The organism is Pseudomonas sp. F-14 TE3482 (assembly GCF_053629455.1).
Genome location: NZ_JBRJII010000001.1, coordinates 1,065,633 through 1,121,566 on the forward strand (window position 1 = coordinate 1,065,633; position 55,934 = coordinate 1,121,566).

The 55,934-nt window shown below is 57.8% G+C and carries 52 protein-coding genes, 2 tRNA genes, 4 rRNA genes and 1 pseudogene (2 of these 59 cut by a window edge); 37 read left to right on the plus strand and 22 right to left on the minus strand.

The features are described from left to right. Together AB7M26_RS04620 and AB7M26_RS04625 are read left to right on the plus strand one after the other, a co-directional pair. Positions 1–992 carry the final stretch of a non-ribosomal peptide synthetase gene (locus AB7M26_RS04620; RefSeq protein WP_123499537.1) on the plus strand. It extends 2,443 nt beyond the left edge of the window, so the window shows 992 of its 3,435 coding nt (coding positions 2,444–3,435); the start codon falls outside the window, past its left edge; it ends in the stop codon at positions 990–992. Positions 993–1,021: 29 nt separating this feature from the next. Continuing rightward, a complete protein-coding gene (locus AB7M26_RS04625; protein ID WP_123499535.1) occupies positions 1,022–1,492 on the plus strand; it encodes an SRPBCC family protein in 471 nt (156 codons plus the stop codon). A gap of 134 nt (positions 1,493–1,626) precedes the next feature. On the opposite strand, the gene AB7M26_RS04630 is transcribed toward AB7M26_RS04625, so the two are convergent. Further along, the gene (locus tag AB7M26_RS04630; RefSeq protein WP_123499533.1) at positions 1,627–3,507 is read right to left on the minus strand and encodes a methyl-accepting chemotaxis protein; all 1,881 of its coding nucleotides are present in this window, start codon (positions 3,505–3,507) and stop codon (positions 1,627–1,629) included. Between the two features lie 299 nt (positions 3,508–3,806). Between AB7M26_RS04630 and AB7M26_RS04635 the strand changes: the two genes are divergently transcribed. From AB7M26_RS04635 to AB7M26_RS04650, 4 genes are all read left to right on the plus strand, one after another. Next, on the plus strand, positions 3,807–4,307 hold the full coding sequence (locus AB7M26_RS04635; protein ID WP_123499531.1) for a sigma-70 family RNA polymerase sigma factor: 501 nt from the start codon (positions 3,807–3,809) through the stop codon (positions 4,305–4,307). Further along, positions 4,307–5,320: a FecR domain-containing protein gene (locus AB7M26_RS04640; RefSeq protein WP_123499529.1), complete on the plus strand. Its 1,014-nt coding sequence runs from the start codon at positions 4,307–4,309 to the stop codon at positions 5,318–5,320. Before AB7M26_RS04635 ends, AB7M26_RS04640 begins: the two co-directional genes overlap by 1 nt. 88 nt (positions 5,321–5,408) lie before the next feature. Next, positions 5,409–7,910: a TonB-dependent siderophore receptor gene (locus tag AB7M26_RS04645; RefSeq protein ID WP_123499526.1), complete on the plus strand. Its 2,502-nt coding sequence runs from the start codon at positions 5,409–5,411 to the stop codon at positions 7,908–7,910. A 70-nt stretch (positions 7,911–7,980) separates the two neighbouring features. Further along, positions 7,981–9,177: a PepSY-associated TM helix domain-containing protein gene (locus AB7M26_RS04650; RefSeq protein WP_123499524.1), complete on the plus strand. Its 1,197-nt coding sequence runs from the start codon at positions 7,981–7,983 to the stop codon at positions 9,175–9,177. Between the two features lie 65 nt (positions 9,178–9,242). On the opposite strand, the gene rrf (AB7M26_RS04655) is transcribed toward AB7M26_RS04650, so the two are convergent. The 8 genes from rrf (AB7M26_RS04655) to AB7M26_RS04690 all read right to left on the minus strand — a co-directional run bounded on the left by rrf (AB7M26_RS04655) (position 9,243) and on the right by AB7M26_RS04690 (position 17,744). Then, positions 9,243–9,358 (minus strand): 5S ribosomal RNA (gene rrf / locus AB7M26_RS04655). A 107-nt stretch (positions 9,359–9,465) separates the two neighbouring features. Beyond that, a 5S ribosomal RNA gene (gene rrf / locus AB7M26_RS04660) occupies positions 9,466–9,581 on the minus strand. A 160-nt stretch (positions 9,582–9,741) separates the two neighbouring features. Beyond that, positions 9,742–12,633, minus strand: a 23S ribosomal RNA gene (locus AB7M26_RS04665). 229 nt (positions 12,634–12,862) lie between these two features. Further along, a tRNA-Ala gene (locus AB7M26_RS04670) sits at positions 12,863–12,938 on the minus strand. A 10-nt stretch (positions 12,939–12,948) separates the two neighbouring features. Next, positions 12,949–13,025 (minus strand) — tRNA-Ile (locus tag AB7M26_RS04675). 123 nt (positions 13,026–13,148) lie between these two features. Then, a 16S ribosomal RNA gene (locus tag AB7M26_RS04680) occupies positions 13,149–14,687 on the minus strand. The 16S, 23S and 5S rRNA genes sit together here with 2 tRNA genes alongside, the layout of an rRNA operon. Positions 14,688–15,328: 641 nt before the next feature. Continuing rightward, on the minus strand, positions 15,329–16,549 hold the full coding sequence (locus tag AB7M26_RS04685) for a CaiB/BaiF CoA transferase family protein (protein WP_123500580.1): 1,221 nt from the start codon (positions 16,547–16,549) through the stop codon (positions 15,329–15,331). A gap of 13 nt (positions 16,550–16,562) precedes the next feature. Next, positions 16,563–17,744 carry an acyl-CoA dehydrogenase gene (locus tag AB7M26_RS04690; protein ID WP_030129615.1) on the minus strand — a complete coding sequence of 394 codons (1,182 nt, stop codon included), beginning with the start codon at positions 17,742–17,744 and terminating at the stop codon, positions 16,563–16,565. 158 nt (positions 17,745–17,902) lie between these two features. Here AB7M26_RS04690 and AB7M26_RS04695 point away from each other — a divergent pair, with 158 nt between their 5' ends. The 11 genes and pseudogenes from AB7M26_RS04695 to AB7M26_RS04745 all read left to right on the plus strand — a co-directional run bounded on the left by AB7M26_RS04695 (position 17,903) and on the right by AB7M26_RS04745 (position 27,877). Further along, entirely contained in the window at positions 17,903–18,802 is a 900-nt protein-coding gene (locus tag AB7M26_RS04695; protein WP_123500578.1) for a LysR family transcriptional regulator, read from the plus strand. Between the two features lie 434 nt (positions 18,803–19,236). Beyond that, complete coding sequence (locus tag AB7M26_RS04700; protein WP_123358427.1) at positions 19,237–20,358, plus strand: Re/Si-specific NAD(P)(+) transhydrogenase subunit alpha; 1,122 nt, start codon at positions 19,237–19,239, stop codon at positions 20,356–20,358. Between the two features lie 15 nt (positions 20,359–20,373). After that, positions 20,374–20,697, plus strand: a complete 324-nt coding sequence (locus AB7M26_RS04705; RefSeq protein ID WP_003187010.1) for an NAD(P) transhydrogenase subunit alpha — start codon at positions 20,374–20,376, stop codon at positions 20,695–20,697. Then, the gene (locus tag AB7M26_RS04710) at positions 20,697–22,148 is read left to right on the plus strand and encodes an NAD(P)(+) transhydrogenase (Re/Si-specific) subunit beta (protein WP_123500576.1); all 1,452 of its coding nucleotides are present in this window, start codon (positions 20,697–20,699) and stop codon (positions 22,146–22,148) included. The genes AB7M26_RS04705 and AB7M26_RS04710 overlap by 1 nt, the downstream gene beginning before the upstream one ends. A 189-nt stretch (positions 22,149–22,337) precedes the next feature. Then, the gene (locus AB7M26_RS04715; RefSeq protein ID WP_123500574.1) at positions 22,338–23,831 is read left to right on the plus strand and encodes an acetyl-CoA hydrolase/transferase family protein; all 1,494 of its coding nucleotides are present in this window, start codon (positions 22,338–22,340) and stop codon (positions 23,829–23,831) included. 319 nt (positions 23,832–24,150) lie between these two features. Then, complete coding sequence (locus AB7M26_RS04720) at positions 24,151–24,366, plus strand: DUF1127 domain-containing protein (protein WP_007902752.1); 216 nt, start codon at positions 24,151–24,153, stop codon at positions 24,364–24,366. Between the two features lie 212 nt (positions 24,367–24,578). Then, a pseudogene (locus AB7M26_RS04725) lies at positions 24,579–24,687 on the plus strand (DUF1127 domain-containing protein); the annotation flags it as partial. A gap of 137 nt (positions 24,688–24,824) precedes the next feature. Beyond that, entirely contained in the window at positions 24,825–25,142 is a 318-nt protein-coding gene (locus AB7M26_RS04730; RefSeq protein WP_008067730.1) for a DUF2388 domain-containing protein, read from the plus strand. Positions 25,143–25,249: 107 nt separating this feature from the next. Next, positions 25,250–25,567 (plus strand): DUF2388 domain-containing protein, encoded by a 318-nt coding sequence (locus AB7M26_RS04735; RefSeq protein WP_123500572.1) that lies wholly within the window; start codon positions 25,250–25,252, stop codon positions 25,565–25,567. A 28-nt stretch (positions 25,568–25,595) separates the two neighbouring features. Next, complete coding sequence (locus AB7M26_RS04740) at positions 25,596–25,916, plus strand: DUF2388 domain-containing protein (protein WP_007902760.1); 321 nt, start codon at positions 25,596–25,598, stop codon at positions 25,914–25,916. Beyond that, entirely contained in the window at positions 25,913–27,877 is a 1,965-nt protein-coding gene (locus tag AB7M26_RS04745) for a DUF7844 domain-containing protein (protein ID WP_123500570.1), read from the plus strand. Before AB7M26_RS04740 ends, AB7M26_RS04745 begins: the two co-directional genes overlap by 4 nt. Before the next feature lie 173 nt (positions 27,878–28,050). Here the strand turns inward: AB7M26_RS04745 and trpA are convergent, their stop codons facing one another. After that, positions 28,051–28,863, minus strand: a complete 813-nt coding sequence (trpA, locus tag AB7M26_RS04750; RefSeq protein WP_123500568.1) for a tryptophan synthase subunit alpha — start codon at positions 28,861–28,863, stop codon at positions 28,051–28,053. Then, entirely contained in the window at positions 28,863–30,098 is a 1,236-nt protein-coding gene (gene trpB / locus AB7M26_RS04755; protein WP_007902766.1) for a tryptophan synthase subunit beta, read from the minus strand. Before trpB ends, trpA begins: the two co-directional genes overlap by 1 nt. A 112-nt stretch (positions 30,099–30,210) precedes the next feature. On the opposite strand from trpB, the gene AB7M26_RS04760 reads away from it, so the two are divergent. Then, positions 30,211–31,104 (plus strand): LysR family transcriptional regulator, encoded by an 894-nt coding sequence (locus AB7M26_RS04760; protein ID WP_123500566.1) that lies wholly within the window; start codon positions 30,211–30,213, stop codon positions 31,102–31,104. On the opposite strand, the gene AB7M26_RS04765 is transcribed toward AB7M26_RS04760, so the two are convergent. Further along, positions 31,101–31,427 carry a DUF883 family protein gene (locus tag AB7M26_RS04765; protein WP_007902771.1) on the minus strand — a complete coding sequence of 109 codons (327 nt, stop codon included), beginning with the start codon at positions 31,425–31,427 and terminating at the stop codon, positions 31,101–31,103. The two genes, AB7M26_RS04760 and AB7M26_RS04765, sit on opposite strands and share 4 nt — an antisense overlap. Before the next feature lie 154 nt (positions 31,428–31,581). On the opposite strand from AB7M26_RS04765, the gene AB7M26_RS04770 reads away from it, so the two are divergent. Next, a complete protein-coding gene (locus AB7M26_RS04770; protein ID WP_007902773.1) occupies positions 31,582–31,797 on the plus strand; it encodes a dodecin in 216 nt (71 codons plus the stop codon). A gap of 130 nt (positions 31,798–31,927) precedes the next feature. Next, on the plus strand, positions 31,928–32,152 hold the full coding sequence (locus tag AB7M26_RS04775; protein ID WP_030129628.1) for a DUF1161 domain-containing protein: 225 nt from the start codon (positions 31,928–31,930) through the stop codon (positions 32,150–32,152). Positions 32,153–32,216: 64 nt separating this feature from the next. On the opposite strand, the gene AB7M26_RS04780 is transcribed toward AB7M26_RS04775, so the two are convergent. Then, positions 32,217–33,218 (minus strand): LLM class flavin-dependent oxidoreductase, encoded by a 1,002-nt coding sequence (locus AB7M26_RS04780; RefSeq protein WP_123500564.1) that lies wholly within the window; start codon positions 33,216–33,218, stop codon positions 32,217–32,219. A 238-nt stretch (positions 33,219–33,456) separates the two neighbouring features. Here AB7M26_RS04780 and AB7M26_RS04785 point away from each other — a divergent pair, with 238 nt between their 5' ends. Together AB7M26_RS04785 and AB7M26_RS04790 are read left to right on the plus strand one after the other, a co-directional pair. Continuing rightward, positions 33,457–33,888 (plus strand): OsmC family protein, encoded by a 432-nt coding sequence (locus AB7M26_RS04785; protein ID WP_123500562.1) that lies wholly within the window; start codon positions 33,457–33,459, stop codon positions 33,886–33,888. 168 nt (positions 33,889–34,056) lie between these two features. Further along, the gene (locus tag AB7M26_RS04790) at positions 34,057–34,290 is read left to right on the plus strand and encodes a DUF1161 domain-containing protein (protein WP_123500560.1); all 234 of its coding nucleotides are present in this window, start codon (positions 34,057–34,059) and stop codon (positions 34,288–34,290) included. 6 nt (positions 34,291–34,296) lie between these two features. Here AB7M26_RS04790 and AB7M26_RS04795 read toward each other — a convergent pair whose 3' ends face one another. Together AB7M26_RS04795 and AB7M26_RS04800 are read right to left on the minus strand one after the other, a co-directional pair. Beyond that, complete coding sequence (locus AB7M26_RS04795) at positions 34,297–34,716, minus strand: PA0061/PA0062 family lipoprotein (RefSeq protein ID WP_123500558.1); 420 nt, start codon at positions 34,714–34,716, stop codon at positions 34,297–34,299. A 40-nt stretch (positions 34,717–34,756) separates the two neighbouring features. Continuing rightward, a complete protein-coding gene (locus tag AB7M26_RS04800; protein WP_008008024.1) occupies positions 34,757–35,173 on the minus strand; it encodes a PA0061/PA0062 family lipoprotein in 417 nt (138 codons plus the stop codon). A gap of 58 nt (positions 35,174–35,231) precedes the next feature. On the opposite strand from AB7M26_RS04800, the gene AB7M26_RS04805 reads away from it, so the two are divergent. Next, complete coding sequence (locus AB7M26_RS04805; RefSeq protein WP_123500557.1) at positions 35,232–36,323, plus strand: aminopeptidase; 1,092 nt, start codon at positions 35,232–35,234, stop codon at positions 36,321–36,323. Positions 36,324–36,435: 112 nt separating this feature from the next. Here the strand turns inward: AB7M26_RS04805 and AB7M26_RS04810 are convergent, their stop codons facing one another. Both AB7M26_RS04810 and AB7M26_RS04815 read right to left on the minus strand, forming a co-directional pair. Continuing rightward, positions 36,436–37,086, minus strand: coding sequence for an HAD family hydrolase (locus AB7M26_RS04810; protein ID WP_123500555.1), 651 nt, complete (start codon positions 37,084–37,086; stop codon positions 36,436–36,438). Positions 37,087–37,131: 45 nt separating this feature from the next. After that, complete coding sequence (locus AB7M26_RS04815; protein ID WP_123500553.1) at positions 37,132–37,677, minus strand: gamma carbonic anhydrase family protein; 546 nt, start codon at positions 37,675–37,677, stop codon at positions 37,132–37,134. 62 nt (positions 37,678–37,739) lie between these two features. Here AB7M26_RS04815 and prlC point away from each other — a divergent pair, with 62 nt between their 5' ends. Together prlC and AB7M26_RS04825 are read left to right on the plus strand one after the other, a co-directional pair. Continuing rightward, positions 37,740–39,830 (plus strand): oligopeptidase A, encoded by a 2,091-nt coding sequence (prlC, locus tag AB7M26_RS04820; RefSeq protein WP_185022244.1) that lies wholly within the window; start codon positions 37,740–37,742, stop codon positions 39,828–39,830. After that, positions 39,827–40,114: a YheV family putative zinc ribbon protein gene (locus AB7M26_RS04825; RefSeq protein WP_123500549.1), complete on the plus strand. Its 288-nt coding sequence runs from the start codon at positions 39,827–39,829 to the stop codon at positions 40,112–40,114. Before prlC ends, AB7M26_RS04825 begins: the two co-directional genes overlap by 4 nt. A 46-nt stretch (positions 40,115–40,160) precedes the next feature. Here the strand turns inward: AB7M26_RS04825 and AB7M26_RS04830 are convergent, their stop codons facing one another. Further along, entirely contained in the window at positions 40,161–40,805 is a 645-nt protein-coding gene (locus AB7M26_RS04830) for a phosphatase domain-containing protein (protein WP_123500547.1), read from the minus strand. A gap of 247 nt (positions 40,806–41,052) precedes the next feature. Here AB7M26_RS04830 and AB7M26_RS04835 point away from each other — a divergent pair, with 247 nt between their 5' ends. The 3 genes from AB7M26_RS04835 to AB7M26_RS04845 all read left to right on the plus strand — a co-directional run bounded on the left by AB7M26_RS04835 (position 41,053) and on the right by AB7M26_RS04845 (position 44,698). Next, the gene (locus tag AB7M26_RS04835; protein ID WP_123500546.1) at positions 41,053–42,111 is read left to right on the plus strand and encodes a PA0069 family radical SAM protein; all 1,059 of its coding nucleotides are present in this window, start codon (positions 41,053–41,055) and stop codon (positions 42,109–42,111) included. Between the two features lie 244 nt (positions 42,112–42,355). Beyond that, positions 42,356–43,087: a carbonic anhydrase gene (locus AB7M26_RS04840; protein ID WP_008076209.1), complete on the plus strand. Its 732-nt coding sequence runs from the start codon at positions 42,356–42,358 to the stop codon at positions 43,085–43,087. Between the two features lie 84 nt (positions 43,088–43,171). Further along, a complete protein-coding gene (locus AB7M26_RS04845) occupies positions 43,172–44,698 on the plus strand; it encodes a SulP family inorganic anion transporter (RefSeq protein ID WP_123500544.1) in 1,527 nt (508 codons plus the stop codon). A 121-nt stretch (positions 44,699–44,819) separates the two neighbouring features. Here AB7M26_RS04845 and AB7M26_RS04850 read toward each other — a convergent pair whose 3' ends face one another. After that, positions 44,820–45,470, minus strand: coding sequence for a hypothetical protein (locus tag AB7M26_RS04850; protein ID WP_063341985.1), 651 nt, complete (start codon positions 45,468–45,470; stop codon positions 44,820–44,822). Positions 45,471–45,840: 370 nt separating this feature from the next. Between AB7M26_RS04850 and coxB the strand changes: the two genes are divergently transcribed. From coxB to AB7M26_RS04870, 4 genes are all read left to right on the plus strand, one after another. Then, positions 45,841–46,968 carry a cytochrome c oxidase subunit II gene (gene coxB, locus AB7M26_RS04855; protein WP_123500542.1) on the plus strand — a complete coding sequence of 376 codons (1,128 nt, stop codon included), beginning with the start codon at positions 45,841–45,843 and terminating at the stop codon, positions 46,966–46,968. Positions 46,969–47,050: 82 nt separating this feature from the next. After that, positions 47,051–48,643 carry a cytochrome c oxidase subunit I gene (gene ctaD / locus AB7M26_RS04860; protein WP_050681399.1) on the plus strand — a complete coding sequence of 531 codons (1,593 nt, stop codon included), beginning with the start codon at positions 47,051–47,053 and terminating at the stop codon, positions 48,641–48,643. 117 nt (positions 48,644–48,760) lie between these two features. Further along, complete coding sequence (locus AB7M26_RS04865) at positions 48,761–49,318, plus strand: cytochrome c oxidase assembly protein (protein ID WP_063341987.1); 558 nt, start codon at positions 48,761–48,763, stop codon at positions 49,316–49,318. Positions 49,319–49,351: 33 nt separating this feature from the next. Continuing rightward, on the plus strand, positions 49,352–50,239 hold the full coding sequence (locus tag AB7M26_RS04870; protein ID WP_123500540.1) for a cytochrome c oxidase subunit 3: 888 nt from the start codon (positions 49,352–49,354) through the stop codon (positions 50,237–50,239). Between the two features lie 16 nt (positions 50,240–50,255). Here AB7M26_RS04870 and AB7M26_RS04875 read toward each other — a convergent pair whose 3' ends face one another. Further along, positions 50,256–50,459, minus strand: coding sequence for a twin transmembrane helix small protein (locus AB7M26_RS04875; protein ID WP_030129650.1), 204 nt, complete (start codon positions 50,457–50,459; stop codon positions 50,256–50,258). Positions 50,460–50,529: 70 nt separating this feature from the next. Here AB7M26_RS04875 and AB7M26_RS04880 point away from each other — a divergent pair, with 70 nt between their 5' ends. The 5 genes from AB7M26_RS04880 to AB7M26_RS04900 are packed head-to-tail and all read left to right on the plus strand — an operon-like array spanning position 50,530 to position 54,438. After that, complete coding sequence (locus AB7M26_RS04880; protein ID WP_123500538.1) at positions 50,530–51,270, plus strand: SURF1 family protein; 741 nt, start codon at positions 50,530–50,532, stop codon at positions 51,268–51,270. Then, on the plus strand, positions 51,236–51,829 hold the full coding sequence (locus AB7M26_RS04885; RefSeq protein ID WP_123500536.1) for a hypothetical protein: 594 nt from the start codon (positions 51,236–51,238) through the stop codon (positions 51,827–51,829). The genes AB7M26_RS04880 and AB7M26_RS04885 overlap by 35 nt, the downstream gene beginning before the upstream one ends. Positions 51,830–51,839: 10 nt before the next feature. Beyond that, complete coding sequence (locus AB7M26_RS04890; protein WP_123500534.1) at positions 51,840–52,919, plus strand: COX15/CtaA family protein; 1,080 nt, start codon at positions 51,840–51,842, stop codon at positions 52,917–52,919. Continuing rightward, complete coding sequence (gene cyoE, locus AB7M26_RS04895) at positions 52,907–53,806, plus strand: heme o synthase (RefSeq protein ID WP_123500532.1); 900 nt, start codon at positions 52,907–52,909, stop codon at positions 53,804–53,806. Before AB7M26_RS04890 ends, cyoE begins: the two co-directional genes overlap by 13 nt. Then, positions 53,803–54,438, plus strand: coding sequence for an SCO family protein (locus AB7M26_RS04900; protein WP_063341991.1), 636 nt, complete (start codon positions 53,803–53,805; stop codon positions 54,436–54,438). Before cyoE ends, AB7M26_RS04900 begins: the two co-directional genes overlap by 4 nt. A 171-nt stretch (positions 54,439–54,609) precedes the next feature. Here AB7M26_RS04900 and AB7M26_RS04905 read toward each other — a convergent pair whose 3' ends face one another. Both AB7M26_RS04905 and AB7M26_RS04910 read right to left on the minus strand, forming a co-directional pair. After that, positions 54,610–55,383: a MetQ/NlpA family ABC transporter substrate-binding protein gene (locus tag AB7M26_RS04905; protein WP_123500530.1), complete on the minus strand. Its 774-nt coding sequence runs from the start codon at positions 55,381–55,383 to the stop codon at positions 54,610–54,612. A 60-nt stretch (positions 55,384–55,443) separates the two neighbouring features. Beyond that, positions 55,444–55,934, minus strand: the 3' portion of a protein-coding gene (locus AB7M26_RS04910; RefSeq protein WP_123500528.1) for a methionine ABC transporter permease. It continues 184 nt past the right edge of the window; only the last 491 of its 675 coding nucleotides appear in the window; the start codon falls outside the window, past its right edge; its stop codon occupies positions 55,444–55,446.

Genomic DNA, 55,934 nt, shown 5'->3' on the forward strand with positions numbered 1-55,934 from the left:
CATGCCTGGTGCGTGAGTCCGGCGGACAAACCGCGGCCGAACGTTTCGCCCAGGCCCTGCGGGATAACCGTCTCACCCATCTGGACCTGAGCCGGGTCAGCGTTTACGCCGCCGACATCACCCAACCGCAATTGGGTTTGCCGGACGACGTTTACGCGCGCATCGACCGCACTTTCGGCGCGCTGGTGCACAACGCCGCCAACGTCAATCACGTGCTCGATTACGAGTCGTTGGCGCGGGATAACGTCGAGCCGATTTTCGAGTGCCTGCGCCTGTGCGAAGGACGCAGCAAGAAGATCTTCAACTTCGTCTCGACGCTCTCGGCGTCCAGCACGATTTCCGACGATGGCCGGGTGCTGGAGTTGCCCGCCGCGCAGACACCGCCGATCTACATCAAGAATGGCTACAACCTGTCCAAGTGGGTCGGCGAGCGGATCCTCGAACGGGCACGCGAGCGTGGGGTGCGAGTCAATCTTTTTCGCCCCGGCAACATCAGTTTCAACAGCCTCACCGGCGTCTGCCAGCCCCACAAAAATCGCTTGATGCTGATGCTCAAGGGCTCGATCCAGCTCGGCCAGGTGCCGGAACTGGCGCTGAATTTCGACCTGATGCCGGTGGATTTCCTCGCCCGTTTCATCGCCTTCCACGCCAGCCGTTACCAGGCCGAAAAAGCGGTGTTCAACCTGCACAACCCCGAGCCCCTGAGCTGGGACGCCTACGTGGCGCCATTTCGCGAGACCGGTCGGGAATTCGCCATGGTCAGCGTCGCCGACTGGCAGCAGCAACTGAGCCGCGTCGATAGCGAAAACGCGCTGTTTGGCGTGCTGGGTTTCTACCTCAACGGCTTCGAAGAAGACATCGGCGACATCTCGATGATCGGCCATGACAACGCCCAGGCCGGCGTGCGGCAGATGGGCGCGCATTACCCGGAAAAATCCCCGGCGCTGCTGCGACGCGGCTGCGACTACCTCAAAGAAATCAACTTCATCTGATTCACCCTAATCCTGCACGGAGCAAAACCATGAATACTCTGCAACCCGATACCCTGATCAAAAATCCTCACGGCTGCCACGTCGAGTCTTCGGTGGAAGTACCGGTTGATGCGGCGCAAGTCTGGGCGGTGGTCGGCAACTTTGCCGGCTTCGATCGATTCATTCCAGCGCTGTCGCACATCGAGATGACGGGCGAAGGCGTGTCGTCGCTGCGCAAGAAATTCTTCAAGGACGACAACCACCTGGTGGTCGAGCAGCTCAACTCTCGGGACGACCAGGCAATGAACATGACCTGGACCCTCATCTACAACACCTTGGGCATCGGCAATTTGTGGGCGGCGATGAGGGTGGAATCCATCGGCGCAGACAAGTCGAGGGCGATCTGGACCATCATCGCTGAACCGGCTCAGGGCGGTGCCGAAGCCCTGCCGGGGTTCAAGGATTTCCTTCAGGGGTTTGCCAATGATGCGATGGGGAATGTGTTGAAGCTGTTTGTTTAAGGCTTCGTTCTAGCGGTGACTGATCTACCGCTATCGCGGGCAAGCCCGCTCCCACAGGGGATGTGTGTACGACACAAACCATGTGGGAGCGGGCTTGCCCGCGATTGACGATAACGCGGTTCAACTGACCTCAATCAGATCTTGAAACTATCAACCAACTGCTTCAACCGATTGGCTTGCTGGGACAACGCATCGCAATCCTTCAATGTTTCATTGAGGTTGGCCACGCTCTGCTGGTTCAGCAGGTTGATCTGGTTGACGTCGACGTTGAGGGTTTCCACCACGGCGGTCTGCTCTTCGGTCGCTGCGGCCACCGATTGGTTCATGCCGTCGATTTCGCCGATGCGCTGGGTCACGCTGACCAGTCGCAGGCCGGCCTGGTTCGCCACTTCGACACTCTGCTCGCTGGATGCCTGACTGGCATTCATCGTGGTCACCGCTTCGCGAGAACCGATCTGCAGTGAGCTGATCATCTTGTGGATCTCTTCCGCCGATTCCTGGGTGCGATGCGCAAGGTTACGCACCTCGTCCGCTACCACCGCAAAACCACGACCTGCCTCACCGGCACGGGCCGCTTCGATGGCCGCGTTGAGCGCCAGCAAATTGGTCTGTTGGGAAATGCCTTTGATCACATCGAGAATGTGGCCGATGTTGTCGGTGCTCGCGTTCAGGGTTTCGATCTGCGTGCAGGACAGGCTGATTTTCTGTGACAGCTCGGTCATGGCCAGGATGGTTTTTTCCACCACCTGACGACCGTCATCGGCCTGCTCGCTCGCGCCGCTGGCGTGTTGCGAAGCATCGGCGGCGTTGCGGGCGATTTCCTGGGTGGCGGCGCCCAATTGGTTGATCGCCGCGGCCACACTGTTGGTGCGGGCGCTTTGTTCGTCGGAGCCGATGATCGAAGCGTTGGACGATGCCATCACCCGTTGCGACAAGTCATGAACCTGACGGGTCGCCGAGGACACTTCGCAAATCGATGCGTGAATCCGCTCCACGAATTGGTTGAAAGAGCCGCCCAACTCGCCGAACTCATCTTTGCTTTCTACCACCAGACGACGGGTCAGGTCGCCCTCGCCCTGAGCGATATCCTGCATCGCACGACCCATCGTGGTCAGCGGACGCATCAGCACGCTGATCAGCAGACTCAGCAGTACTGCAATGGCGGTCACGGCGATGAACATCGCGATCAGCGCCGAGGTGCGGAACTGGCTCAGTGGTGCGTAGGCCTTGGCCTTGTCGATCGACAGACCGATGTACCACTCGGCATTTGGCAAACCACTCACCGGCGTGAACGAGAGGATGCGGTCCTGCTTGTTCAGTTCTACTTCCTGATTGCCTTTCCCGATGCGGACACTGGAACCCGGATAGATGTCTTTCAGGTTCTTCATCACCTGATCCTTGTCCGGGCTGACGATCACTTGACCGTCGGCGCTGACGAGGAACGCGTGACCGATGCCACCGAAGTCCACCGAGTTGATGATCTTCACCAGGGTTTCCAGACTCAGGTCGCCGCCGACGACGCCCAGCAGTTCGCCTTGCTTTTTCACCGGCATGGCGATGGTCACCACTAACCCGCCGACCGCGGCCATGTAAGGCGGGGTCAGCATGGTCTTGTCAGCAACCACGGCTTGTTTGTACCAAGGGCGCTGACGCGGATCGTAGCCGTCCGGCATCTTCGCGTCAGGGCGCTGGGTGAACACACCATTGGCCTGCCCGACGTAGGTGAACTGGAAGTTCGAGGTGAGGGCAGGTTGATCGACCAGCCCCGGCAAATCGGCATTGGCGCCTTGATGAGCGACGTTCTGCGCGAGATTTTCCAGGACCAGCACCCGGCCGCTCATCCAGTTCTGCACGCTGCTGGCGGTCAGCTCGCCGGCTTGCTCAACGGAAGACTCGAGGTTTTGTCGAATGGTGTTTCGCTGCAAATAGTCGTTGTACAAAGTGAACAACGCAAAAGCCAGCACCACGACGCCTGAAGCGGCCAGCAGGATTTTATGGCTGAACTTGAGATTCATTTCATGGGCTTCTTATGCAAAAAGTGGGGATGCGTTCCGGTTTCAACATTCCATGTAACCGCGCAGACGGCATTCTTGGGCCGCTCTACTTTGGTGCACGCATGTCTCACCAATCTGTCGGCACGAGCGAGAGAAATCTTAGGGATTTGTACGAAACCCGTCAGATACCCGCCGAACGGCGTGCTAGAGCGCCCAAGCAGGGGTGTTTACTGACGGTTGCTCGAACGGCAGTTGCAAATTTTCCGACCCTTGATGACAATGCGACTAATTATCATTTGTGACGTCGGGCTGTCGCGTTCATGTCTTCACCTGAGTTTGCAGTACAGGCGCTTTACAGCAGCCATCACGGGTGGCTCAACACGTGGCTACGTGCGCGATTGGGCAATGCAGCCGATGCGGCGGATCTGGCTCAGGACACGTTCGTCCGGCTGCTGCAAAGAACCGAACGCCTGGAGCTCAAGGCCCCCCGCGCTTTTCTACGAACCATTGCCCGCGGCCTGGTGATCGACCATTGGCGTCGAGAGGAAATCGAGCGTGCCTACCTGGAAACCATCGCCCATTTGCCTGAGGCCCAAACCCCGAGCGCCGAGGCGCGGGCATTGGTGCTCGAGTTGCTGGAAAGCATCGCCCGTATGCTTGAAGGCCTGAAGCCGAAAGTGCGTCAGGCATTTCTGCTGGCCCAGTGCGAAGGACTTACCCACAAGCAGATCGCCGAACACATGGGATTATCCCTGCGTTCGGTGGAACGCTATGTGGCTGACGCGCTTTATCACTGCTATGTGCTGCGGTATGAAGCGTGATGCCTGCGGATAACTCAGCACTGAACCGCCGCGCCGCGCCGCATCAGCAGGTGGTTAAACAAGCCATCCATTGGTTGCTGCGCCTGCGTAACAACGCGACCAATCCCAGACTGCGCCAACAATGCGACGTCTGGCGGGCGGAACACCATGAACACGAACTGGCCTGGCAACGGGTGCAGTCCCTGCAAGCCGAGTTGAGCAATAATCTACGCGCGGTGCCCGGCGCTCAAGTCGCTTTCAACACTTTGGAAAACAGCGCACAGGGATTGGGTCGGCGCCAGGCATTGAAGCTGCTGTCGGGCGCGTTGTTGATGGGTACGGCGGCATGGCTGGGCAAGGATGCGATCGGCTGGCAACAGTGGACCGCCGACTTCGCCACCGCCACGGGCGAGCGACGCGGTTTCCAGTTACCGGATGGCACGCGCCTGGAGCTCAATACCGCCAGCGCGGTGGATCTGGACTACACCGCGCAGCAGCGCCTGATCAAACTGACTCGCGGCGAGATCGTCGTGACGTGCGGTGGGGCAAGTGAAGGGGTTTCGTTTGATCGACCGTTGCGGGTGCAAAGCCGTCACGGTGTGTTCGAAAGTGTGGCGGCGCGCTTCATTGTTCGTCAGGACGCCGACTGCACGCGGCTCAGCGTCACCAGCGGCGTGGTCGCAATCCATTCGCCACGAGCCGCCGATGGCCTGCCGATTCAGGTGCAGGCCGGGCAGAGTTATCTGATCGATCGGAGTCGAGCGCAGTCGGCACCGCCGCAGGACATGGATGCGGGCGCCTGGGTGGATGGCCTGATCGTCACCCGCAACATGCGCCTCGGGGATTTCATTAATGAAGTCGGACGTTACCGTCCCGGCTATCTGACCTGCGCGGCCGACATTGCCCACTTGCGGCTGTCCGGGGTTTTCCGTCTCGAAGACACCGACAAACTACTGGCCATCCTGCCGCAAACCCTGGCGGTGCGACTGCGCTATCGCACTCGTTATTGGGTGACGCTGGAGCGACAGGCCTGAATTATTTTTGGCGGGTTTTCCGAACAAGTCCGGCTTAGTCAGTAAGCACTTCAACTCTGCCTTCAGCGACTTCCTACGGAAACCTACAATGACTGTGCGCGCCATCAGTAAGAACCCTCTCCATTTCGCCGCGGAATCGGGCGTATTGCGCCACGCCATCCGCGCGGCGCTGTTCTCGACCGCATTGGGTGTCGGCCTGCTGCCGACACTTGGCGTTGCAGCACAGGGCAGCGAAGCCAGTAGCCACCGCTACAACATCGCCGCCGGCTCCTTGAGCGATGTGCTCAACCAATTCGCGCGTCAGGCGGGCATCACGCTATCGACGACTCCGGCTCAAACTCAGGGCCTTCAATCGCCGGGATTACAGGGCGACTATTCGGCGGATCAGGCGTTGAGTCATTTGCTCAATGGCACAGGGCTTGTGGCCGTCAGTCAGGATGGCAGCAGCTATGTGCTGCGGCCCGTCGCTGAAACTGAAGCCCTGGCGCTGCCCACCACCGACATCAAAGGCTTCGCCCTGGGTAACGCGCTGGGCAGCATGGATGGCTACAACGCAACGCACAGCCAGATCGCCACCAAGACCAGTACCGCGTTGCTGGAAACCTCGCAAAGCGTGTCCGTGGTGACCCGCGAGCAAATGGACGACCAAGGCTCGCAAACCGTGTCCCAGGCGATGCGCTACACCCCGGGCGTGCTGACCAACCCTTACGGCGCGACCCACCGTTACGACTACGTGGCGATGCGCGGTTTCAACGACGGCTCGGTGGATAACATCTATCTCGATGGCCTCAAATCCATGGGCGACAGCGGTACCTACAGCACCATGCAGATGGACCCGTATTTCCTCGAACGAGTCGATATTCTCAAAGGGCCGTCGTCAGTGCTCTACGGTCGCAGTTCGCCGGGCGGGCTAGTGGCGTTGACCAGCAAGAAACCGTTGTATGAGCCCTATCATCAGGTCCAGGCCACGGTGGGCACCCAAGGCCAGCGCGGCATGGGTTTCGACTTCAGCGGGCCGGTGGATGATGACAAGCGTATCGCCTATCGCCTGACAGGGTTGGCGGATCAGTCCGACACACAGTTCGACCACAATAAGGAAAAGCGCTTCGCCCTGGCTCCGACGGTGAGCATCGATTTCACCGAAGATACCTCGCTGACGCTGCAAGCCTATCTGCAACACGATCCCGACGGCGGCTATCACGGCGGCGTCCCGGCCGATGGCACAATCCATCAGCGCAACGGCAATCGGATCTCCCCCAACTTCTTCGAAGGCGAGCCGGGTGTTGATGGTTTCCAGCGTGATCAACAGTCCTTCGGTTATCAGTTCGAACACCGCTTCAACGACGTCTTCACCGCTCGGCAGAACCTCCGCTATCTCGATTCCAAAGTGAAGATCGATCAGGTGTATGCCTATGGCTGGACCACTCCCACCAGTAACGAGTTGAACCGCTATTACACCGGCGGCGACGAAAAGCTCCACGCCTTTATCGTCGATAACATGCTGCAAGCCGAGTTCTTCACCGGCGCAACCAAACACACCGTGCTGATGGGCGCGGACTACCAGCGGCGCAAGACGGTCGTCGACTGGACCAGTGGCGGTCTTGCGCCGATCGATGCGTTCAATCCGGTGTACGGCAATTCGGCCATCGACTTCTACAGCCCGACCAGCTATCTGCGTCGTCTGGAACAGACCGGCGTCTACCTGCAAGACCTGATCGAGATGGATAAATGGCGCTTCTCTTTGGGCCTGCGTCAGGACTGGGTTGAAACCTCCGATGAAAATCGGCTGGCTGAAGCGGGACGCCCTGTAGGCACGGAAATCAGTGACGAACGCACCAAGCTGACGGGCCGGGCTGGGGCGCTGTACCTGTTCGATAACGGCATCGCGCCGTATATCAGCTACTCCGAGTCGTTCAACCCGAATTCCTACGCGGACAGCGCCGGCAATCCTCTGGCACCGACCGATGGCACCCAGTGGGAAGTGGGCCTGAAGTACCAGCCGCCAGGCACCGACAACTTGTTCACGGCGTCGCTGTTCCGCATCGATCAGGAAAACCTGGCGACCAAACTGCCGCAGGAAAACTTCTATCGCGCTGTAGGCGCCGTCCGCTCCCAAGGTCTAGAACTGGAAGCGCACATGCAGCTGACCGATAACCTGAAAGTGCTCGGCAGCTACACCTTCACCGACATCGAGTATTCGAAGTCGATGATCAGTACGTTGAGCACTGCTACCGACGTGATCGAAAACAAGGGCAACTCACCGACTCAGGCGCCACGTCATATGGCATCGGTGTGGGCGGACTACAAGTTCGACAGCGCAGCACTTGATGGCCTGCGTCTGGGCGGCGGCGTGCGTTATGTCGGCTACAGCTGGGCCGATGCGGAAAACACCCTGAAGGTGCCGTCCTATACGCTGTTCGATGCGTCTGTCGGCTATGACCTGGGCAAGGTGGGCTTGAAGGGCGTGGACGTACGTTTAAATGCGAACAACCTGACCAACGAGTCCTACGTGGCCTCCTGCGCCAGCCTGAACTTCTGCTACCTGGGTGAAGAGCGCAACGTCGCCGCTACCGTGAGCTACCAGTTCTAACGACTCGTTATCCAAAAAAGCCAGCCCCTGAATTCAGGGGCTGGCTTTGTCGTCTCTGCAGGAAAATTCCATGCGTGCATTTCTGGTTTTACTTCATCGCTACATTGGTTTGGCGACTGCGTTGTTTCTGCTGATGGCGGGGCTTACGGGCAGCATCCTGGCGTTCAATCATGAGCTGGATGAGTGGCTCAATCCGGGGTTTTATTCAGCGTCTGCCGAAGGTCAGCGTTTGCCACCTGGAGCCTTGGTCGACAAGCTGCAAGCGGAGCATCCGAGGCTGCAAGTCTGGTACATGGAGTATCCGTCAGAACAGGGTCATACCGCATTGCTGGCTGCTGTACCGCGCAATGATCCTGCGACCGGAAAACCCTTTGCCGAGCCCAATCAGGTGTTCTATCTGGACCCGGTCAATGGCGAGCAGAAAGGGCAGCGGTTCTGGGGAGAATGCTGCTTTCAGCGGGAGAACTTCATTCCGTTCATTCTGGAGTTTCACTACAACCTGGTCCTGCCGAATAACTGGGGATTGTTGTTAATGGGACTGGTCGCGATCGCTTGGGTTGTCGATTGTTTCATTGCGCTTTGGCTGACGCTTCCACGTGGGAAACCGTTCTGGAAGAAATGGTCGACGGCCTGGAAGATCAAGGGTGGGCATGCCTACCGGCTGAATTTTGACCTGCATCGGGCGGGTGGGTTGTGGCTTTGGTTGTTGCTGCTACCGATTGCGGTCAGCAGTGTCGCCATGAACCTGCCGAGTCAGGTCTTCAAGCCTGTGGTTTCACTGTTTTCGCCGATTGAGCCGAGCGTTTACGAGGCCCGCGGACGCATGCCTGCTGAGGAGCTGGGAGTTACGCGGCTGAGTTATCAACAGGCTTATGAACGTGCGCTGCAGGAAGGGCAAAGGCTGGGGCTGACCGCTCCAATCGGGGAGTTGTATTACAGCTTTGAGTACAACTTTTATGGGGCAGGGTTTGGGCAACATGATACCGAGGCCCATGGAAAGTCCTGGCTGTTCTTCCATGGCACGGACGGGCGTTTACTGGGACAGGAAATTGCAGGGCAAGGCACCTTGGGGGAGCGCTTTTATCGGCTGCAATTACCGATACACGGAGGGCGGATCATTGGGCTCACTGGGCAAGTCATGATCGCGGTGCTAGGTGTTTTGATTGCAGTATTGTCGGCGACGGGAATCTATATCTGGTGGCGCAAGTTGCTGGCTCGAAGGAGTAGCAAGGCACGTAAGAGCAGGATGTGCCCCATTCCAGATTGAGGTTTCTATAGCCCAGAAAGACAAAACCCCTGTCTGCATAAGCAGACAGGGGTTTCGGAATTCAATCTTGACGATGACCTACTCTCACATGGGGAAACCCCACACTACCATCGGCGATGCATCGTTTCACTGCTGAGTTCGGGATGGGATCAGGTGGTTCCAATGCTCTATGGTCGTCAAGAAATTCTGTGACCAGCCCGTTACAGCGGTAACGTGCCAGAAAAATCGGTGACTTCTACTAAAACAAAACCCCTACCTGCATACGCAGATAGGGGTTTCGGAATTTAATCTTGACGATGACCTACTCTCACATGGGGAAACCCCACACTACCATCGGCGATGCATCGTTTCACTGCTGAGTTCGGGATGGGATCAGGTGGTTCCAATGCTCTATGGTCGTCAAGAAATTCGGTAGCCAGGTCGTGGGCCCTTGCGGGTTCACGCTCCAGCGAATGGGTATGTGATAGTTTGGTGTTTTGTGAGTGTCACAAACTTTCGGTTCGTTTCGTCTTCACACACCGCAATCTGGTGCCTTTTCAGGTCAGCAAATTGCTTGGGTGTTATATGGTCAAGCCTCACGGGCAATTAGTATTGGTTAGCTCAACGCCTCACAGCGCTTACACACCCAACCTATCAACGTCGTAGTCTTCGACGGCCCTTCAGGGGACTCAAGGTCCCAGTGAGATCTCATCTTGAGGCTAGTTTCCCGCTTAGATGCTTTCAGCGGTTATCTATTCCGAACATAGCTACCCGGCAATGCCACTGGCGTGACAACCGGAACACCAGAGGTTCGTCCACTCCGGTCCTCTCGTACTAGGAGCAGCCCCTCTCAAATCTCAAACGTCCACGGCAGATAGGGACCGAACTGTCTCACGACGTTCTAAACCCAGCTCGCGTACCACTTTAAATGGCGAACAGCCATACCCTTGGGACCGGCTTCAGCCCCAGGATGTGATGAGCCGACATCGAGGTGCCAAACACCGCCGTCGATATGAACTCTTGGGCGGTATCAGCCTGTTATCCCCGGAGTACCTTTTATCCGTTGAGCGATGGCCCTTCCATACAGAACCACCGGATCACTAAGACCTACTTTCGTACCTGCTCGACGTGTCTGTCTCGCAGTCAAGCGCGCTTTTGCCTTTATACTCTACGACCGATTTCCGACCGGTCTGAGCGCACCTTCGTACTCCTCCGTTACTCTTTAGGAGGAGACCGCCCCAGTCAAACTACCCACCATACACTGTCCTCGATCCGGATAACGGACCTGAGTTAGAACCTCAAAGTTGCCAGGGTGGTATTTCAAGGTTGGCTCCACGCGAACTGGCGTCCACGCTTCAAAGCCTCCCACCTATCCTACACAAGCAAATTCAAAGTCCAGTGCAAAGCTATAGTAAAGGTTCACGGGGTCTTTCCGTCTAGCCGCGGATACACTGCATCTTCACAGCGATTTCAATTTCACTGAGTCTCGGGTGGAGACAGCGCCGCCATCGTTACGCCATTCGTGCAGGTCGGAACTTACCCGACAAGGAATTTCGCTACCTTAGGACCGTTATAGTTACGGCCGCCGTTTACCGGGGCTTCGATCAAGAGCTTCGCGTTAGCTAACCCCATCAATTAACCTTCCGGCACCGGGCAGGCGTCACACCCTATACGTCCACTTTCGTGTTTGCAGAGTGCTGTGTTTTTAATAAACAGTCGCAGCGGCCTGGTATCTTCGACCGGCGTGGGCTTACGCAGTAAATGCTTCACCCTCACCGGCGCACCTTCTCCCGAAGTTACGGTGCCATTTTGCCTAGTTCCTTCACCCGAGTTCTCTCAAGCGCCTTGGTATTCTCTACCCAACCACCTGTGTCGGTTTGGGGTACGGTTCCTGGTTACCTGAAGCTTAGAAGCTTTTCTTGGAAGCATGGCATCAACCACTTCGTGTTCTAAAAGAACACTCGTCATCAGCTCTCGGCCTTAGAATCCCGGATTTACCTAAGATTCCAGCCTACCACCTTAAACTTGGACAACCAACGCCAAGCTGGCCTAGCCTTCTCCGTCCCTCCATCGCAATAACCAGAAGTACAGGAATATTAACCTGTTTTCCATCGACTACGCTTTTCAGCCTCGCCTTAGGGACCGACTAACCCTGCGTCGATTAACGTTGCGCAGGAAACCTTGGTCTTTCGGCGTGGGTGTTTTTCACACCCATTGTCGTTACTCATGTCAGCATTCGCACTTCTGATACCTCCAGCAAGCTTCTCAACTCACCTTCACAGGCTTACAGAACGCTCCTCTACCGCATCACCTAAGTGATACCCGTAGCTTCGGTGTATGGTTTGAGCCCCGTTACATCTTCCGCGCAGGCCGACTCGACTAGTGAGCTATTACGCTTTCTTTAAAGGGTGGCTGCTTCTAAGCCAACCTCCTAGCTGTCTAAGCCTTCCCACATCGTTTCCCACTTAACCATAACTTTGGGACCTTAGCTGACGGTCTGGGTTGTTTCCCTTTTCACGACGGACGTTAGCACCCGCCGTGTGTCTCCCATGCTCGGCACTTGTAGGTATTCGGAGTTTGCATCGGTTTGGTAAGTCGGGATGACCCCCTAGCCGAAACAGTGCTCTACCCCCTACAGTGATACATGAGGCGCTACCTAAATAGCTTTCGAGGAGAACCAGCTATCTCCGAGCTTGATTAGCCTTTCACTCCGATCCACAGGTCATCCGCTAACTTTTCAACGGTAGTCGGTTCGGTCCTCCAGTTAGTGTTACCCAACCTTCAACCTGCCCATGGATAGATCGCCCGGTTTCGGGTCTATTCCCAGCGACTAGACGCCCTATTAAGACTCGCTTTCGCTACGCCTCCCCTATTCGGTTAAGCTCGCCACTGAAAATAAGTCGCTGACCCATTATACAAAAGGTACGCAGTCACCCAACAAAGTGGGCTCCCACTGCTTGTACGCATACGGTTTCAGGATCTATTTCACTCCCCTCTCCGGGGTTCTTTTCGCCTTTCCCTCACGGTACTAGTTCACTATCGGTCAGTCAGTAGTATTTAGCCTTGGAGGATGGTCCCCCCATATTCAGACAAAGTTTCTCGTGCTCCGTCCTACTCGATTTCATGGCCAAGAGATTTTCGCGTACAGGGCTATCACCCACTATGGCCGCACTTTCCAGAGCGTTCCGCTAATCTCAAAGCCACTTAAGGGCTAGTCCCCGTTCGCTCGCCACTACTAAGGGAATCTCGGTTGATTTCTTTTCCTCAGGGTACTTAGATGTTTCAGTTCCCCTGGTTCGCTTCTTAAGCCTATGTATTCAGCTTAAGATACCTAACTTATGTTAGGTGGGTTCCCCCATTCAGACATCTCCGGATCAAAGTCTGTTTGCCGACTCCCCGAAGCTTTTCGCAGGCTACCACGTCTTTCATCGCCTCTGACTGCCAAGGCATCCACCGTATGCGCTTCTTCACTTGACCATATAACCCCAAGCAATCTGGTTATACTGTGAAGACGACATTCGCCGAAAATTCGCGATTAAACTCACAAATTTTACCTTAGCCTGATCACCACCAGTGAAAGTGGCCATCAGTCTATCTTTCTATCACATACCCAAATTTTTAAAGAACGATCTAATCAAAAGACTAGAAATCAATATTCACAGCGGAATATTCATTTCTAAACTCTCAAACGTGTCGAAGCAGTTTATGGTGGAGCCAAGCGGGATCGAACCGCTGACCTCCTGCGTGCAAGGCAGGCGCTCTCCCAGCTGAGCTATGGCCCCATAACAAAATTGGTGGGTCTGGGCAGATTCGAACTGCCGACCTCACCCTTATCAGGGGTGCGCTCTAACCAACTGAGCTACAGACCCAATTTCGAGCTTGTAACTGTTAGCGTTGAGCTATCAGCTTGGAGCTTAAAGCTGCTTCTATCGTCTTCTTCAATGAATCAAGCAATTCGTGTGGGAACTTATGGAGCAGCTGATGTCGTCGATTAAGGAGGTGATCCAGCCGCAGGTTCCCCTACGGCTACCTTGTTACGACTTCACCCCAGTCATGAATCACACCGTGGTAACCGTCCTCCCGAAGGTTAGACTAGCTACTTCTGGTGCAACCCACTCCCATGGTGTGACGGGCGGTGTGTACAAGGCCCGGGAACGTATTCACCGCGACATTCTGATTCGCGATTACTAGCGATTCCGACTTCACGCAGTCGAGTTGCAGACTGCGATCCGGACTACGATCGGTTTTCTGGGATTAGCTCCACCTCGCGGCTTGGCAACCCTCTGTACCGACCATTGTAGCACGTGTGTAGCCCAGGCCGTAAGGGCCATGATGACTTGACGTCATCCCCACCTTCCTCCGGTTTGTCACCGGCAGTCTCCTTAGAGTGCCCACCATAACGTGCTGGTAACTAAGGACAAGGGTTGCGCTCGTTACGGGACTTAACCCAACATCTCACGACACGAGCTGACGACAGCCATGCAGCACCTGTCTCAATGCTCCCGAAGGCACCAATCCATCTCTGGAAAGTTCATTGGATGTCAAGGCCTGGTAAGGTTCTTCGCGTTGCTTCGAATTAAACCACATGCTCCACCGCTTGTGCGGGCCCCCGTCAATTCATTTGAGTTTTAACCTTGCGGCCGTACTCCCCAGGCGGTCAACTTAATGCGTTAGCTGCGCCACTAAGAGCTCAAGGCTCCCAACGGCTAGTTGACATCGTTTACGGCGTGGACTACCAGGGTATCTAATCCTGTTTGCTCCCCACGCTTTCGCACCTCAGTGTCAGTATCAGTCCAGGTGGTCGCCTTCGCCACTGGTGTTCCTTCCTATATCTACGCATTTCACCGCTACACAGGAAATTCCACCACCCTCTACCATACTCTAGCTCGTCAGTTTTGAATGCAGTTCCCAGGTTGAGCCCGGGGATTTCACATCCAACTTAACGAACCACCTACGCGCGCTTTACGCCCAGTAATTCCGATTAACGCTTGCACCCTCTGTATTACCGCGGCTGCTGGCACAGAGTTAGCCGGTGCTTATTCTGTCGGTAACGTCAAAACAGATACGTATTAGGTAACTGCCCTTCCTCCCAACTTAAAGTGCTTTACAATCCGAAGACCTTCTTCACACACGCGGCATGGCTGGATCAGGCTTTCGCCCATTGTCCAATATTCCCCACTGCTGCCTCCCGTAGGAGTCTGGACCGTGTCTCAGTTCCAGTGTGACTGATCATCCTCTCAGACCAGTTACGGATCGTCGCCTTGGTGAGCCATTACCTCACCAACTAGCTAATCCGACCTAGGCTCATCTGATAGCGCAAGGCCCGAAGGTCCCCTGCTTTCTCCCGTAGGACGTATGCGGTATTAGCGTCCGTTTCCGAGCGTTATCCCCCACTACCAGGCAGATTCCTAGGCATTACTCACCCGTCCGCCGCTCGCCACCAGGTACAAGTACCCGTGCTGCCGCTCGACTTGCATGTGTTAGGCCTGCCGCCAGCGTTCAATCTGAGCCATGATCAAACTCTTCAGTTCAAACATCTTTGGGTTTTTAAGAAACCCTAAACTTGGCTCAGCAATCGTTGGTTACATCTTTGATTTCTCGCGGAGTAACTTGTGATGCTGATAATCTTGTTGACTATCAGTCTGACTCCACAAGCACCCACACGAATTGCTTGATTCAGTTGTTAAAGAGCGGTTGGTTAAGATCTTTCGTCTCAACCGAGGCGCGCATTCTACAGCAGCCTCTGTTACTGTCAAGCGGTTATTTTCAGAAGTTTTCAAAGTTTCCTTTGCAACTTCAACCACTTGCGCTTCCGATCTCTCGTTAGCGGGAGGCGAATTCTACAGCGTTACTCGCTGCTGTCAACACCTCTTTTTCTCCGCTTTCGACCGAGAAGATCGAACCGTCAATAAGGCGAAAACACACTGCCTTACCAACTCCTTCTGGCTTCGATGAACTGAAGCGTAACCGCTGCCGAAAACTGCATAACTCATTGTTTACCAAGGAGTTTTCCGTTTCGACTGCGCCGGAAGTGGGGCGAATTATAGACGTCCAGAATCTGCCGTCAACCTCTAATTACACTTTTCTATCAATAACTTGCGGAACGCCGGAAAACTGCGCATTCCCCTCTATATAGGAGAGCAAAACCAGCCCTGCTATATAGAAGGAATGCTCAGAGCACTCCAGACGCCTTGAACCCAGCAACGACTCCGGCATCCAAACCCAACACCCGCTGCAGAACCTCCAGCGTGTGTTCACCCAACAAAGGAGGCGCACTACGGTACTCCACCGGAGTCTCGGACAGACGTATCGGGCTCGCAACCTGCGGCACCATCCCGGCCAAAGCATGAGGCAGCTCAATGGCCAACCCCCGCGCCTGAACCTGAGGATCGGCAAACATCTGAGCCAGATCATTGATCGGTCCGCATGGCACGCCTGCCTGCTCCAGCTGCACTACCCACTCAGCAGTAGTCTTGAACACGGTCACCTGGCGAATCAGCGGAATCAATACTGCTCGGTTAGCCACCCGCAGTTTGTTGGTCGCAAAACGCGGATCATCCGCCCACTGCGGCTGACCAGCCACCTGCGCAAACTTGCGGAACTGCCCATCGTTTCCCACGGTGAGGATGAAGTCGCCATCGGCCGTAGGGAAGTCCTGATAAGGCACGATATTCGGGTGAGCGTTGCCCAGGCGTTTAGGCGCAATGCCTGTAGTCAGGTAGTTCATCGCCTGATTGGCCAGACAAGCCACCTGAACATCCAGCAATGCCATGTCTATATGCTGACCGCCACCGCCCTGATTCCGATGAGCCAGCGCCGCCAGGATCGCTACTGTTGAATAGAGCCCGGTCAAAATATCTGTCAGAGCCACACCGACTTTCACCGGCCCCGCGCCTTCATCTCCTTCAGGACGACCGGTCAAACTCATCAGACCGCCCAAGCCTTGGATCATGAAGTCGTAACCCGCACGCTTGGCATACGGACCTGTCTGACCGAATCCGGTGATCGAGCAATAGATCAGCTTCGGATTAATCGCCTTGAGCGACTCATAGTCCAACCCATAAGCCGCCAGACCACCCACCTTGAAGTTTTCAATGAGGATGTCCGACTTCGCCGCCAACTCACGCACCAACTGTTGACCCTCTGGCCGCGTGAAGTCGATGGTCACTGATTGCTTATTGCGATTGGCGGACAAGTAATAGGCCGCCTCGCTGGTGTTCTCGCCATAGGCGTCTTTAAGGAACGGAGGCCCCCAGGCGCGCGTGTCATCGCCATTGCCCGGGCGCTCGACCTTGATGACATCAGCGCCAAGGTCCGCCAGGATCTGCCCGGCCCAGGGCCCGGCAAGCACCCGCGATAAATCCAGTACCCTTAGATGCGAAAGCGCGCCCATGACCGTTCTCCTATTAATAGAACGCCTGGATGCCGGTCTGCGCGCGACCGAGGATCAGCGCGTGGACGTCATGCGTACCTTCATAGGTATTCACCACTTCCAGATTGACCAGGTGCCGGGCGACACCGAACTCATCGGAGATGCCGTTGCCACCCAGCATGTCGCGCGCCATGCGAGCGATGTCCAGGGACTTGCCACAGGAGTTGCGCTTCATCATCGACGTAATCTCGACGGCAGCAGTGCCTTCATCCTTCATACGCCCCAGACGCAGGCAGCCTTGCAGCGCCAGAGTGATTTCGGTCTGCATGTCAGCCAGCTTCTTCTGGATCAACTGTGTGGCCGCCAATGGACGACCAAACTGCTTACGATCCAGGGTGTACTGGCGAGCGGTGTGCCAGCAGAACTCGGCAGCGCCCAGCGCGCCCCAGGAAATGCCATAACGCGCCGAGTTAAGGCAGGTAAAAGGACCTTTCAAGCCCCGGACATCCGGGAAGATGTTCTCTTCAGGGACAAACACGTTGTCCATGACGATCTCGCCGGTGATGGATGCACGCAGGCCAACCTTGCCGTGAATCGCCGGAGCGCTAAGGCCTTTCCAGCCCTTCTCCAGAACAAAACCACGAATGTCGCCCGCGTCGTCCTTACCCCAAACCACGAACACATCGGCGATCGGGCTGTTGGTGATCCACATTTTGCTGCCGGTGAGGCTGTAGCCGCCTTCCACTTTACGTGCACGAGTAATCATCGCGCCCGGGTCGGAACCGTGGTCAGGCTCGGTCAGACCGAAGCAACCGATCCATTCACCCGAGGCCAGCTTCGGCAGGTATTTCTGTTTCTGTGCTTCGGTACCGAATTCGTTGATTGGCACCATGACCAGCGAGGACTGCACGCTCATCATCGAGCGATAGCCGGAGTCGACACGCTCGACCTCACGGGCAATCAGACCGTAGCTGACGTAGTTAAGGCCGCTGCCACCGTACTGCTCAGGAATGGTCGCACCCAACAGACCCACTTCACCCATCTCGCGGAAGATCGCCGGGTCGGTCTTCTCATGACGGAAAGCTTCGAGAACGCGCGGCGCGAGCTTCTGCTGAGCGAATTGCTGAGCCGTGTCGCGAATCATGCGTTCTTCTTCAGTGAGCTGTTGATCCAGCAGCAGGGGATCGATCCAGTTGAAGCTAGCTTTACCGCCCATGAGTGAGTCCTCTCGAATCGGGTCAAATAACGTGGAGTGATCCTAGGCCGGGTTTGGCTTCACGACAAACGAGGATTTTGCATACTGTTGTGCTAATTTCTCACTCCGTAACGTCGCGAAAATAGCCTATATGCGATGTATTAGTGAGGTTGACGTACATGCGCAGGAAGATCCCCAGTACAACCGCCCTGATCAGTTTTGAAGCTGCGGCGCGCCACGAGAGCTTTACCAAGGCCGCTCAGGAACTTTCCCTCACGCAGGGAGCGATTTGCCGACAGATCGCCAGCCTTGAGGAGTTCCTCAGCGTCGAACTGTTCCGACGCTCCCGGCGCGGAGTGAAGCTGACGGAGGCCGGGCTTTCCTACAGCCGCCGAGTGGCCACCCAACTCGACGCGGTTGAACGCGATACTTTGTCAGTGATGGGCCAGCAAGGCGCCAACATGATCGAGCTGGCGGTGGTACCCACCTTCGGCACTCAATGGCTGTTGCCGCGACTCAAGGATTTTCAGCACAAACATCCGGAAGTGACGGTCAACCTCACCAACCGCACCCGCCCCTTCCTGTTTGCCGACACCGACTTCGACGCCGCGATCTATTTCGGCGACGCCGACTGGCCGGGTACCGAGTCGCACAGGCTAATGGGCGAAAATCCGATGCCGGTGTGCAGCCCCACGTTACTGGGCAAAAAAACCAACCTGAGCCCCAGTGAAATCGCCGAACTGCCCCTGCTACAGCAGACCACACGCCCTTATGCCTGGCGCCAGTGGTTCAACTCTCAAAGCCTGAATATCCCGCGAGACATGACAGGGCCGCGTTACGAGCTATTCTCCATGCTTGCTCAAGCTGCAATGCACGATATGGGGATCGCGCTGATTCCACCGTTCTTGATTCAGCGCGAATTGACAGAGAAGCGTCTGGTGATTGCCAACGCCCAGGCACTATCGAGCATCAAGGCCTACTACCTGATGATTCCCGAGCGAAAGGTCGAATCAGCCTCTTTAAAGGCATTTCGCGATTGGCTGGTGAATCAGGCACAAGGCTACAGCCTAGAAGGATAAAGGCTCACACTTATTAGCTGACCACGTAGTCAGGAAAACAAAAGCACTACAGATATAAGTATTTGTCGCATATTGGCAGACTGTACTGAGGAGTAGCACAAACGTCCTACAAAGGCCTGAATACGTGGCCTTGAGCCTCCATTGGAAGGCAATGACACCTCATTCACCGTGCCGATGTGTAAATTCTTGAATTTTGGACAGAATCCTCACAAGCCACGGCCTGCAAGGGATTGCACCGATCGGTGCGACATTCGGTCACGGGGTGACTTGTAGTTAATTTTCCGTCACCCGTCATAATCCCTTGAAGGGCACAAAGTTCGCCTGCAAAATGCCGCGCCCCGCCCTGATTTAGCGGGATCGTGCTGATCGGCCGCCCCAGCCGCACCATCCGAAGTGCCTGGGTTTACTCAATAAGATCACGCAGGAGATTTGACGTGCACATTGGTGTTCCTCTCGAAACCCAGACGGGTGAAACACGGGTTGCTGCAACCCCGGAAACCATCAAAAAGCTGATCGGCCAGGGTCATAAAGTCACTGTGCAAAGCGGCGCCGGTATTAACGCCAGTGTTGTCGACAGTGCTTATGAAGCGGCAGGCGCGACCATTGGCAGTGCCAATGATGCATTTGGCGCAGAGCTGATTCTCAAGGTGGTCGCCCCCAGCGACAGCGAACTGACGCTGATAAAAAGCGGCACCGTTGTGGTGGGCATGCTCAATCCGTTCAGCAATGAAACCATTGCCAAGCTGGCTGAGTGCGGCATTACCGCTTTCGCACTGGAGGCCGCGCCGCGCACCTCCCGCGCTCAGAGCCTGGATGTGTTGTCCTCCCAGGCGAACATCGCCGGCTATAAAGCCGTGTTGCTGGCTGCTCACTACTACCCACGCTTCATGCCAATGCTGATGACCGCTGCGGGCACCGTGAAAGCGGCGCGTGTGCTGATTCTCGGTGCTGGCGTGGCCGGTTTGCAGGCGATTGCCACGGCGAAACGTCTGGGTGCCGTGATCGAAGCGTCTGACGTGCGTCCTGCCGTGAAGGAACAGATCGAATCTCTGGGTGCGAAATTCGTCGATGTGCCGTACGAAACCGATGAAGAGCGCGAATGCGCCGTCGGTGTCGGCGGTTACGCACGCCCCATGCCGGCCAGCTGGATGCAGCGCCAAGCCTTGGCCGTGCACGAGCGCGCCAAGCAGGCTGACATCGTCATTACTACTGCACTGATCCCGGGCCGCAAGGCGCCGACGCTATTGAGCGCGGAAACCGTGGCACAGATGAAGCCAGGCTCCGTGGTCATCGACCTCGCGGCAGCCCAGGGCGGTAACTGCCCGCTGACAGTGGCTGATCAGGTGGTCGTCGAGAATGGCGTGACCATTTGCGGCCCGACCAATCTGGCCGGCGCCGTCGCGGCAGATGCTTCGGCACTGTACGCGCGCAACCTGCTGGACTTCCTGAAGCTGGTCTTCAACAAAGAAGGCCAGTTTGAAGTGAACCTCGAAGACGACATCGTCGCCGCGTGCCTGATGTGCCGCGACGGCCAAGTCATCCGCAAAAACGCCTAAGCAGGGATTCAGACGATGGAAGAGCTTATCTCCCCCGGTATCTACAACCTGATCATCTTCGTGCTGGCGATTTATGTCGGTTATCACGTGGTGTGGAACGTTACACCTGCACTGCATACGCCGTTGATGGCGGTGACCAACGCCATTTCGGCGATTGTGATCGTCGGCGCCATGCTGGCGGCAGCTTTGACCGTGACCCCACTGGGCAAGACCATGGGCACCCTGGCGGTAGCTCTGGCGGCGGTGAACGTGTTCGGTGGTTTCCTCGTAACTCGCAGAATGCTTGAGATGTTCAAGAAAAAAGCCCCGAAAGCCGTAAAAGAAGAGGCGCCCAAGTAATGAGCATGAATCTGGTAACGACGCTCTACCTGATCGCGTCGATCTGCTTCATCCAGGCCCTCAAAGGCCTGTCGCACCCAACCACATCGCGGCGCGGCAATGTCTACGGCATGCTCGGCATGGCGTTGGCGATCCTCACTACTATCGGCCTCATCTATAAGCTGGGCGCGCTCTCTTTTGAGCAAGGCAGTGCTACTGCCGGCATCGGTTACGTCATCGTGGGTCTGCTGGTCGGCGGCACCGCCGGTTCGATCATGGCCAAGCGCGTTGAAATGACCAAGATGCCGGAACTGGTCGCCTTCATGCACAGCATGATCGGTATGGCTGCAGTGTTCATCGCCATCGCGGCGGTGGTCGAGCCGCAATCGCTGGGCATCGTCAAGGAACTGGGGGATTCGATTCCTGCCGGTAACCGCCTGGAACTGTTTCTCGGCGCTGCCATCGGTGCAATCACCTTCTCTGGTTCGGTGATCGCGTTTGGCAAGCTGTCGGGCAAGTACAAGTTCCGCCTGTTCCAGGGCGCACCCGTACAGTTCAGCGGTCAGCACAAGCTGAACCTGCTGCTGGGTCTGGCGACGCTGGCACTCGGCATCACCTTCATGCTGACCGGCAATCTAAGCGCGTTTGCTCTGATGCTGGCCTTGGCCTTCGTGATGGGCGTGCTGATCATCATCCCGATCGGCGGTGCAGACATGCCCGTCGTGGTGTCGATGCTCAACAGCTACTCCGGCTGGGCAGCAGCGGGTATCGGCTTTTCGCTGAACAACTCGATGCTGATTATTGCCGGCTCGCTGGTCGGTTCGTCCGGTGCGATCCTCTCGTACATTATGTGCAAGGCGATGAACCGTTCGTTCTTCAACGTGCTGCTTGGCGGTTTCGGCAATACGGCAGACTCTGCAGGCCCAGCAGGTTCGAAGGAAGCCCGCCCGGTGAAATCCGGCTCGGCCGACGACGCGACCTTCCTGCTGACCAACGCCGACACCGTGATCATCGTTCCAGGCTACGGCCTGGCGGTCGCTCGGGCACAGCACGCTCTGAAAGAGCTGACCGAGAAGCTGACCCACCGTGGTGTGACCGTGAAGTATGCGATTCACCCGGTTGCGGGTCGGATGCCTGGGCACATGAACGTACTGCTGGCCGAGGCCGAAGTGCCTTACGATCAGGTGTTCGAGATGGAAGACATCAACTCCGAGTTCGGTCAGGCCGACGTGGTGCTGGTGCTGGGTGCCAACGACGTGGTTAACCCGGCGGCCAAGAACGATCCGAAATCGCCGATTGCCGGCATGCCGATTCTCGAAGCGTTCAAAGCCAAGACCATCATCGTCAACAAGCGCTCGATGGCCAGCGGCTACGCTGGTCTGGACAACGAGCTGTTCTACCTGGACAAGACCATGATGGTTTTCGGCGATGCCAAGAAAGTCATCGAAGACATGGTTAAAGCCGTCGAGTAATAACCTTCGGTAACCTGAACGCCCCGACTCGTCGGGGCGTTTTTGTTTGTGGCTGTTACCGATCCTGTAACGGTGTTTTGTCTGAAAGGCCCAGAATAGACAGCCCGAATGCGACCTTGGTAGCGGGACGGACACTGATCAAATTCACTAGACTGCGTACCTTGCTTCCGTTGCCCGAGATAACAATCCATGTACCGTGACCGTATTCGCTTGCCTTCGTTGTTGGATAAGGTGATGAGCGCCGCCGAGGCTGCCGCTCTGATTCAGGACGGCATGACCGTCGGCATGAGCGGCTTTACCCGAGCCGGCGAAGCCAAGGCTGTGCCTCATGCCCTGGCCGAGCGTGCCAAGGTCGCGCCGCTGAAAATCACCCTGATGACCGGTGCAAGCCTGGGCAACGACCTCGACAAACAACTGACTGAAGCCGGCGTACTGTCGCGACGCATGCCGTTCCAGGTGGACAGCACCCTGCGCAAGGCGATCAATGCCGGCGAAGTCATGTTCATCGACCAGCACCTGTCGGAAACCGTAGAGTTACTGCGTAACCAACAACTCAAGCTACCGGACATCGCGGTGATCGAAGCCGTGGCAATCACTGAGCAGGGCCATATTGTGCCGACCACCTCGGTAGGCAATTCGGCCAGCTTCGCGATTTTCGCCAAGCACGTGATCGTCGAGATCAACCTGGCGCACAACCCGAATCTCGAAGGCCTGCACGACATCTATATCCCGACCTACCGGCCGACCCGCACCCCGATTCCGTTGGTGAAGGTCGACGACCGCATCGGCAGCACCGCCATCCCGATACCGCCGGAAAAAATTGTCGCGATCGTGATTACGAACCAGTCCGACTCGCCATCCACTGTCCTGCCGCCGGACAGCGACACTCAGGCCATTGCTGATCACCTGATCGATTTCTTCAAACAAGAAGTGGCTGCCGGGCGCATGACCAACAAGCTCGGCCCGCTGCAAGCCGGTATCGGCACTATCGCCAATTCGGTGATGTGCGGCTTGATCGACTCGCCGTTCGAAGACCTGACCATGTACTCCGAAGTGCTGCAGGATTCGACTTTCGACCTGATCGACGCCGGCAAGCTGAGCTTTGCTTCCGGCAGCTCGATCACTCTGTCGAGCCGGCGTAATGCCGATGTGTTCGGGAATCTGGAGCACTATAAGGACAAGCTGGTCCTGCGCCCCCAGGAAATCTCGAACCATCCCGAAGTAGTGCGGCGCCTGGGCATCATTGGCATCAACACGGCGCTGGAGTTCGACCTGTACGGCAACGTCAATTCCACCCACGTCTGCGGCACTCGGATGATGAATGGGATCGGCGGCTCCGGCGATTTCGCGCGCAATGCGCACTTGGCGATCTTTGTCACCAAGTCGATTGCCAAGGGGGGCGCGATTTCCAGCGTGGTCCCCATGGTCAGCCACGTCGACCACACAGAACATGACGTGGACATTCTCGTGACCGAAGTAGGTTTGGCCGATCTGCGTGGTCTGGCACCGCGTGAGCGCGCCCGGGTCATCATCGACAACTGCGTTCACCCGGACTATCGACCAGCCTTGAATGACTACTTCACTGCCGCTTGCGCAGTCGGCGGGCATACCCCACACATCCTTCGCGACGCCCTGAGTTGGCACATAAACCTGGAAGAAACCGGGCGCATGCTGGTGGTGTAATTGATACAGATTGCAGCTGACGCAAACACAGTTTCGTCAGCTCGCGGTGACAACGCTCCATCACGTCAAAAACTGTACTGCTGTACCGGTCTTTTCCTACGGCATTCACCTACCTTTTGCGTTGAAACTATCAAAAATGCACCTATTTGGTGCGCATAGGTACAGTTGCCTCAATTTCGACCAGTACACTGCCTTTTAACAGTTAACTGGTCTCTCACAATACAGGTGAACTGTATCTACAGAGCCTGGCCAAACGAGAGGATCATTGGCATCAGTTAAACCACTACCTAATCCCGCCATAAGCGGAAGGATGTCAACCATGGAACGTACACTCAGTTCCGAACTGTTCTTCGAAGATACTGCTGCAAAAACCCAGGCTTCCATGCCTCTGCGCGTTATCGCCAACCTGATGCTGTGGCAGCGCCGCATCTCCAGCCGCCATCAACTGGCTCGTCTGGATTCGCGTCTGCTGGCTGACGCAGGGATTAGCGAAGCACAACGCTACGAAGAGCTGAGCAAGCCGTTCTGGCGCTAAGTTAGCGTCGCTGGCTCTGATCCTCCGGATCCACCGCCAGCAACCCGAATTGAACAAACAAAACCCGTCGTGGGAAACCACGACGGGTTTTGTCGTTTTGGAGCGTTCACATTGGGCCGTACAGAAGACATAACCCTCAATAGGTACAGTTTATACATCCAATAAATTGAACCAGTACAATTTCATCGGAGTGTGTCTGGCCACAGGCGTAGGCTCGAACCCGACGGTTGCTGGGCCAACTCAAATGATCAACAGCTCTCGGATCTGGGCATCAGCCATGCCGAGCGCCTCAACGAAGTGGACAAACCGTTCTGGCGCTAATTTCCTCCCTTGGCAGACAGGGACTGTTCTAACCGATATGCACAGGCCTAATATCCAGATAGAACGTGGCGATCGCTTTACGACAGGCGTCTGATCCTGAGCCACTTCTAAATCGGTCTATCCAAAGGAGCTACCCCATGTCCCGTCTTCGTTTGCTCAGCGCTGCCGCCCTGCTTGCCGTTGCTGCCAATTCCCACGCCACCAGCTTTATCGTGACCACCGACTCCATTGTCGGTGGACTGAAGGCGTCCTCTGATGCAACGTCGGATGTCTCGTCTTCCTTTCGCGACGACAAAATCGTCCGTGCAGCCCGTGACGATGCCGCTAGCTTCGTTGCCAGTGAAGGCGCCATTCGTGGTGTAAAACTGGAAAGTGCTCTCGACCATATCCGCCAACAGGCTCCACAACTGAATGCGACCGATGCACAGCTGGCCCAGGCCATCCTGACGATCTAAGCGACAGCTCTGAAGTGGGGCACGCCCGTCGTGTCCCAATGTTTCGACGCTGGCTCTAGCCCGGGCATTGCGCTAGCCTTGGGACTCGCTTTTAGCTATCGAGTCTCATGCGTTTTCTTTCAAGTATTTCGATCACTGCGGTTTTTCTTGCGGCTTGCTGGTCGGGGTCGGCCCATGCCTTCGATGCTTTCAACCTGTCTACGCAAGGCACCGTGGCCAGTGGTTATGCCACCAGCATGGTGACCTCCGCGCCCTTCGACCATAAACTGCTGATCGCCGCCCGGGATGACGCTGCCGCGTTCATTGCCAGTGGCGGTCAACTGCGAGGATCACAACTGGAGGCCGCGTTGATTTACCTGCGCCGGACCCAGCCAAAACTTCACGCCAGCGACCTTGAACTGGCGCAAGCAATTCTCGTCCAATAGTTATCCCTTGTTCCTCCGGAGTCGTTCCATGCGTAGCCCGCTGATTGCTGCCACCCTTGGCCTGCTGTTGTTGGCCAATGTGGCCCAGGCGCAAACCCTGGTAGCCACCAGTAACATCATCATTCGTGCTTCCGAACGCACGCTTGATTTCACTTCCGACACCACCACGTCCATCCGCGATTCGAAGATCGTCCGTGAAGCCCACGACGATGCAGCCAGTTTCGTCGCCAGCGAGGGTGAAATCCGTGGTGCGCACCTGGAAGCGGCCTTCGACACCTTGCGCACTCGCGTGCCGGAAGCCCGCGACGCCAGTGATCAGGTTCTCGCCGAAGCCATTCTCGCACTGTGAAGTCGCTCGGCGCCTGGCTGCTGGCCGGGGTTGTGTTGCTGCTTGGCAACACAGCTCAGGCCAGCCTGCAACTACGGCTCAAGACCGACGGTCTGAGCCCCGCGCAACAGCAGGCCAGTCAGGCGCTGCTCGATGAAGCCATGCAGGCGTTACCGCCGCGCTTCATTGAGCAACTGGACCGGCGCATTGACGTCGGCTGGACCGACGACATGCCGAGCGATGCTTACGGCCAGGCGTCGCTGGTGTCCGAGCTCGACATGAATCGCAATTTGCTCGCCAGCCTCACGAATGGCAGCGCAGCGACCCAAAAAACGTATCGTCCCCACGGCACCGTCCGCCGGGAAATGCTCGCCACGGTGTTGCACGAACTCACCCATATTTATGACCGTGCGCGTCTGTGGCCAGACGCCGAGCGCACGCTGATTCAGCGCTGCAAGCAACGTAACAACAGCTCCGGGCTGATCGGCATCCCCGACCAATGCCGTGGGCAGACGGAGCGACGCTGGACCCTCAGCGATGACCCTCGTCTGCTGGATTTGGCCGGCTGGCCGCAATACGTCGGTCGGCGCGGCGAGCGCGAACAACACAACCGGCAGATTGCCCGCAGCCCGGACATCTACGAGACGAGCAGCCCGAAGGAGTTCGTCGCGGTCAACATGGAGTACTTCCTTCTCGACCCAAGCTATGCCTGCCGTCGTCCTGCGCTGTATCGCTACTACAAAGAACATTTCGGCTGGACGCCCGCCGCCAAAGACACATGCGCCCAATCATTCGCCTTCCTCAATGCGGGTAACGACTTCGCCAAGCAGCCCTTGGGCCAAGTCGATCCGGAGCGGGTTTACGCGGTTGACTATCTTCTGGCCGAAGCCAACCAGAACTGGGTCAGCCGCTGGGGCCACAGCATGCTGCGACTGGTGATCTGTGCACCGGGTCGGCCACGTGGGCCGGATTGTCGACTGGATCTGGATCAGCATCTGGTGTTGTCCTACCGCGCCTTCGTCGGTGACCTACAGCTGTCGAGCTGGGATGGACTGGTGGGTAAATATCCGTCGCGCCTATTTGTCTTGCCGCTGGCCCAGGTGATCGACGAATACACCAAAACCGAATTGCGCAGCCTGGCATCGGTGCCGCTGAACCTGTCGCACAGCGAGGTCGAAAACGTGGTGGAACACGCCGCGGAAATGCACTGGAGTTACGACGGCAACTATTTTTTCCTGTCCAACAACTGCGCGGTAGAAGGCCTGAAATTACTGCGCAGCAGCACCAACAATGCGCAACTGGTCGGCCTCGACAGCATCATGCCCAACGGTTTGCTGGAAGTGCTCAAGGGCCGCGGATTGGCAGACACCAGCGTGCTGGATGATCCCCGCGAAGCACTGCGCCTGGGCTATCGCTTCGACTCCTTCCGCGAGCGTTATCAAGCGATGTTCGAAGTGCTGAAAAAGCATTTACCGATCAAGCAGGACAAGGTCGAGGACTGGCTGTCCTTGAAAGCTGAAGAGCGTCGCAAATGGATTGATCAGGCTGATTTGCGCACCAGTGCGGCGTTACTGCTGCTGGAGCAGGCCAGTTTCCGTCAGCAGATGGTGCTGGCTCAGGACGAAGTGAAGCAACGTTATCTGGGCGCTCGGGAATTGAAGAATGGCGGCATGGATAAGGCCAATGCGACCTTGCAGGAGATTCTCGCCAACAGCGGCTTCCTCAGCCGTCCGGCCGAACTGCTCGGCAGCACCGGTGGTTATGGTTTGCCGCAACCGAACGAGTGGACGCGTCTGCAGTCGGAAAGCAACCTGCGCCAGAAGCAGCTGCAAGCGCTGACCGGGGATCTGGACAAAGAAGTCAGAGCACTGCTCGAACCGAGCCGTGCCGCCGAGATGGCCGCCAACGAAGCTAACCTGAAGCAGGTTGGCGAACATTTGCGCAAGCTGCACAAGGCCGCGGGTGGGTTGGAGTTGCCCTGAAAGCAAAAGATCGCAGCCTTCGGCAGCTCCTACAGAGGTATTGCATTCCCCTGTAGGAGCTGCCGAAGGCTGCGATCTTTTTGTGGGCTCCAGAACGTAGTCCTGAAGCCCTCGGTCTTGCTGTTTAGTCTGTGCCGCGAGGCTCTAATTCCTCTGTATCAGGAACTTTACCTTCAGCTGACCCGTGCTTTACGCACGCCTTCGGACAAGGCTGCACACAAGCTGAGTACGCCCTCCACAGCCTGATCCGGTGTTGAGGCATTAGCGATGTGATCGATCAGCGCCGACCCCACCACCACACCGTCAGCCAGACGCGCGATGGACGCCGCTTGCTCTGGAGTACGGATACCAAAACCGATGCTGATCGGCAGATCGGTATGGCGACGCAGACGGGTGACGGCTTCTTCGACATGTTCCAGAGTCGCCGCGCCCGCACCGGTCACACCCGCCACCGACACGTAGTAAACAAAGCCGGAACTGCCGTTCAATACAGTCGGCAAGCGCACATCATCAGTCGTCGGAGTGGTCAGGCGAATGAAGTCCAGGCCCGCTGTCTGTGCCGGGTCGCACAGCTCGGCGTTATGCTCGGGCGGCAAGTCGACCACGATCAGGCCATCGACACCGGCCTCTTTGGCTTCAGCGATGAAACGCGGCACGCCGTACATATGAATCGGGTTGAAGTAACCCATCAGCACCAGCGGCGTCTCGCTATTGCCTTCGCGGAACTCGCGAACCATTTGCAGGGTTTTCGCCAGGTTCTGTTTGGCGCCCAAGGCACGAATGTTGGCCAGTTGAATCGCCGGGCCATCGGCCATTGGATCGGTGAAGGGCATGCCCAACTCGATCACGTCGGCACCCGCTCCCGGCAAGCCTTTGAGGATCGCCAGAGACGTGTCATAGCTCGGATCGCCAGCGGTCACAAAGGTCACCAGGGCGGCGCGGTTCTGTTCCTTGAGTTCGGCAAAACGCGTTTGCAGGCGGCTCATCAGTGTTTCTCCTGCTTGGATTGCTCTTGTTGAGAGTGTTCCATGTGGTGCATCACGGTCTGCATGTCTTTGTCGCCACGCCCGGACAGGTTGACCACCATCAGGTGATCTTTCGGCAGCGTCGGTGCGCGTTTGAACACTTCGGCCAGGGCATGGGCGCTTTCCAGTGCAGGAATAATCCCTTCCAGACGACAGCATTTGTGGAACGCATCCAGGGCTTCATCGTCGGTCACCGAGGTGTACTGGACGCGGCCGATGTCATGCAACCAGGCGTGTTCCGGGCCGATGCCTGGATAGTCGAGGCCGGCAGAGATCGAGTGAGCGTCGATGATCTGGCCGTCGTCGTCCTGCAACAGGAAGGTACGGTTGCCGTGCAGCACACCCGGTACGCCGCCGTTCAGGCTGGCCGCGTGCTTGCCGGTTTCGATGCCATAACCGGCAGCTTCGACGCCGATGATCTCAACGCTCTTGTCATCGAGGAACGGGTGGAACAGGCCCATGGCGTTGGAACCACCGCCAATGCACGCCACCAGGCTGTCGGGCAGACGGCCTTCCTGGGCTTGCAACTGCTCGCGGGTTTCCTTGCCGATCACAGCCTGGAAGTCGCGAACCATGGCGGGATACGGGTGTGGGCCGGCCACGGTGCCGATCAGGTAGAAGGTGCTGTCGACGTTGGTCACCCAGTCACGCAGGGCTTCGTTCATCGCATCTTTGAGGGTGCCGGTACCGGCAACCACCGGGATCACTTCGGCGCCCAGCAGCTTCATGCGAAACACGTTGGCTTGCTGACGTTCGATGTCGGTGGTGCCCATGTAGATCACGCAATCGAGGCCGAAACGCGCAGCCACGGTGGCGGTCGCCACGCCGTGCATGCCAGCGCCGGTCTCAGCGATGATGCGTTTCTTGCCCATGCGCCGCGCCAGCAGGATCTGGCCGATGCAGTTGTTGATCTTGTGCGCGCCGGTGTGGTTCAGCTCTTCGCGCTTGAGGTAAATCTTCGCGCCGCCGCAGAACTCTGTCAGACGCTCGGCGAAATACAGTGGGCTTGGACGTCCGACGTAATCACGCTGAAAGTAGGCCAATTCTTCTTTAAACGCCGGATCTTCCTTGGCCGCTTCGTATTCGCGGGCCAGATCGAGGATCAACGGCATCAGGGTTTCGGCGACGTAACGGCCACCGAACGCGCCGAACAGGCCGTTGGCATCGGGGCCGTTGCGCAGATTAGTCTGGGTCATGGGTCGCTCCAGTTGTATTCGAGAGGTGACGATGGGGTTCACTCTACCCCTGACATCCCGCACTGAAAACCGATAAGATCGCCACAACCTGTCAGGAAAACTCACAGATTCCATGAGCCACGACCTTCCGCCGCTGAACGCCCTTCGCGCCTTCGAGGCCACTGCCCGCCTGAACAGCGTCAGTCAGGCCGCCGAACAGCTGCACGTCACTCATGGTGCGGTCAGCCGACAACTCAAGGTGCTGGAAGAACACCTCGGCGTGAGTCTGTTCATCAAGGATGGACGCGGCCTGAAACTCACAGATGCCGGTGTCCGTTTGCGCGATGTCAGCGGTGAAGCCTTCGAGCGATTGCGCAGCGTTTGCGCCGAACTGACCCAAAGCACCGCCGATGCGCCGTTCGTGCTCGGCTGCTCGGGCAGCCTGCTGGCGCGCTGGTTCATTCCGCGTTTGGGGCGGCTCAATGCAGATCTGCCGGATCTGCGTTTGCACCTGTCGGCTGGCGAAGGCGATCTCGATCCACGGCGGCCCGGTCTGGATGCTTTGTTGGTATTTGCCGAGCCGCCATGGCCGGCGGACATGCAGGTCTACGAATTGGCCAGCGAACGCATCGGCCCGGTCATGAGCCCACGATTCGTCGGTTACGAAAGACTGCAGAGCGCACCGGCAAACGCACTGTTGACCGAACCCTTGCTGCACACCACCTCACGCCCGCAAGCCTGGCCGAGTTGGGCACAGCAAAGCGGCCTCGACGGCAAGGCGCTGAAGTATGGTCAGGGGTTCGAGCATTTGTATTATTTGCTGGAGGCGGCAGTGGCCGGGCTGGGTGTGGCCATCGCGCCTGAGCCGCTGGTGGCAGAAGACTTGAAAGCCGGTCGCCTGGTTGCGCCATGGGGTTTCTGTGAAACCCCGGCGCAACTGGCGTTGTGGCTACCCAAGCGCGCCGCGGACGGGCGCGCTCGGCAATTGGCGCAGTGGCTTAAAAACGAGCTGCGCCAGGCATCTTAATTACCGCGTTTGCACAGCAGATAGGCCGCCAAAAGACCCAGCGCACCGACTGCGACACCGGCTGTAGTCCAAGGGTGTTCTTGGGCGTAGTCACGTGTCGCGATCCCGGTTTCACGGGTTTTGACCTTGACCTCTTCATAGGCATCGGAGAGCAGATGACGCGAATGCTTCAGCGCATTTTCGGCGTTGATTTTCAGCGTTTTAAGGGTTTTACGCGATTCGTCCGAGGCGTCGTCCTTCAGGCTTTCCAACGATTTCAGCAGACTCTCGATCTCGGCTTCCATGCTTTGCAATGAGGCTTTACGTAACGAGGTGTTGGCCATGGTGAATCTCCTGCATTGTTTGAGTTGCGTGTGTTGGTTGGGACTTCAGGGGTTTGAGAAAGTGCAGTAAATCTGAACTTCCCCTCGGATTGGTCGACAGAAGAAATAAGAAAAATCACTGCTAGGCTGTATTTCACACCCTTAGGAGAACGCCATGACTGACCATCACACCTACAAGAAAGTCGAGCTGGTCGGCTCATCCACCACCAGCATTGAAGACGCCATCAACAATGCCCTGGCCGAAGCCAACAAAAGTCTGAAGTACATGGAATGGTTCGAAGTGACCGAAACCCGCGGGCACATCAAGGACGGCAAAGCGGCTCACTTCCAGGTGACGCTCAAGGTCGGTTTCCGGATTGCCAGTAGCTGAGCTTAAGCTAGTCTTCTGAACTTGCGCGCCGGCCGAATGCCATAGGGAATGGCAAAGCGCTACGTGGTGAGTGCGTCCGGCCGATAGCTGGATGCGCTCCCCCTATTGATCCGACCAGGGAGTGCACCCCATGAAGAAGTTTATTTTGGCGATAGGTTTGTTGAGCCTTGCGGGAACAGCCTTTGCCCAGGGCAAATCGTGCGACGAGCTGAAAGCCGAAATTTCAGCGAAACTGGATGCCAAGGGTGTTTCCAATTACACACTGGAGATCGTCGATAAAGGCGCTGCTGCTGACGGAAAAGTCGTTGGCACCTGTGAAAAAGGCTCCAGGCAAATCGTCTACAAGCAGGGCTGACCGCTCTCGAAAATGAAAAAGCCGACGCAATGACGTCGGCTTTTTTGTAGGCGCTGTTTGCGCCTCAGCCCTTCATGACCTGCGCCAGCAGCTCATAGGAATGCACGCGATCGGCATGTTCGTACAGGTCACAGGTAAAAATCAGCTCATCGGCCTGCGTCTGTTCGATCAGCACTTCCAGCTTGGCGCGAATTTTCTGCGGGCTGCCGACCATGGCAAGGCCAAGGAAATCACCGACCGCTTCTTTCTCATGGGGCAGCCACAGACCGTCCATGGTCTTCACTGGCGGGCGTTGCACCAGGCTCTGGCCACGCATCAACGCGAGAATCCGCTGGTAGACCGAAGTGGCCAGGTAATCGGCCTGCTCATCAGTGTCTGCAGCCACCAGTGGCACGCCGAGCATCACGTAAGGCTTATCCAAAACCGCCGAAGGCTTGAAGTGGTTGCGGTAGACGCGAATCGCCTCATGCATGAAGCGCGGTGCGAAATGTGAAGCGAAGGCGTAGGGCAAACCGCGCTCACCCGCCAACTGCGCACTGAACAGGCTCGAACCCAACAACCAGATCGGGACATTGGTGCCGGTACCCGGCATGGCAATGATCCGCTGGTCTGGCGTACGTGGGCCGAGGTAGCGCATCAGTTCAGTCACGTCTTGCGGGAAGTCATCGGCACTGCCGGAGCGCTCACGGCGCAAGGCGCGAGCGGTCATTTGATCGGATCCAGGCGCGCGACCCAGGCCCAGATCGATCCGCCCCGGATACAGGCTTTCAAGGGTGCCGAACTGCTCGGCGATCACCAGTGGCGCGTGGTTGGGCAGCATCACGCCCCCCGACCCGACACGAATGGTCGAAGTGCCGCCAGCCAGATAGCCCAGCAGGACCGAGGTCGCCGAACTGGCGATCCCGTCCATGTTGTGGTGTTCGGCGACCCAGAAGCGGTTGTAGCCGAATTTTTCCACGTGCTGCGCCAGGTCCAGGGAATTGTGCAGGGACTGGGCCGCACTGCCGTTCTCCCGCACGGGCACCAGATCCAGGGTCGAGAACTTGATATCGGATAGTCGTTTCATAAACCTGCTTCTCCAATGGGTAAGCAGGTTTTTTCACGAACGAAAACCTGCCGAGTCTATAAGCGTGTTCTATGCAATGAGGGCATATACCCGAGTTTCAATAGGAGAGACAAAAATCCTACGCGATTAGAGGACCGATCAGATGAGGTGAACTTTGCCGGACGGTCTATCCTCAGAACCCTGGTAACCGAAAACCACGAAGGCGCGACGTTTCGCGCCGGATCTTGAGGAGGCAGACATGGCTATCACAAAGAAAGCATCGGCTCATTGGGAAGGTGATCTGAAAACCGGTATCGGCTCGATTTCCACGGAAACCGGCGTCCTCAGAGAAGCCCCCTACGGCTTCAAGGCCCGTTTCGAAGGGGGTAAAGGCACCAATCCGGAAGAGCTGATCGGCGCGGCTCACGCGGGCTGTTTCTCCATGGCATTTTCAATGATTCTTGGCGAGGCCAACCTTAAGGCCGACAGTATCGACACTACTGCCGAAGTTACCCTGGACCAGGTAGACGGAGGCTTTGCAATCACCGCGGTAAAACTGATTCTCAAGGCGAAAATCCCCGGGGCGACCCAGGCGCAATTCGAGGAACTGAGCAATAAAGCCAAAGAAGGCTGCCCGGTGTCCAAAGTGCTGAATGCGAAAATCAGTCTGGATGCGACGTTGGTCAGCTGATAATAATGGTTGATACGCTCGCTGAGATCGCAGCCTTCGCGGGCTCCCTTGCGCAGGTTGCGGTCTTTTTTTGTCCTGAAACATAACCTGACTGACAAAACTGTGGTCGAATAAATGACAGCAGCTTCAGCGCATCACCATGCGCGCTGCCTTAAGGGAGCTTCAACCATGAAACGTTTTGCCTTGGCGGTTATCTGTTGCACGCTGGCCACATCGGCCCTCGCGGCACCGAAATCTTGTGAGGAACTCAAAGCCGAGATCGAAGCCAAGATCCAGTCCAATAACGTCTCGTCCTACACCCTGGAAATCGTCACCAACGACGAAGTGCACGATCAGAACATGGTCGTCGGTTCATGCGAAGGCGGCACCAAGAAAATCATCTACCAAAAAAATGACCGTTGATTCGTCTCACATGACGCAGTTGGCCAGCCGATCTTCGGCGACAACTTCCCGCTTGGCATTGTAGAGCCGGGCGCTGGGAGTGAACGCTATAGAACGCGCTTCCAGCAGGTAACGCTGGCCGGCCTCGAAATGGTCGTAGTTGATGGTCAGGTAGCACAGCCGCTCCAGCGGAGCATTCATCAAGCCCGAGCCACCACCAAATACTTCAAAATCGAAACGTACTCTCAGTTCATGGCTACCCGGGGTGACCTGGAAGTAACGCCCGTCGCTCAGCCGCTGATTGTCCAGCCGATCGGCCATCAGCAGTTTCCCGCCGGGGCTCGGCGTAGCGAAGTCGACCCAGGCCATCTGCGGATTGACCGCCGGTAACGGACTCGTGCAACCGACAAAGGCGCCTGCAGCGAGCAACAGCAACAACCTGCGCATGATGAATTTCCCAAGGACTGATCATTCAGCATAGCGTCGATCAAGTACGTTGGCAGCCTGCCGGTGTGCCCTGTCCAATCACTTTTCGCTGTTGATCATAGAGCTTCGCCCACGGCCGAAAGCCGATATACCCCGCTTGCAGCTGATACCGCTGACCGGCGTTGAAGTCCTTGAATTTCACATTCAACTGGCAGTCGCGCCACAGCGGCTCGGCGTCGGGGCCAATGTTGGTCGGCTGGACTGCAAACAGGTAGCGAACCGTCAGCTCATGGCTGCCCGGCTGCACCTCGAAGTAGCGCTTATCGATGGAAGCCTTGTCATCGACTTCCACCGCTTGCAGCGCGGTGTCTTCCTGCCGTGAATCCAGATCGATCCATGCCTGCGAAGGATCAGGGGTGGGCAGTCCAGCACAACCGGCCAGCATCAGCAGGCCTCCCGTCAGCATCAACTTGCGCATAGCGGAGCTCCAATAGGCGGGATAGTCTTGCGGGCAGACTTTCCAGGGATGATTCATTTTGATCAGGCCGCGTCCAAGCCTTGGGTTACTTGATCGCGTTTTACGCATTTTGTTTCCGGGGATGCTTCTTTTGTTATTTAACGGCTGCACCAGCATCAGCTATTACGGCCAATTGGCCAGTGGTCAGCTGCACTTGCTGCGGGCACGGGAGCCGGTTTCCAGTGTGATTGCCGATCCCGGTCGCGATCAGCAATTGCGCGCGCATCTGGCCCAATCACAAAAGGCCCGGACATTTGCGAGCCAACACCTGCACCTGCCGGACAACCAGAGCTACCGCCTGTATGCCGACATTGGCCGACCGTTTGTAGTCTGGAACGTCTTTGCTACGCCGGAGTTTTCGCTGAAGCCGCAGAACCATTGCTTCCCAATCGCAGGCTGCGTCGCCTATCGCGGGTATTACAGCCAGAGTGCTGCCCGCGGTGAGGCCGCTTTGCAACGATTGCAAGGTATGGACGTGTCGATTGGCGGCGTCGAGGCCTATTCGACGCTCGGTTGGTTCAACGACCCGATCATGAGCTCAATGATGGGTTGGGGCGACGAACGGTTGGCCACGCTGATTTTCCACGAACTCGCCCATCAACGTTTTTATGTGAAAGACGACACCGAGTTCAACGAGTCCTTCGCCACCTTCGTCGAGCAGGAGGGCACTCGCCAATGGCGTGCATTCCGTGGCCTGCCACCGGATAACCGAGCGTTGGAGCAGCAACGCGATCAGTTCATCCAATTGGTTCTGGACGCCCGCAAGAGACTGGAACAGCTTTACGCCTTGCCGCTTCCTGCCGAGCAAATGCGCGAGCGAAAAGCAGCAGAGTTCGAACAATTGCGCCGTGAATACCGGACGCTACGCGACAGCCAATGGGCGGGGAACAAACGCTACGATGCCTGGATCAACACCCCGATGAACAATGCTCGACTGTTGCCGTTTGGTTTGTATGACCAATGGGTGCCGGCGTTTGCCGCGCTATTCAGACAGGTCGAGGGGGATTGGGTGAGGTTTTATGCGGCGGTGGAGAAATTGGGCGCGTTACCGGTCGGGGAGCGTAAGGCGGCGTTGAAAGTGTTGGCCGGATCAGCGAGGTCCGGTGGCTGAGCGGACCTCTTCGCGGGCAAGCCCGCTCCCACATTAGATCGGTGTATGCCAATGCCCTTTGGCCAGACATAAAACCCTGTGGGAGCGAGGCTTGCCCGCGAAGGCAATTCAACTAACGCTGCAAAAACGCCTGATGCATCTGCTCCAGCGTCTCGAAGTGATACGCCGGGGCTTCTGCGCTCAATTCTTCCCGACTGCCAAACCCATAACCCGCCGCCGCTGCGTCCAGTCCATTGCTGCGGGCGCCGATCAGATCGTGTTTACGGTCGCCAATCATCAGCGTATTACCCGGGTCCAGGCCTTCTTCGCTCATCAAGTGGGCAATCAGCTCGACCTTGTTGGTCCGCGTGCCATCCAGCTCGCTGCCGTAAATCACTTTGAAATACTTTGCGAAGTCGAAGTGCCGGGCGATTTCCCGGGCGAAAACCCATGGCTTGGAAGTCGCGATGTACAGCTGTCGCCCTTGCCCAGCCAGGGTTTCCAGCAGCGGCGTGACGCCGTCGAACACGCGGTTTTCATACAGACCGGTGACCTTGAAGCGCTCGCGATAGAAGTTCACGGCTTCCCAGGCCTTGGGCTCGTCGAAGTCGTAGAACTGCATGAACGCCTGCAACAACGGCGGGCCTATGAAATGTTCAAGCCTTGTCAGGTCCGGTTCATCGATCCCCAGTTTGCTCAGGGCGAACTGGATGGAGCGGGTGATGCCTTCACGCGGGTCAGTCAGCGTGCCATCGAGGTCGAACAGTACGGTTTGGTAATGCATGAAAATTCCTGGGCAATAGGGAGGCACTTTCCATTATCAAGCGGCTTAGAGCTGGTCGTAGCCTTCAGCCAGATGCAGATCCTTGAGCTTCACGTAGTTCGCCGCGCTGTAGGTGAAAAAGGCTTTTTCCTTGTCAGTCAGCGGCCGGATCTGTTTCACCGGGCTACCAACATAGAGGAAACCGCTTTCCAGGCGCTTGCCCGGGGGTACCAGGCTGCCAGCGCCGATGATCACATCGTCCTCGACTACCGCGCCGTCCATGACGATGCTGCCCATGCCGATCAGAATCCGGTTCCCCACGGCGCAACCATGAAGCATGACTTTATGCGCGATGGTCACATCGTCACCGATCAGCAGCGGGAAGCCATCGGGGTTGAATGGTCCGGCGTGGGTAATGTGCAACACGCAGCCGTCCTGCACGCTGGTGCGCACACCGATTCGGATGCGGTGCATGTCGCCGCGGATCACTGTCAGCGGCCAGACGGAGCTGTCTTCGCCGATTTCGACGTCGCCGATCACCACCGCCGAGCCGTCGACAAAGGCGCCTTTGCCCAGCAGCGGCGTGTGGTTCTGGTACTTGCGAAGGGTCACGATAGGCTCTCTCTCTTTTGCTGATAGCTGCGGTGAGCGTCGATTGTAATTAAGATGGGGCCATGTTTCTTCCCGCATGTTTTCCAGCCAAGGTGCCAACCGTGAGCGTGAACAATCCTCTTCTGCAGTCCTACGACCTGCCGCCGTTCTCGGCGATCCGTGCCGAACACGTGCAACCGGCCATTGAAAAGATCCTGGCTGACAACCGCGCTGCCATCGTCGACATCCTGAAAATCCAGGGCACACAACCGACCTGGGCCGGCCTGGTGCTGGCGATGGATGAGCTCAACGATCGTCTGGGCGCCGCCTGGAGCCCGGTCAGCCACCTCAATGCCGTGTGCAACAGCGCCGAGTTGCGCGAAGCCTACGAGTCCTGCCTGCCGGCCCTGAGCGCCTACGCCACCGAGCTGGGCCAGAACCGTGAACTGTTTCAAGCCTATGAAGCGCTGGCCAACAGCCCTGAGGCCGCCGGTTTCGATGTGGCGCAGAAAACCATCCTGGAACACGCTTTGCGCGACTTCCGTCTGTCGGGTATCGACCTGCCTGAAGCCGAACAAAAACGTTATGCCGACGTGCAGAGCAAACTGTCGGAGCTGGGCAGCCGCTTCTCCAACCAGTTGCTCGACGCCACCCAGGCCTGGACCAAGCACGTCACCGACGAAGCCGCCCTCGCCGGTCTGACCGAGTCGGCCAAGGCGCAAATGGCCGCCGCCGCACAAGCCAAAGAGCTGGATGGCTGGTTGATCACCCTGGAATTCCCGAGTTACTACGCGGTGATGACCTACGCCCAGGACCGCGCCCTGCGTGAAGAAGTCTATGCCGCCTACTGCACCCGTGCGTCGGACCAAGGCCCGAATGCCGGTCAGAATGACAACGGCCCGGTCATGGAAGAAATTCTCGACCTGCGTCAGGAACTGGCAAAACTATTGGGCTTCACCAGCTTCTCGGAGCTGAGCCTGGCCACCAAAATGGCCGAGTCCAACGATCAGGTGCTGAGTTTTCTGCGCGACTTGGCCAAACGCAGCAAGCCGTTCGCCGCCCAGGATCTGCAACAGCTCAAGGCCTACGCCGCCGAACAAGGTTGCCCGGACCTGCAAAGCTGGGACAGCGGTTTCTACGGTGAAAAACTTCGCGAACAACGCTACAGCGTCGCCCAGGAAACCCTTCGCGCGTACTTCCCGATCGACAAGGTGCTGGGTGGGCTGTTCAGCATCGTCCAGCGCCTGTACGGCATCGAGATCGCCGAGCTGAAGGGCTTCGACACCTGGCACCCGGACGTTCGCCTGTTCGAAATCAAGGAAAACGGCCAGCACGTCGGTCGTTTCTTCTTCGACCTGTATGCCCGCGCCAACAAACGCGGCGGGGCCTGGATGGACGGCGCCCGCGATCATCGCCGCACGATCAATGGCGTGCTGCAAAGCCCGGTGGCGAACCTGGTGTGCAATTTCACCCCGGCCGACAGCGGCAAACCGGCCCTGCTGACTCACGATGAAGTGACCACCCTGTTCCACGAATTCGGTCATGGCCTGCATCATCTGCTGACCCGCGTCGAGCATGCAGGCGTGTCTGGTATCAATGGCGTGGCCTGGGATGCGGTCGAGCTGCCAAGCCAGTTCATGGAAAACTGGTGCTGGGAGCCGGAAGGTCTGGCGCTGATTTCCGGTCATTACGAAACCGGCGAACCATTGCCTCAGGATCTGCTGGAAAAAATGCTCGCGGCGAAGAACTTTCAGTCCGGCCTGATGATGGTCCGCCAACTGGAGTTCTCGCTGTTCGACTTCGAATTGCACGCCACCCACGGCGACGGCCGCAGCGTGCTGCAAGTGCTCGAAGGCGTGCGTGACGAGGTCTCGGTCATGCGTCCGCCGGCCTACAACCGCTTCCCCAACAGCTTCGCCCACATCTTTGCCGGTGGTTACGCGGCGGGTTACTACAGCTATAAGTGGGCTGAAGTACTGTCGGCCGATGCCTTCTCGAAATTCGAAGAAGACGGCGTGCTCAATGCCGAGACCGGTCGCGCCTTCCGCGAAGCGATCCTGGCGCGGGGCGGTTCTCAGGAACCAATGGTGCTGTTCGTCGACTTCCGTGGCCGTGCACCATCGATTGACGCACTCTTGCGCCACAGCGGCCTGAGTGAGGACGCAGCAGCATGAGTGAGGGACCTGTGATTACCAAAAAACGCTTTATCGCCGGGGCGGTCTGCCCGGCCTGCAGCGAGCCGGACAAGTTGATGATGTGGAGCGAAAACACAGTTCCGCATCGCGAGTGCGTGGCCTGCGGTTATTCCGACACGCTGAATGAACAAGGCCTGTCGGTGCCCAAGGAATTGGGCACGCGGGTCAATACTTCGGCACTCAAGGTGCCGGACGCCAAGGTTCAGGCCGTGCAGTTTTTCCCGAACCCGAAGTTGAAGAAGAAACCAGACGAGCAACACTGAGTACCGAAAATCACCTTCCACTGCGCAATGCAGTGGGAGGTATTACTCACTCGACATGGGCCGATTTGAACCAGTTCTTCATCGAACAACTGGCAAACGGACTGGTGCTGCAATCACCATTGGCCAGCGCCGTACGAAGTTTGTCGATATCGGCCTGCATCATGTAACGCACACCATCCTTGAAATGCGTGCTGTCACCAAAGCCGCCTTGGGTCATTTCATTCAGCGCGTCTTCCTTACTCCAACCCTGCACAACCACCCGGTACATTGCGGCCATCAGGCCGGTGCGATCAGAGCCGTGCTTGCAGTGCATAAGCACAGGGCCTTTGGCTTCGGCGGTCTGAATCGTGCGAAGGGCCTTGAGTACGTCCGCATCATCCACGTGATTGGTGCGATAAGGCAGCTGTACCTGTGCGATACCTGGTGTGGATAACCAGCGTGAATCCGATTCGGGCAGGAAGTTGATAACGGTTGCGACCTTGAGCCTTTTCAGCAACGGCACCGCTCCCCGGTCCGGCAATGCGCTGCGATAGAGCGTCGGGGACATTTGATAGAGGTTGTATTGCACCTCGACTGATTGAGCCCACTCTGCGGGGCGAGGCAAAGCAGTGTCGTCAGCGAATACCGGTGTCAGGTTGAAAAATGCGATCAGCGATAGGCCCATCACAGAGATATAACGCAGTAGGGACATGCTCGGGCGACCGTTCAGGGAGAGGCTGGATATTGGCGTCGAGATTGCACCTTGAACGGTCAAAGGGCTGTGAGGGAGGTGTCAATGAAACGTGAAACGATTCTGCCGGGATTGCCTGACAGCCCATGAGCGTCGAGTTCCGGTTCTTCACTATCTTCCAGATCCAGTACTTCATTCGCCGAACGGCACTAGCCCGCCGACAATCCTCGAGATACTGTATGCACATACAGCAATCAGGACCTCTCCCATGAATGCGCCATTGCCCCCTCGCGGCCGCGGCACCGCCACCAACCCGCACAACCGCTTCGCGCCTAACCGTTCAGTGGCCGAAGACGACGGTTGGTATCAGGAAGCGCCGATCACCCAAGGCACCGAGGTGCGCATCGAGACGGCAAAAACCATCATCACCCGCAATAACTCGCCAGACCTGCCGTTCGATCGCTCGATCAACCCCTATCGCGGCTGCGAGCATGGCTGCATCTATTGCTATGCACGGCCCAGCCACGCCTATTGGGATCTGTCCCCGGGGCTGGATTTCGAAACCAGACTGATCGCCAAGACCAACGCCGCCGACGTGCTGGAAGAACAACTGTCCAAACGCGGCTATCAATGCGCGCCGATCAACCTTGGCTCCAATACCGACCCTTATCAGCCGATCGAGCGCGAACACAAAATCACCCGTAAAACCCTGGAAGTGCTGCTGCGTTACCGCCACCCGGTGACCATCATCACTAAAGGCTCGCTGATTCTTCGCGATCTGGACTTGCTGGCTGAACTCGCCGAGCAAAGGCTGGTGGCGGTAATGATCAGCCTGACCACGCTGGATGATGAACTCAAACGTATCCTCGAACCGCGCGCCGCGGCACCCAAGGCACGGCTGCGGGCGATCCGGGTGATGCGCGAGGCCGGTATTCCTGTGGGGGTCTTGTGTTCCCCCATGATTCCGATGATCAACGACAGCGAACTCGAAAGCCTGCTGGCCGAAGCTCATGCTGCGGGTGCCCAGAGTGCGGCCTACATGATGTTGCGCCTGCCGCTGGAAGTGGCGCCGCTGTTCGAAGAATGGCTGGCCGCCCACTATCCTCAGCGTGCAGCTCATGTGTTGAGCCTGATCCGCCAAAGCCGTGGGGGCGAGCTCTACGACAGCCGATTCGGTGCCAGAATGCGCGGTGAAGGGCCGTTTGCCGACCTGTTGGCACAACGCTTTGCCAAAACCATCAAACGCCTGGGGCTCAATCGTCGGGAAGGTTTCAATCTGGATTGCGAATCCTTTTGTCCGCCGGGCCGCCAAATGTCGTTGATTTAAGGACAATTGGCCCTATGGTTGAGTAGTGAACACGACACCGCGTTTCGCGCCGGTCACGTTTTTTGTGACCTGGAACACTCGTTCTAGAGCGTTTTATTCAGTTTGAGTTAAGTTTCAACGGCTACCTTGTTCATCGAGTGACTGATGGGTCTGGCTCTTCGACCTGGATGTTTTTTAAACAGCCACTGGCTTCACACCGGACAAAACGGGAAAATTCCCCTGACTCCGCCAAAGAGGATGAATCATGAGTGACAAGGATAAACAGCCGTTGGCTGCGTCGGCTTCAGCCCAACCCGAGGCGGAAACCGCCGATGCAGCGCTGCAGCATATCGTTGACGGCTTTTTGCACTTTCATCACGAGATCTTTCCGCAGCAGGAAGAACTCTTCAAAAAACTCGCCACGGCCCAGCGGCCTCGGGCGATGTTCATCGCGTGTGCCGATTCACGCATCGTTCCCGAACTGATTACCCAAAGCGCTCCCGGCGACTTGTTCGTGACCCGCAACGTCGGCAACGTCGTGCCGCCCTATGGGCAAATGAACGGCGGTGTTTCCACGGCCATCGAATACGCGGTGCTGGCCCTCGGCGTACAGCACATCATTATCTGCGGGCACTCTGACTGTGGCGCCATGCGTGCAGTGCTCAACCCGCAGAGCCTGGAAAAGATGCCGACGGTCAAAGCCTGGCTGCGTCATGCCGAAGTGGCGAAAACCATGGTCCAGGACAACTGCCATTGCACGGATGAAAACGAGAGCATGCACATCCTCACCGAAGAGAATGTGATTGCTCAGTTGCAACATTTGCGCACGCACCCATCAGTGGCCTCACGCATGGCAAACGGTCAGCTGTTTATCCATGGCTGGGTCTACAACATCGAAACCAGCGAAATCCAGGCTTACGATGCGGATCAGGGTTGTTTCCTGCCGCTCGATGGCAGCCATCCCATTCCGGTGGCGACGCCCAAAGCGCGCTTCTAAATCCTCCTAAGTATGGTTTAGCCGAGGCTGCCGATCTGGCGGCACGGCTTTGCCACGCCTGAAAAAAACTCCGGGAGAGTCACAATGCGTGCCGCTCAACTAAAAGCTGTTCTGCCACGGGAGCTGCTGGCTTCGGTGGTTGTATTTCTGGTCGCCCTGCCCTTGTGCATGGGCATCGCCATCGCCTCGGGGCTGCCGCCGTCCAAAGGCCTGATCACCGGCATTATCGGGGGCCTGGTAGTCGGCTGGCTTGCCGGTTCGCCGCTGCAAGTCAGCGGCCCGGCAGCGGGTCTGGCGGTATTGGTGTTCGAACTGGTGCGCCAACATGGCATTGCCATGCTCGGGCCGATCCTGCTGCTGGCGGGTTTTCTGCAATTGGTGGCCGGGCGTTTGAAACTGGGTTGCTGGTTTCGGGTCACCGCTCCAGCGGTGGTGTACGGCATGCTCGCCGGGATTGGGGTGCTGATCGTGCTGTCACAGGTGCATGTGATGCTCGATGCCGTGCCCAAGCCTTCGGGGCTGGATAACCTGGCAGCCTTCCCCGCTGCGCTGATTCAGGCTTTGCCGTCGTTTGGCTGGCAGGCGGGTTTGCTCGGACTGTCGACCATTGCCGTGATGTGGCTGTGGGAAAAATTCCGCCCGCACTCCCTGCGTTTCGTTCCCGGAGCATTACTGGGGGTTGGTCTGGCAACGGTCGCCAGCCTGGTGCTCGCATTGCAAGTCAAACGTGTGGAAGTTCCGGCCAACCTGGCGGAAGCCATCGATTGGCTGCGCCCGGCGGATCTGCTCAATCTCGCAGACCCGGCCTTGCTGATCGCTGCCTTCGCCGTGGCCTTTATCGCCAGCGCCGAAACCCTGCTCTCGGCCGCCGCCGTGGATCGCATGCACAGCGGTCAGCGCTCGGACTTCGACCGCGAATTGTCGGCGCAAGGTGTGGGCAACATGCTCTGCGGGTTGCTCGGTGCGCTGCCGATGACCGGGGTGATTGTGCGCAGCTCGGCCAACGTTCAGGCCGGCGCCACCACCCGACTGTCGACGGTGTTTCATGGCCTGTGGTTGCTGGCGTTCGTGTTGCTACTGTCGAGCGTGCTGCAAAGCATTCCGGTGGCAAGTCTGGCGGGGGTTCTGGTTTACACCGGTTTCAAACTGGTGGATCTCAAGGCCTTTCGCGGTCTGGGCCGTTATGGCCGGATGCCGATGTTCACCTATGCGGCGACCGCTTTGGCAATCATCTTCACCGACCTGCTGACCGGCGTGCTGATCGGCTTCGGCCTGACGCTGGCCAAACTGGCCTGGAAGGCTTCGCGCCTGAAAATCAGCCTGATCGACTTGCCGGCAGACGGCGAGATGGAGCTGCGACTGGTGGGGGCGGCGACCTTCCTCAAGGTACCGGCGCTGACCCAAGTGCTGGGGAGCATTCCGGCAGGTGCAACGGTGCATGTGCCGCTCAATAACCTGAGCTACATCGATCACTCGTGTCTGGAGTTGCTTGAGGAGTGGGGCCGGGCCAATGCGGCGAAGGGTTCGAAGCTGTTAATCGAAGCGCGGGGGTTGAAGCGCAGGCTTGAAGGACGGTTACGTACCACAACCGGAGTAGGCTCAGCCGCTTAAAAACAATGTGGAAGCGGGCTTGCTCGCGAATGCGGTCGATCATTCAACATTAATGTCGACTGATCCGCCGCTTTCGCGAGCAAGCCCGCTCCCACAGGTGTTCAATTGCTACCGTGTTAAATCAAGCCGCTGGCTGATCCAGCTCAAGGCCCACGCCCAATTGGCGCGACAGGCACGGCCAGCGCTTCCACGCGGCGCCGGTGTCCGGGCTGTTGAGTTTCTCGCGGTAGGCTTCTACCGACTCCAGCGCGAAACTTTCATCGTTAAGCATCTCGTCCACAGCGTGATGCACTGCCTCATCCAGTTGATTGGCAAATTCCTCGCCGATCAGTTGGTGGGCAATCAGGTTGGCAACTGTCATGTCCAAGGGGATCAATGGCTGGCCAAAATGCTTGATGTACAGATCGTTGACCTCTTCGACCAACCGATGCGCCAGATAGGCTTCGTCCAGCAGGCTGTCCAGGCCCACGTGACCGGCCATGATTGCTGGCGGCTGGAGGAAGAACTGCTCGGCGATTTTCAGCACCGGTTTGATCTGTGACTCGATGCCCGCTTCCCTGGCAACTTCATTGGCTGCGTCCAACAGGTCCGGCACTTGTTCTATATACGCGGCCACAAAACGCGTCATTACGCCGTTGGCATCGACATCCGGTAATTGGATGGCGGAGTGAAGGTGCGGCAGTTGGGTTTCCAGTTGTCGAGTTAACAGGCCGGTCTCGGCCTCGTGTTGTTGGGCTTTTTGGATCTGCTCGCGCAATGCGGCGGTGTTCATGAAAACTCCAGGAAACAAGGCAATGAAATAGGGAAGACATAACTTAGCTGGCTTATGAAAAAGCCTAAGACGCATTTGTCATAATTATTTCATCCTTGAGACATCTACGTTATATCGATTTGCCACCACTCGTCTGCATCCTTCTCCATTCGTGACATGGAACGCAAGTCCAACCTGTTTCAGTCGATTTACGTCATCGCATTGCGAGGTGGCAGTCGCTGTCTATACTCGGATCTGAATGGAGTTAGCTGATGACGCCCGACTGCATATGCAGCAAGGCTCGGCGATTCAAGTTCGTAGTCTGAAAAAGCCGCTCCCTTGCCGCAGGTGAAAGCCGGCGGGATAAAAAGAACTATAAGGGGAACCCGCAATGATGCGACATCCACATGTCTGGATGGGCCTCCTGTTGTGGTCGATTTTCAGTCAGGCGCAAGCGGCCTGGACTGTGAATATGGCGCCTGGAGCGACTGAAATCAGTCACGCAGTATTCGACCTGCACATGACCATTTTCTGGATCTGTGTAGTGATCGGCATCATCGTCTTCGGCGCCATGTTCTGGTCGATGATGGTCCACCGCCGCTCTACCGGGCAGGTGGCCGCAAAATTTCATGAAAGCACCACCGTCGAAATTCTCTGGACCATCGTGCCCCTGCTCATTCTGGTGGCCATGGCGGTTCCCGCAACCGCCACCCTGATCCAGATGTACGACAACACTGAGCCGGATATCGATATCCAGGTCACTGGTTACCAGTGGAAGTGGCACTACAAGTACCTGGGTCAGGACGTCGAATTCTTCAGCAACCTGAACACCCCCGCCGATCAGATCAACAACAAGGAAACCAAGGGCGAGCATTACCTGCTGGAGGTCGACAAGCCGCTGGTGCTGCCGATCGGTGCCAAAGTGCGCTTTCTGGTGACTTCCGCCGACGTCATCCACTCCTGGTGGGTGCCGGCCTTCGCGGTCAAGCGCGATGCGATCCCGGGCTTCGTCAATGAATCCTGGACCCGTGTCGAAAAGCCCGGCATCTACCGTGGCCAGTGCGCCGAACTGTGCGGCAAGGATCACGGCTTCATGCCCATCGTGGTCGAGGTCAAGGAAAAGGCCGATTACGAAACCTGGCTGGGCGAGCGCAAGGCGGAAGCTGCGCAGCTCAAAGAGCTGACCAGCAAGGAATGGACCCTCGACGAGCTCAAGGAGCGCGGTGACAAGGTCTATCACACCACCTGCGTGGCCTGTCACCAGGCTGAAGGCCAGGGCCTGCCGCCGATGTTCCCGGCACTCAAGGGCTCGAAAATCGCCACCGGGCCGATCAAGGATCACCTGAACATCGTTTTCCACGGCAAGCCCGGCACCTCCATGGCGGCGTTCGGCAAACAGCTGTCGGAAGTCGATATCGCAGCAGTCGTGACCTACGAGCGTAACGCCTGGGGCAACAACAAAGGCGACATGGTCACCCCTAAAGAAGTGCTGGAGCTGAAACAGGCGGAAAGCAAATGACCCGGTTAATTGCGCATGTAAGGAACCGCTCGGGGCATGAAGCCCCGGCCCGCCCAGCCCATCCGTTTGCAGGAGACAGGACATGACTGCTGTAGTCGATGACCATGTTCATACCGGCACCGCCCACGCCCACGGCCCCGCCAAAGGCCTGATGCGCTGGGTGCTGACCACCAACCACAAGGATATCGGCACGCTGTACCTATGGTTTGCGTTCTCCATGTTCCTGCTGGGTGGCTCGTTCGCCATGGTAATCCGTGCCGAACTGTTCCAGCCGGGACTGCAAATCGTCCAGCCGGAATTCTTTAACCAGATGACCACCATGCACGGTCTGGTGATGGTGTTCGGCGCGGTGATGCCGGCTTTCGTAGGCCTCGCCAACTGGATGATCCCGTTGATGATCGGCGCGCCGGACATGGCCTTGCCGAGGATGAACAACTTCAGCTTCTGGCTGTTGCCGGCAGCATTCCTGCTACTGGTATCGACCCTCTTCACCCCTGGCGGCGGGCCGAATTTCGGCTGGACCTTCTATGCCCCGCTGTCGACGACCTATGCGCCGGAAAGCGTGACGTTCTTCATCTTCGCCATCCACTTGATGGGGATCAGTTCGATCATGGGGGCGATCAACGTGATCGCGACCATCCTCAACCTGCGTGCCCCCGGCATGACGCTGATGAAAATGCCACTGTTCGTCTGGACTTGGCTGATCACCGCGTTCCTGCTGATTGCAGTGATGCCCGTGCTGGCCGGCTGCGTGACGATGATGCTGATGGACATCCACTTCGGCACCAGTTTCTTCAGTGCCGCCGGTGGCGGAGACCCGGTGTTGTTCCAGCATGTGTTCTGGTTCTTCGGTCACCCCGAGGTGTACATCATGATCCTGCCGGCCTTCGGTGCCGTCAGCTCGATCATTCCGGCCTTTTCGCGCAAGCCATTGTTCGGCTACACCTCGATGGTCTACGCCACGGCGAGTATTGCGTTCCTGTCGTTCATCGTCTGGGCGCACCACATGTTCGTGGTCGGCATTCCGCTGGTGGGCGAGTTGTTCTTCATGTACGCAACGCTGCTGATCGCGGTGCCCACCGGGGTCAAGGTGTTCAACTGGGCCAGCACTATGTGGCAAGGCTCGCTGACCTTCGAGACGCCGATGCTGTTCGCCGTGGCGTTCGTCATTCTGTTCTCCATTGGCGGGTTCTCCGGGTTGATGCTGGCCATCGCCCCGGCGGACTTCCAATACCAGGACACCTACTTCGTGGTCGCGCATTTCCACTACGTACTGGTGCCAGGGGCGATCTTCGGGATCTTCGCCTCGGCCTACTACTGGCTGCCCAAATGGACCGGCCACATGTACGACGAAACCCTCGGCAAGCTGCACTTCTGGCTCTCGTTCATCGGCATGAACCTGGCGTTCTTCCCGATGCACTTCGTGGGCCTGGCGGGCATGCCGCGACGGATTCCGGACTACAACCTGCAATTCGCCGACTTCAACATGGTGTCGTCGATCGGTGCGTTCATGTTCGGCGCCACGCAGATCTTCTTCCTGTTCATCGTGATCAAGACCATTCGCGGCGGCGAGCCGGCACCGGCCAAACCGTGGGACGGCGCCGAAGGCCTGGAGTGGAGCATTCCGTCGCCAGCGCCGTATCACACCTTCACCACGCCGCCGGAAGTGAAATGAAACGCCTCGGTCCTGTGGGAGCTGGCTTGCCTGCGATAGGGCCAGCGCGGTGTGTCAGACATACCGCTATCGCGGGCAAGCCCGCTCCCACAGGATCGTGGGTGGAGGTTGGAAATCATGGCTGATTCGATTTCGATGAAGAAACTGGTCACTCGCCTGTTGCTGGTGGTGGTGGCGATGTTTGTCTTCGGCTTTGCCCTGGTGCCGATCTACGACGTGATGTGCCAGGCGTTCGGCATCAATGGCAAAACCTCCGGACAGTATGAAGGCGAGCAAACGGTCGACGTCTCGCGGCAGGTTCGCGTGCAGTTTCTGTCGACCAACGCCGCCGACATGGCCTGGGATTTCTATCCCAAGGGCGATGAACTGGTCGCGCACCCCGGGGCGGTGAACGAGATGATTTTTATCGCCCATAACCCGACTGATCGCCCGATGAGTGCTCAGGCAGTGCCGAGCATCGCGCCCAGCAACGCAGCCGCGTACTTCCACAAGACCGAATGTTTCTGCTTTACCCAGCAAGTGCTGCAGCCCGGTCAGCGAATCGAGATGCCGGTACGGTTCATTGTTGACCGCGACATGCCCAAGGAAGTGAAGCACCTGACGCTGTCCTACACGCTGTTCGACATCACCGCACGTCATCCGCCCGTGGCTGTTGCAGCAAGCACCGGCGGCTAGACGTTAAAGCGTGCCCGATAAGGAGAACAATAAATGGCAACTCATGAACATTATTACGTTCCGGCCCAGAGCAAATGGCCGATTATCGCCACGGTCGGCATGTTCGTCACGGTGTTCGGCCTGGGCACCTGGTTCAACGACCTGAAGGCTGCGCGGCCGGAATCCCACGGTCCGCTGATCTTTTTCGTCGGCGGATTGCTGCTGGCCTACATGCTGTTCGGCTGGTTCGGCACGGTGATCAAGGAAAGTCGCCAAGGGTTGTACAGCGCACAGATGGACCGTTCGTTCCGCTGGGGCATGAGCTGGTTCATTTTCTCGGAGGTGATGTTCTTCATCGCCTTTTTCGGCGCGCTGTTTTATGTGCGCAACATCACGGGCCCGGCACTGGGCGGTGAAGGCACCAAAGGCCTCGCTCACATGCTGTGGCCGACGTTCGAATTCACCTGGCCGCTGCTGAACAACCCGGACCCGAAACTCTTTCCTCCCCCCAAGGAAGTCATCAGCCCCTGGGGCCTGCCGCTGCTCAATACCGTGCTGCTGGTGAGTTCCAGCGTCACCGTGACCATTGCTCACCACGCCTTGAAGAAGGGCCATCGCGGCGCACTGAAAATCTGGCTGGCGCTGACCGTGTTGCTCGGTTGCGCGTTCCTCGGTTTCCAGGCCGAAGAATACCTGCACGCCTACCACGAACTGGGCCTGACTCTGGGTTCCGGCATCTATGGCGCGACCTTCTTCATGCTCACCGGTTTCCACGGCGCCCACGTGACCATCGGCACGATCATTCTGTTCGTCATGCTGATGCGGATCATGCGCGGGCACTTCGATGCCGACCATCAATTCGCCTTCGAGGCGGCGAGCTGGTACTGGCACTTCGTGGACGTGGTGTGGATCGGTCTGTTCGTTTTCGTCTATGTGCTCTGAGCCTTGGCTTTCATGACTACCAAGGCACGTGAGACACCAACTGCCCGCTGAAAAAACCCCAGGCGATCAAGCCGACAGTGGTGGCGGCCAGCGCAACACGAACACTCAAGGCGATGACCAGGCGATTCGAGTGGCTGTCGTCCTTGACCAGAAAAAACAGGCCGCTGAACAGGCTGACAACCGTGGCAATCAGCATCAGGACGATGGCTGCTTTGAGCATGGTGACACTCCGGGGGACAGGCGATGCATTTGAGTATAGCTATCGCGATTACCGACTTTCTGGCAACGCCATGAAACGCTTCCGGCCGGGCCTCTTGCCGACCCTGGTGGTCGCGATGCTGCTGCCTTTGCTGGTGTCACTCGGTTTCTGGCAGTTGAGCCGGGGCGCGGAGAAAAGCGCGCTGCTGCAAAGCTACGCCGAGCGCCGGGCGGCCGAACCGATGGCCAGCACTGAACTGCAACACACCGAAGATCCGGCCTTCCGCCGGGTTCGCCTGCACGGTCAGTTCGATGCCGAACATAGCCTGCTGCTGGACAACCGTCAGCGCGACGGCAAGGTCGGGGTCGAGCTGCTACAACCGTTCCAGGACCGGGCAACCGGGCTCTGGCTGCTGGTCAATCGCGGCTGGTTGCCGTGGCCGGATCGGCGCACACCGCCGTCATTCACCACACCGACTCAGGCATTGAGCCTCGACGCCTGGGTCTACGTTTCCCCCGGCGCAACGTTCCAATTGCATACCGACCCAGACACCACGACCTGGCCACAACTGGTCACCGCCATTGAACCGGCCAGGCTCTGGGCGGCGCTTGACCGTGATGGTTTCGCCTACGAATTACGCGCACAAAGCGGCCCCGCGACCTACCAGGCCGATTGGCCGGTGGTGGCCATGGGGCCGGAAAAACACTTGGCTTATGCCGTGCAGTGGTTCGCCCTGTCGATAGCCCTGCTCGGCCTTTACCTCTATCTCGGCTGGCACAACGCAAAGGAGAACAATAATGGGAGCGGCCATGAATCCACTCGGCATGTCTGAGGCGAAAACGCCGGTAAATCGTCGGCGCGGGCGCTTGCAGTTGTTACTGATCCTGTTGGGCGTGGTGGGTCCGATGATCCTCGCCACCGGCATGTACAAATTGCAGTTCTGGGTGCCGGAGGGCCGCAGTTATCACGGTGAACTGATCGGCAATGGCCAGACCCGCGCCGACATCGGCGTACCGGCGCAAGAAGACCGCTGGCAGTTGCTGGTGACAGCGCCCAAGGACTGTTCGGTGGACTGCCAGCAGCTGGTGTATCTGGCGCGCCAGATCCAGATCGGCCTCGGTCGCGATGCCTCCCGCGCCAGCCATGCGCTGGCCATCGCACAGCCGCTGAACAGCGATTACGAGACTAAACTTCAACGTGAGTACCCGCAGCTGCAACGTTATTCCCTGGACCCGCCGACCTACAGCAAAGGCGCTCAGAGCAATGACACCCCGCACCTGTGGATCATCGACCCTCACGGCAACCTGGTGCTGCGCTACGACCCGACGGTGAAGGGCAAGGACCTGCTCAACGACCTGCGCCATTTGCTGAAACTGTCGAACATCGGATAAGGGCATCGTCATGGCCAAACCTGGATTTCGCCTCGCGCTGTTTGCCACCTTGCTGGCACTGATTGTGGTGTTGCTCGGCGCCTACACCCGCCTGACCCATGCAGGTCTTGGTTGTCCGGACTGGCCCGGCTGCTACAGCTTTATCAGCGTGCCGAACAGCGAAGCCCAACTGGCCCATGCCGAACTGCACTTCCCCGACGCGCCGGTGGAAGCCAACAAAGGCTGGAACGAGATGCTTCATCGCTACTTCGCCGGCACATTGGGGCTGCTGATCGCGGTGCTGGCGGGCCGCGCCTGGACCCATCGTCATCATCCGGGGCAGCCGGTGAAACTGCCGTTGTTTGTCCTGGCGGTGGTGCTCGCCCAAGCGGCATTCGGCATGTGGACGGTGACGCTCAAGCTCTGGCCGCAAGTGGTCACCGGGCATTTGCTCGGCGGCTTTGCGACCTTGAGCCTGTTGTTTCTGTTGACCCTGCGCCTGTCCGGCGTGTTGCCGGCGCTGACCGTGCCACGGCGTTTGCAGCACTGGGCAACCGCCGGATTGCTGCTGGTGATCCTGCAAATTGCCCTGGGTGGCTGGGTCAGCTCCAATTACGCGGCGGTAGCCTGCATCGATTTTCCAACCTGCCACGGGCAATGGCTGCCACCGACTGATTTCGCCAACGGCTTTCACCTGACCCAACACATCGGCCCCAATTACCTGGGCGGGCAACTGGACAGCGATGCCCGCACCGCGATTCACCTGACTCACCGTATCGGCGCGCTACTGGTCACCCTCGTTCTGCTCGGTCTGGCCTGGCAACTGAAGGCCGTCGGCATGACGCGCCTGGCCGCCATGGTGCTGATCGCCCTTGCCGCACAAATCACCCTGGGCATCAGCAATGTGGTGTTCCACTTGCCGCTGCCGGTGGCCGTCGCCCACAACGCCGGCGGTGCAGCGCTGTTGCTGACGATGGTGCTGGTCAATTATCACGCGCGAACCAGCCTGGTTCGGGTCAAGCATCAGCCCCCAGTACGCTGGCGTCTCAGCCTGCGTAAACACTCGGCCGGGCCCATAACAATAAAAGGAGAAATGCCATGGCGACCCTGATCGGCGAACGTCACAGTCAGGCAATCTGGCGCGATTACCTGGAGCTGACCAAGCCGAAAGTGGTGGTGCTGATGCTCATCACCTCGCTGGTCGGCATGTTCCTCGCGACGCGCGCCGGGGTGCCGTGGACGGTGTTGGTGTTCGGTAATCTGGGGATTGCTTTGTGTGCCGGCGGTGCGGCGGCGGTCAACCATGTGGTGGACCGGCGCATCGACGCGGTCATGGCCCGAACTCGCAAGCGGCCCTTGGCCGAAGGCCGGGTTTCTCCAACCGCTGCGCTGACTTTCGCGCTGGTGCTGGCGGTGCTCGGCCAGGCTTTGCTGCTGGCCTTCACCAACCCGTTGACGGCATGGCTGACCCTCGCCTCCTTGCTCGGTTATGCCGTGGTTTACACCGGCTTCCTGAAACGCGCGACGCCGCAGAACATCGTCATCGGCGGCCTCGCCGGTGCGGCCCCGCCACTGCTCGGCTGGACCGCCGCCACCGGTCATGTCAGCGCCGAACCGTTGCTGCTGGTGTTGATTATCTTCGCCTGGACTCCACCGCATTTCTGGGCGCTGGCGATTCACCGCAAAGAGGAATACGCCAAGGCTGACATTCCGATGCTGCCGGTGACCCATGGCGAGCACTACACCAAAGTCCACATCCTGCTTTATACCTTTGCGCTGCTGGCCGTCAGCCTGATGCCCTACGTGATCCACATGAGCGGCGTGCTCTACCTGATTTGTGCCCTCGTACTGGGCGCGAGGTTTCTGCAATGGGCCGTGGTGCTGTACCGTGGCACTCGGCCGCACGCGGCGATCAACACGTTCAAGTACTCTATTTACTACTTGTTCCTGCTGTTTATCGCGCTGCTCGTAGACCACTACTTACTGTTGAACCTATGACTCGAACCCAGAAAACCGTCTTCATTCTCGTCGCCTTGATCGCGCTGATCCTGGGCCTGACCATCAATAAAGTTCTGACCGGAAAAAACCAGGGCGACCCGACGGCACTGATCGATGCGGGGATCATCCTGTTGCCCCAAAGCCGTAACCTGCCGGACGTGAAGATGACCGATCAGGACGGTAAGCCGGTGGCGATCAACGAGCTGAAAGGCAAATGGAGTGTGTTGTTCTTCGGCTACACCTTCTGCCCGGACATCTGCCCGACCACCCTCGCCCAACTGCGGCAGATCAAGAGTGAACTGCCGGCGGATGCTGTGGACAAGTTGCAGGTCGTTTTGGTCAGCGTCGACCCGAACCGCGACACGCCCAAGCAACTCAAGCAATACCTGGGCTACTTCGATCCACAGTTCATCGGGCTGACGGCATCCTCGGTCGAAGACCTTCAGAAGCTGGCCAATGCGGTGAGTATTCCGTTTATTCCGGCGGACACCAGTAAGCCGAACTACACCGTCGACCACAGCGGCAACCTCGCAGTGATCGGGCCGGACGGGACTCAACGCGGGTTTATTCGTGCACCGTTGAACAATCAGAAGCTGGTGGCGCAGTTGCCGGTGATGCTCAAGCGCGAATAACCAACGCAATACCCTGTGGGAGCGGGCTTGCCCGCGATGGCGGCCCGACATTCAACATCTGTTTTGGAGCTGATGGCCCTATCGCGGGCAAGCCCGCTCCCACAAGGTCGGTGTTTCAGGCAAAAAAATGGGGCGCATTCAATGCGCCCCATTTTTCGTTAAAGCTTCAAATCAGAACGCCGGCACTACCGCGCCTTTGTACTTCTCGAGAATGAAGGCTTTCACTTCCGGGCTGTGCAGGGCAGCAACCAGTTTCTGCATCGCGGCGCTGTCCTTGTCGTCCGGACGGGCAACGAGGATGTTCACGTACGGCGAGTCACTGCCTTCGATGACCAGCGCGTCCTTGGACGGATCAAGCTTGGCTTCCAGCGCGTAGTTGGTGTTGATCAGCGCCAGGTCGACCTGGGTCAGCACGCGCGGGATGGTCGCGGCTTCCAGTTCGCGGAATTTCAGGTCCTTGGTGTTCTCGGTGATGTCCTTCACGGTCGACAGGATGTTGTTCGAATCCTTCAACTTGATCAGGCCAGCCTTCGCCAGCAGCAACAGCGCACGACCGCCGTTGGTGGCGTCGTTCGGAATCACCACGTTGGCGCCGCCCGGCAGCTCGGTCAGCGCTTTGTACTTGCTGGAGTAAGCGCCCAGCGGCTCCAGGTGTACACCGGCAACGCTGACGAGGTTGGTGCCCTTGGCTTTGTTGAACTCATCCAGGTACGGCTGGTGCTGGAAGAAGTTGGCGTCCAGACGCTTCTCGGCCACCTGCACGTTCGGCTGGATGTAGTCGGTGAAGACTTTGACCTTCAGGTCCACGCCTTCTTTGGCCAGGGCCGGTTTAACGAACTCGAGGATTTCCGCGTGAGGCACCGGGGTGGCCGCGACGGTCAGGGTGTCGGCAGCGTGTGCGGAAAAGGCTGCAACGGCAGCGAACGCGACGAGTAGTTTTTTCATTCAGCTAACTCCTTGTGAGGCGCCCGTTTGGCGCCTGCCAGCGAATGGCCGGCTCATGACTTATTTACGTGAGAAGTGGACAACCAATTTGTCGCCAACGGTTTGCAGCACTTGAACCAGCATCAGCAGCAACACCACCGTCACAACCATCACATCCGTCTGGAAACGCTGGTAACCGAAACGGATCGCCAGGTCGCCCAGACCGCCAGCGCCGACCACACCGGCCATTGCCGTGTAGGACACCAGTGTAATCGCTGTCACCGTAATCGCCGCGAAGATGCCCGGGCGGGCTTCCGGCAGCAAAGCATTGATGATGATCTGACGTGTCGTTGCGCCCATGGCCTGGGTCGCCTCGATGATGCCGCGATCCACTTCACGCAAGGCGGTTTCCACCAGTCGTGCGAAGAACGGCGTGGCACCCACCACCAAGGGTGGAATCGCACCGGCGACACCCAGGGAGGTGCCCGTGATCAACACGGTGAACGGAATCATCACAATCAGCAAAATGATGAATGGCAACGAACGCAGAATGTTCACCACCAGCGACAACA

What these genes read in the sequence shown, in the direction of transcription:
- AB7M26_RS04625 (WP_123499535.1), top strand. Translation starts at nt 1,022, where the DNA reads ATGAATACTCTGCAACCCGATACCCTGATCAAAAATCCTCACGGCTGC.
- AB7M26_RS04630 (WP_123499533.1), bottom strand. Translation starts at nt 3,507, where the DNA reads ATGAATCTCAAGTTCAGCCATAAAATCCTGCTGGCCGCTTCAGGCGTC.
- AB7M26_RS04635 (WP_123499531.1), top strand. Translation starts at nt 3,807, where the DNA reads ATGTCTTCACCTGAGTTTGCAGTACAGGCGCTTTACAGCAGCCATCAC.
- AB7M26_RS04640 (WP_123499529.1), top strand. Translation starts at nt 4,307, where the DNA reads ATGCCTGCGGATAACTCAGCACTGAACCGCCGCGCCGCGCCGCATCAG.
- AB7M26_RS04645 (WP_123499526.1), top strand. Translation starts at nt 5,409, where the DNA reads ATGACTGTGCGCGCCATCAGTAAGAACCCTCTCCATTTCGCCGCGGAA.
- AB7M26_RS04650 (WP_123499524.1), top strand. Translation starts at nt 7,981, where the DNA reads ATGCGTGCATTTCTGGTTTTACTTCATCGCTACATTGGTTTGGCGACT.
- AB7M26_RS04685 (WP_123500580.1), bottom strand. Translation starts at nt 16,549, where the DNA reads ATGGGCGCGCTTTCGCATCTAAGGGTACTGGATTTATCGCGGGTGCTT.
- AB7M26_RS04690 (WP_030129615.1), bottom strand. Translation starts at nt 17,744, where the DNA reads ATGGGCGGTAAAGCTAGCTTCAACTGGATCGATCCCCTGCTGCTGGAT.
- AB7M26_RS04695 (WP_123500578.1), top strand. Translation starts at nt 17,903, where the DNA reads ATGCGCAGGAAGATCCCCAGTACAACCGCCCTGATCAGTTTTGAAGCT.
- AB7M26_RS04705 (WP_003187010.1), top strand. Translation starts at nt 20,374, where the DNA reads ATGGAAGAGCTTATCTCCCCCGGTATCTACAACCTGATCATCTTCGTG.
- AB7M26_RS04710 (WP_123500576.1), top strand. Translation starts at nt 20,697, where the DNA reads ATGAGCATGAATCTGGTAACGACGCTCTACCTGATCGCGTCGATCTGC.
- AB7M26_RS04715 (WP_123500574.1), top strand. Translation starts at nt 22,338, where the DNA reads ATGTACCGTGACCGTATTCGCTTGCCTTCGTTGTTGGATAAGGTGATG.
- AB7M26_RS04720 (WP_007902752.1), top strand. Translation starts at nt 24,151, where the DNA reads ATGGAACGTACACTCAGTTCCGAACTGTTCTTCGAAGATACTGCTGCA.
- AB7M26_RS04730 (WP_008067730.1), top strand. Translation starts at nt 24,825, where the DNA reads ATGTCCCGTCTTCGTTTGCTCAGCGCTGCCGCCCTGCTTGCCGTTGCT.
- AB7M26_RS04735 (WP_123500572.1), top strand. Translation starts at nt 25,250, where the DNA reads ATGCGTTTTCTTTCAAGTATTTCGATCACTGCGGTTTTTCTTGCGGCT.
- AB7M26_RS04740 (WP_007902760.1), top strand. Translation starts at nt 25,596, where the DNA reads ATGCGTAGCCCGCTGATTGCTGCCACCCTTGGCCTGCTGTTGTTGGCC.
- trpA (WP_123500568.1), bottom strand. Translation starts at nt 28,863, where the DNA reads ATGAGCCGCCTGCAAACGCGTTTTGCCGAACTCAAGGAACAGAACCGC.
- trpB (WP_007902766.1), bottom strand. Translation starts at nt 30,098, where the DNA reads ATGACCCAGACTAATCTGCGCAACGGCCCCGATGCCAACGGCCTGTTC.
- AB7M26_RS04760 (WP_123500566.1), top strand. Translation starts at nt 30,211, where the DNA reads ATGAGCCACGACCTTCCGCCGCTGAACGCCCTTCGCGCCTTCGAGGCC.
- AB7M26_RS04765 (WP_007902771.1), bottom strand. Translation starts at nt 31,427, where the DNA reads ATGGCCAACACCTCGTTACGTAAAGCCTCATTGCAAAGCATGGAAGCC.
- AB7M26_RS04770 (WP_007902773.1), top strand. Translation starts at nt 31,582, where the DNA reads ATGACTGACCATCACACCTACAAGAAAGTCGAGCTGGTCGGCTCATCC.
- AB7M26_RS04775 (WP_030129628.1), top strand. Translation starts at nt 31,928, where the DNA reads ATGAAGAAGTTTATTTTGGCGATAGGTTTGTTGAGCCTTGCGGGAACA.
- AB7M26_RS04780 (WP_123500564.1), bottom strand. Translation starts at nt 33,218, where the DNA reads ATGAAACGACTATCCGATATCAAGTTCTCGACCCTGGATCTGGTGCCC.
- AB7M26_RS04785 (WP_123500562.1), top strand. Translation starts at nt 33,457, where the DNA reads ATGGCTATCACAAAGAAAGCATCGGCTCATTGGGAAGGTGATCTGAAA.
- AB7M26_RS04790 (WP_123500560.1), top strand. Translation starts at nt 34,057, where the DNA reads ATGAAACGTTTTGCCTTGGCGGTTATCTGTTGCACGCTGGCCACATCG.
- AB7M26_RS04795 (WP_123500558.1), bottom strand. Translation starts at nt 34,716, where the DNA reads ATGCGCAGGTTGTTGCTGTTGCTCGCTGCAGGCGCCTTTGTCGGTTGC.
- AB7M26_RS04800 (WP_008008024.1), bottom strand. Translation starts at nt 35,173, where the DNA reads ATGCGCAAGTTGATGCTGACGGGAGGCCTGCTGATGCTGGCCGGTTGT.
- AB7M26_RS04810 (WP_123500555.1), bottom strand. Translation starts at nt 37,086, where the DNA reads ATGCATTACCAAACCGTACTGTTCGACCTCGATGGCACGCTGACTGAC.
- prlC (WP_185022244.1), top strand. Translation starts at nt 37,740, where the DNA reads ATGTTTCTTCCCGCATGTTTTCCAGCCAAGGTGCCAACCGTGAGCGTG.
- AB7M26_RS04825 (WP_123500549.1), top strand. Translation starts at nt 39,827, where the DNA reads ATGAGTGAGGGACCTGTGATTACCAAAAAACGCTTTATCGCCGGGGCG.
- AB7M26_RS04830 (WP_123500547.1), bottom strand. Translation starts at nt 40,805, where the DNA reads ATGTCCCTACTGCGTTATATCTCTGTGATGGGCCTATCGCTGATCGCA.
- AB7M26_RS04835 (WP_123500546.1), top strand. Translation starts at nt 41,053, where the DNA reads ATGAATGCGCCATTGCCCCCTCGCGGCCGCGGCACCGCCACCAACCCG.
- AB7M26_RS04840 (WP_008076209.1), top strand. Translation starts at nt 42,356, where the DNA reads ATGAGTGACAAGGATAAACAGCCGTTGGCTGCGTCGGCTTCAGCCCAA.
- AB7M26_RS04845 (WP_123500544.1), top strand. Translation starts at nt 43,172, where the DNA reads ATGCGTGCCGCTCAACTAAAAGCTGTTCTGCCACGGGAGCTGCTGGCT.
- AB7M26_RS04850 (WP_063341985.1), bottom strand. Translation starts at nt 45,470, where the DNA reads ATGAACACCGCCGCATTGCGCGAGCAGATCCAAAAAGCCCAACAACAC.
- coxB (WP_123500542.1), top strand. Translation starts at nt 45,841, where the DNA reads ATGATGCGACATCCACATGTCTGGATGGGCCTCCTGTTGTGGTCGATT.
- ctaD (WP_050681399.1), top strand. Translation starts at nt 47,051, where the DNA reads ATGACTGCTGTAGTCGATGACCATGTTCATACCGGCACCGCCCACGCC.
- AB7M26_RS04865 (WP_063341987.1), top strand. Translation starts at nt 48,761, where the DNA reads ATGGCTGATTCGATTTCGATGAAGAAACTGGTCACTCGCCTGTTGCTG.
- AB7M26_RS04870 (WP_123500540.1), top strand. Translation starts at nt 49,352, where the DNA reads ATGGCAACTCATGAACATTATTACGTTCCGGCCCAGAGCAAATGGCCG.
- AB7M26_RS04875 (WP_030129650.1), bottom strand. Translation starts at nt 50,459, where the DNA reads ATGCTCAAAGCAGCCATCGTCCTGATGCTGATTGCCACGGTTGTCAGC.
- AB7M26_RS04880 (WP_123500538.1), top strand. Translation starts at nt 50,530, where the DNA reads ATGAAACGCTTCCGGCCGGGCCTCTTGCCGACCCTGGTGGTCGCGATG.
- AB7M26_RS04885 (WP_123500536.1), top strand. Translation starts at nt 51,236, where the DNA reads ATGGGAGCGGCCATGAATCCACTCGGCATGTCTGAGGCGAAAACGCCG.
- AB7M26_RS04890 (WP_123500534.1), top strand. Translation starts at nt 51,840, where the DNA reads ATGGCCAAACCTGGATTTCGCCTCGCGCTGTTTGCCACCTTGCTGGCA.
- cyoE (WP_123500532.1), top strand. Translation starts at nt 52,907, where the DNA reads ATGGCGACCCTGATCGGCGAACGTCACAGTCAGGCAATCTGGCGCGAT.
- AB7M26_RS04900 (WP_063341991.1), top strand. Translation starts at nt 53,803, where the DNA reads ATGACTCGAACCCAGAAAACCGTCTTCATTCTCGTCGCCTTGATCGCG.
- AB7M26_RS04905 (WP_123500530.1), bottom strand. Translation starts at nt 55,383, where the DNA reads ATGAAAAAACTACTCGTCGCGTTCGCTGCCGTTGCAGCCTTTTCCGCA.